Origin of the sequence: Myxococcus sp. CA051A (genome assembly GCF_013336705.1) — a bacterium.
GTDB classification, from domain to species: Bacteria; Myxococcota; Myxococcia; order Myxococcales; family Myxococcaceae; genus Myxococcus; species Myxococcus llanfairpwllgwyngyllgogerychwyrndrobwllllantysiliogogogochensis.
In genome coordinates, this window is sequence record NZ_JABUMS010000007.1 from 403,464 (window position 1) to 461,134 (window position 57,671).

At 68.7% G+C, this 57,671-nt stretch carries 46 protein-coding genes and 1 pseudogene (2 of these 47 cut by a window edge); 16 read left to right on the plus strand and 31 right to left on the minus strand.

Features of this window, described 5'->3' with window-relative positions; all coding sequences use genetic code 11:
- Both HUA74_RS22325 and HUA74_RS22330 read right to left on the minus strand, forming a co-directional pair.
- On the minus strand, window positions 1-1,374 hold the 5' portion of the coding sequence (locus tag HUA74_RS22325) for a Fic family protein (RefSeq protein WP_174456132.1). 159 nt of this gene lie to the left of the window's left edge; the window shows 1,374 of its 1,533 coding nt (coding positions 1-1,374); its start codon is at window positions 1,372-1,374; its stop codon lies off the left edge, out of view.
- A gap of 302 nt (window positions 1,375-1,676) precedes the next feature.
- The gene (locus tag HUA74_RS22330; RefSeq protein WP_141642479.1) at window positions 1,677-2,240 is read right to left on the minus strand and encodes a DJ-1/PfpI family protein; all 564 of its coding nucleotides are present in this window, start codon (window positions 2,238-2,240) and stop codon (window positions 1,677-1,679) included.
- An 88-nt stretch (window positions 2,241-2,328) separates the two neighbouring features.
- Here HUA74_RS22330 and HUA74_RS22335 point away from each other — a divergent pair, with 88 nt between their 5' ends.
- The 6 genes from HUA74_RS22335 (at window position 2,329) to HUA74_RS22360 (ending at window position 8,842) form a co-directional block, all read left to right on the plus strand.
- A complete protein-coding gene (locus HUA74_RS22335; protein ID WP_174456133.1) occupies window positions 2,329-3,048 on the plus strand; it encodes a FadR/GntR family transcriptional regulator in 720 nt (239 codons plus the stop codon).
- A 177-nt stretch (window positions 3,049-3,225) separates the two neighbouring features.
- On the plus strand, window positions 3,226-4,608 hold the full coding sequence (locus HUA74_RS22340; protein ID WP_174456134.1) for an FAD-binding oxidoreductase: 1,383 nt from the start codon (window positions 3,226-3,228) through the stop codon (window positions 4,606-4,608).
- Window positions 4,609-4,806: 198 nt separating this feature from the next.
- Complete coding sequence (locus HUA74_RS22345; protein WP_174456135.1) at window positions 4,807-5,202, plus strand: YciI family protein; 396 nt, start codon at window positions 4,807-4,809, stop codon at window positions 5,200-5,202.
- Window positions 5,202-6,461, plus strand: coding sequence for an RNA polymerase sigma factor (locus HUA74_RS22350; protein ID WP_174456136.1), 1,260 nt, complete (start codon window positions 5,202-5,204; stop codon window positions 6,459-6,461). Before HUA74_RS22345 ends, HUA74_RS22350 begins: the two co-directional genes overlap by 1 nt.
- Window positions 6,462-6,625: 164 nt before the next feature.
- A complete protein-coding gene (locus HUA74_RS22355; protein ID WP_174456137.1) occupies window positions 6,626-7,267 on the plus strand; it encodes a peptidoglycan-binding domain-containing protein in 642 nt (213 codons plus the stop codon).
- Window positions 7,268-7,270: 3 nt separating this feature from the next.
- Window positions 7,271-8,842 (plus strand): hypothetical protein, encoded by a 1,572-nt coding sequence (locus HUA74_RS22360; RefSeq protein ID WP_174456138.1) that lies wholly within the window; start codon window positions 7,271-7,273, stop codon window positions 8,840-8,842.
- Between the two features lie 33 nt (window positions 8,843-8,875).
- On the opposite strand, the gene HUA74_RS22365 is transcribed toward HUA74_RS22360, so the two are convergent.
- Both HUA74_RS22365 and HUA74_RS22370 read right to left on the minus strand, forming a co-directional pair.
- Window positions 8,876-9,706, minus strand: coding sequence for an alpha/beta hydrolase (locus tag HUA74_RS22365; protein ID WP_141642486.1), 831 nt, complete (start codon window positions 9,704-9,706; stop codon window positions 8,876-8,878).
- A gap of 147 nt (window positions 9,707-9,853) precedes the next feature.
- Window positions 9,854-11,431 (minus strand): serine hydrolase, encoded by a 1,578-nt coding sequence (locus HUA74_RS22370; protein WP_174456139.1) that lies wholly within the window; start codon window positions 11,429-11,431, stop codon window positions 9,854-9,856.
- 266 nt (window positions 11,432-11,697) lie between these two features.
- On the opposite strand from HUA74_RS22370, the gene HUA74_RS22375 reads away from it, so the two are divergent.
- Together HUA74_RS22375 and HUA74_RS22380 are read left to right on the plus strand one after the other, a co-directional pair.
- Window positions 11,698-13,917 (plus strand): phosphodiester glycosidase family protein, encoded by a 2,220-nt coding sequence (locus tag HUA74_RS22375; protein ID WP_174456140.1) that lies wholly within the window; start codon window positions 11,698-11,700, stop codon window positions 13,915-13,917.
- A 122-nt stretch (window positions 13,918-14,039) separates the two neighbouring features.
- Window positions 14,040-14,660, plus strand: coding sequence for a hypothetical protein (locus HUA74_RS22380; RefSeq protein ID WP_174456141.1), 621 nt, complete (start codon window positions 14,040-14,042; stop codon window positions 14,658-14,660).
- Between the two features lie 12 nt (window positions 14,661-14,672).
- Here the strand turns inward: HUA74_RS22380 and HUA74_RS22385 are convergent, their stop codons facing one another.
- From HUA74_RS22385 to HUA74_RS22420, 8 genes are all read right to left on the minus strand, one after another.
- Window positions 14,673-16,670: a serine/threonine-protein kinase gene (locus HUA74_RS22385; protein ID WP_174456142.1), complete on the minus strand. Its 1,998-nt coding sequence runs from the start codon at window positions 16,668-16,670 to the stop codon at window positions 14,673-14,675.
- A gap of 135 nt (window positions 16,671-16,805) precedes the next feature.
- Complete coding sequence (locus HUA74_RS22390) at window positions 16,806-17,561, minus strand: DUF5953 family protein (RefSeq protein ID WP_174456143.1); 756 nt, start codon at window positions 17,559-17,561, stop codon at window positions 16,806-16,808.
- Window positions 17,558-18,460, minus strand: coding sequence for a DUF6310 domain-containing protein (locus HUA74_RS22395; RefSeq protein ID WP_174456144.1), 903 nt, complete (start codon window positions 18,458-18,460; stop codon window positions 17,558-17,560). The genes HUA74_RS22390 and HUA74_RS22395 overlap by 4 nt, the downstream gene beginning before the upstream one ends.
- Window positions 18,461-18,853: 393 nt before the next feature.
- Window positions 18,854-19,666: an exopolysaccharide biosynthesis glycosyltransferase EpsA gene (gene epsA / locus HUA74_RS22400; protein ID WP_141642493.1), complete on the minus strand. Its 813-nt coding sequence runs from the start codon at window positions 19,664-19,666 to the stop codon at window positions 18,854-18,856.
- Entirely contained in the window at window positions 19,663-21,954 is a 2,292-nt protein-coding gene (gene epsB, locus HUA74_RS22405; RefSeq protein ID WP_174456145.1) for a GH44 family glycoside hydrolase EpsB, read from the minus strand. The genes epsA and epsB overlap by 4 nt, the downstream gene beginning before the upstream one ends.
- Before the next feature lie 36 nt (window positions 21,955-21,990).
- The gene (gene epsC, locus HUA74_RS22410) at window positions 21,991-22,545 is read right to left on the minus strand and encodes a serine O-acetyltransferase EpsC (protein WP_254624167.1); all 555 of its coding nucleotides are present in this window, start codon (window positions 22,543-22,545) and stop codon (window positions 21,991-21,993) included.
- A gap of 5 nt (window positions 22,546-22,550) precedes the next feature.
- Complete coding sequence (epsD, locus tag HUA74_RS22415) at window positions 22,551-23,579, minus strand: exopolysaccharide biosynthesis glycosyltransferase EpsD (RefSeq protein WP_141642495.1); 1,029 nt, start codon at window positions 23,577-23,579, stop codon at window positions 22,551-22,553.
- Window positions 23,576-24,097, minus strand: coding sequence for a hypothetical protein (locus HUA74_RS22420; protein ID WP_254625177.1), 522 nt, complete (start codon window positions 24,095-24,097; stop codon window positions 23,576-23,578). The genes epsD and HUA74_RS22420 overlap by 4 nt, the downstream gene beginning before the upstream one ends.
- A gap of 70 nt (window positions 24,098-24,167) precedes the next feature.
- On the opposite strand from HUA74_RS22420, the gene epsE reads away from it, so the two are divergent.
- The 4 genes and pseudogenes from epsE (at window position 24,168) to mgtE (ending at window position 30,022) form a co-directional block, all read left to right on the plus strand.
- Complete coding sequence (epsE, locus tag HUA74_RS22425) at window positions 24,168-25,469, plus strand: exopolysaccharide biosynthesis GT4 family glycosyltransferase EpsE (RefSeq protein ID WP_371817287.1); 1,302 nt, start codon at window positions 24,168-24,170, stop codon at window positions 25,467-25,469.
- Between the two features lie 339 nt (window positions 25,470-25,808).
- A complete protein-coding gene (epsF, locus tag HUA74_RS22430; protein WP_174456147.1) occupies window positions 25,809-27,371 on the plus strand; it encodes a response regulator EpsF in 1,563 nt (520 codons plus the stop codon).
- A 102-nt stretch (window positions 27,372-27,473) separates the two neighbouring features.
- Window positions 27,474-28,457: pseudogene (locus HUA74_RS22435) on the plus strand (hypothetical protein); the annotation flags it as partial.
- Window positions 28,458-28,702: 245 nt separating this feature from the next.
- Complete coding sequence (mgtE, locus tag HUA74_RS22440) at window positions 28,703-30,022, plus strand: magnesium transporter (RefSeq protein ID WP_174456148.1); 1,320 nt, start codon at window positions 28,703-28,705, stop codon at window positions 30,020-30,022.
- A gap of 4 nt (window positions 30,023-30,026) precedes the next feature.
- On the opposite strand, the gene wzy is transcribed toward mgtE, so the two are convergent.
- A complete protein-coding gene (gene wzy, locus HUA74_RS22445; protein ID WP_371817288.1) occupies window positions 30,027-31,619 on the minus strand; it encodes an exopolysaccharide repeat unit polymerase in 1,593 nt (530 codons plus the stop codon).
- Window positions 31,620-31,673: 54 nt separating this feature from the next.
- Between wzy and epsH the strand changes: the two genes are divergently transcribed.
- Complete coding sequence (gene epsH / locus HUA74_RS22450) at window positions 31,674-32,981, plus strand: exopolysaccharide biosynthesis glycosyltransferase EpsH (protein ID WP_141648136.1); 1,308 nt, start codon at window positions 31,674-31,676, stop codon at window positions 32,979-32,981.
- Between the two features lie 8 nt (window positions 32,982-32,989).
- Here epsH and HUA74_RS22455 read toward each other — a convergent pair whose 3' ends face one another.
- From HUA74_RS22455 to HUA74_RS22470, 4 genes are all read right to left on the minus strand, one after another.
- Entirely contained in the window at window positions 32,990-33,790 is an 801-nt protein-coding gene (locus tag HUA74_RS22455) for a nucleotidyl transferase AbiEii/AbiGii toxin family protein (RefSeq protein ID WP_254625178.1), read from the minus strand.
- Between the two features lie 70 nt (window positions 33,791-33,860).
- Window positions 33,861-34,445: a type IV toxin-antitoxin system AbiEi family antitoxin domain-containing protein gene (locus HUA74_RS22460; protein ID WP_174456150.1), complete on the minus strand. Its 585-nt coding sequence runs from the start codon at window positions 34,443-34,445 to the stop codon at window positions 33,861-33,863.
- A 105-nt stretch (window positions 34,446-34,550) separates the two neighbouring features.
- Window positions 34,551-34,961 (minus strand): carboxypeptidase-like regulatory domain-containing protein, encoded by a 411-nt coding sequence (locus HUA74_RS22465; RefSeq protein WP_246137745.1) that lies wholly within the window; start codon window positions 34,959-34,961, stop codon window positions 34,551-34,553.
- 154 nt (window positions 34,962-35,115) lie between these two features.
- On the minus strand, window positions 35,116-35,793 hold the full coding sequence (locus HUA74_RS22470; RefSeq protein ID WP_174456151.1) for a hypothetical protein: 678 nt from the start codon (window positions 35,791-35,793) through the stop codon (window positions 35,116-35,118).
- A gap of 227 nt (window positions 35,794-36,020) precedes the next feature.
- On the opposite strand from HUA74_RS22470, the gene HUA74_RS22475 reads away from it, so the two are divergent.
- The gene (locus HUA74_RS22475) at window positions 36,021-37,718 is read left to right on the plus strand and encodes a DUF4091 domain-containing protein (RefSeq protein WP_174456152.1); all 1,698 of its coding nucleotides are present in this window, start codon (window positions 36,021-36,023) and stop codon (window positions 37,716-37,718) included.
- On the opposite strand, the gene HUA74_RS22480 is transcribed toward HUA74_RS22475, so the two are convergent.
- Window positions 37,719-39,908: a von Willebrand factor type A domain-containing protein gene (locus tag HUA74_RS22480; RefSeq protein ID WP_174456153.1), complete on the minus strand. Its 2,190-nt coding sequence runs from the start codon at window positions 39,906-39,908 to the stop codon at window positions 37,719-37,721. It lies immediately after the preceding gene.
- Between the two features lie 212 nt (window positions 39,909-40,120).
- Between HUA74_RS22480 and HUA74_RS22485 the strand changes: the two genes are divergently transcribed.
- Window positions 40,121-41,533 carry a serine hydrolase gene (locus HUA74_RS22485; protein WP_174456154.1) on the plus strand — a complete coding sequence of 471 codons (1,413 nt, stop codon included), beginning with the start codon at window positions 40,121-40,123 and terminating at the stop codon, window positions 41,531-41,533.
- Window positions 41,534-41,548: 15 nt separating this feature from the next.
- Here HUA74_RS22485 and HUA74_RS22490 read toward each other — a convergent pair whose 3' ends face one another.
- From HUA74_RS22490 to glp, 12 genes are all read right to left on the minus strand, one after another.
- Window positions 41,549-42,328, minus strand: coding sequence for a carboxypeptidase-like regulatory domain-containing protein (locus HUA74_RS22490; protein WP_174456155.1), 780 nt, complete (start codon window positions 42,326-42,328; stop codon window positions 41,549-41,551).
- A 102-nt stretch (window positions 42,329-42,430) separates the two neighbouring features.
- On the minus strand, window positions 42,431-44,545 hold the full coding sequence (locus HUA74_RS22495; protein WP_174456156.1) for a von Willebrand factor type A domain-containing protein: 2,115 nt from the start codon (window positions 44,543-44,545) through the stop codon (window positions 42,431-42,433).
- Window positions 44,546-44,685: 140 nt separating this feature from the next.
- Entirely contained in the window at window positions 44,686-45,894 is a 1,209-nt protein-coding gene (gene epsU / locus HUA74_RS22500; protein ID WP_174456157.1) for an exopolysaccharide biosynthesis GT2 family glycosyltransferase EpsU, read from the minus strand.
- Window positions 45,895-45,916: 22 nt separating this feature from the next.
- Window positions 45,917-47,434: a PCP family exopolysaccharide biosynthesis protein EpsV gene (epsV, locus tag HUA74_RS22505; RefSeq protein WP_217443545.1), complete on the minus strand. Its 1,518-nt coding sequence runs from the start codon at window positions 47,432-47,434 to the stop codon at window positions 45,917-45,919.
- A 2-nt stretch (window positions 47,435-47,436) separates the two neighbouring features.
- Window positions 47,437-47,841, minus strand: coding sequence for an exopolysaccharide biosynthesis response regulator EpsW (gene epsW / locus HUA74_RS22510; RefSeq protein WP_141647184.1), 405 nt, complete (start codon window positions 47,839-47,841; stop codon window positions 47,437-47,439).
- Window positions 47,842-47,870: 29 nt separating this feature from the next.
- A complete protein-coding gene (locus HUA74_RS22515; protein WP_174456159.1) occupies window positions 47,871-48,047 on the minus strand; it encodes a hypothetical protein in 177 nt (58 codons plus the stop codon).
- Between the two features lie 11 nt (window positions 48,048-48,058).
- Window positions 48,059-49,309, minus strand: coding sequence for an exopolysaccharide export protein EpsX (gene epsX, locus HUA74_RS22520; RefSeq protein WP_174456160.1), 1,251 nt, complete (start codon window positions 49,307-49,309; stop codon window positions 48,059-48,061).
- Between the two features lie 3 nt (window positions 49,310-49,312).
- On the minus strand, window positions 49,313-49,951 hold the full coding sequence (gene epsY / locus HUA74_RS22525; protein ID WP_174456161.1) for an exopolysaccharide export protein EpsY: 639 nt from the start codon (window positions 49,949-49,951) through the stop codon (window positions 49,313-49,315).
- Between the two features lie 18 nt (window positions 49,952-49,969).
- Window positions 49,970-51,520 (minus strand): exopolysaccharide biosynthesis flippase, encoded by a 1,551-nt coding sequence (gene wzx / locus HUA74_RS22530; protein WP_371817289.1) that lies wholly within the window; start codon window positions 51,518-51,520, stop codon window positions 49,970-49,972.
- Window positions 51,521-51,627: 107 nt separating this feature from the next.
- Complete coding sequence (epsZ, locus tag HUA74_RS22535; RefSeq protein WP_141647187.1) at window positions 51,628-53,118, minus strand: exopolysaccharide biosynthesis polyisoprenyl-phosphate hexose-1-phosphate transferase EpsZ; 1,491 nt, start codon at window positions 53,116-53,118, stop codon at window positions 51,628-51,630.
- A gap of 315 nt (window positions 53,119-53,433) precedes the next feature.
- Complete coding sequence (gene mobB / locus HUA74_RS22540) at window positions 53,434-54,840, minus strand: molybdopterin-guanine dinucleotide biosynthesis protein B (protein WP_174456162.1); 1,407 nt, start codon at window positions 54,838-54,840, stop codon at window positions 53,434-53,436.
- A 67-nt stretch (window positions 54,841-54,907) separates the two neighbouring features.
- Window positions 54,908-56,167, minus strand: coding sequence for a gephyrin-like molybdotransferase Glp (glp, locus tag HUA74_RS22545; protein WP_174456163.1), 1,260 nt, complete (start codon window positions 56,165-56,167; stop codon window positions 54,908-54,910).
- Window positions 56,168-56,518: 351 nt separating this feature from the next.
- On the opposite strand from glp, the gene HUA74_RS22550 reads away from it, so the two are divergent.
- Window positions 56,519-57,145, plus strand: a complete 627-nt coding sequence (locus HUA74_RS22550) for a molybdenum cofactor guanylyltransferase (protein WP_174456164.1) — start codon at window positions 56,519-56,521, stop codon at window positions 57,143-57,145.
- A 59-nt stretch (window positions 57,146-57,204) separates the two neighbouring features.
- On the opposite strand, the gene HUA74_RS22555 is transcribed toward HUA74_RS22550, so the two are convergent.
- Window positions 57,205-57,671: the final stretch of a hypothetical protein gene (locus HUA74_RS22555; RefSeq protein WP_174456165.1), read on the minus strand. It continues 700 nt past the right edge of the window; 467 of the gene's 1,167 nt are visible here — the last part of the coding sequence; its start codon lies beyond the right edge, outside the window; it ends in the stop codon at window positions 57,205-57,207.

The following is a 57,671-nucleotide window of genomic DNA, read 5'->3' on the forward strand; positions in this document are numbered from 1 at the left end:
CGCCGTGTCCGGCAGTTCGACGATGCCATCGAGCTTTTCGCGGGCTTCACGGTAGCGGACGATGAAGTCCAGTTCGTCGCGGAACTCCGTGCGGATGGTTTCTTCAGTCCACCGGTAGAGGTCCTCCGCCATGCGCGTGAAGTCGACGTAGCGGTAGAAGCCGCTTGTCTTTCCTTTCACGGAGAGGCGCCCCATCTCGTCCACGGTGTAGTCGAGGAGCTTCATGAGGGGTTTGGAGAAGGACTCAAGGCAGGCGTCGTACTGCCCTCGCCTCTGCAACATGATCGCGGAGATGGGGAAGATGAGCCCCTTGGGAGTGAACTCCGCCCGGGAGAGGATGTAGTGGATGAGCAGTCTATGGAGTCGTCCGTTGCCATCCTCGAAGGGGTGGATGAAGACGAAGCCAAAGGAGATGGCGGCCGCATGAACGATGGGGTCCACTGCGGAATCCGTCATCCGCTCCAATGAGGAGAGCAGTCCTCGCATCAGTCGGGGGACCATCTTGGGCTGTGGCGGAACGAAGTGGACGTGTTGACGCAGTCCCACGCCGACGGACTCACCCACATAGTTCTGCTCCGCGCGGTAACTCCGCTCCCCGAAGCGGTCCTCCACAATCACGTTCTGCATCTGGACCAGCGCGGCCTTGCTCAGGGAGTCCCAGGAGGGAATCTCACGCAAGAGGGAGGCAAACCGCGCGGCGCGCTTCTGGCTGGGTTCCTCCCGCTCGATGTCGAAAGAGGAGCGGGTCTCCTTGGTGTAGAGGTAGTCGACAGCACGATGGAGCGCGTCCTCGTCGTAGGACTCCACGATGCGCACGGCCTCGCTCGCGAGCTGTTTCGCCTCGAACTCTTGGAGGACGGAGGTTCGCCGCACCAAGGGACAGAAGTTCACGTCGCCGAGCAGGTTGTCGCGCACGCGATGTCGCCGGCTGTTGATGGGCCGGGCGGTGTAGTAGCGCTTGGGGTCGAGCAGTTCGACGTAGTTGCCCTGGCTCACATCCTCCAGGGGAAGACGCCGCTCCGTGAGGAACTCATAGAGGAACCACAGTCGCCGGGTGTTCTGCCCCGTGGGGCGTGCCTGGATGTGGTAGGTCAGCTCGTCCTCGAAAGGCCCCTGCTTCACCGCTCGGAACAACGCGGCGAGAATCTCCAGGGAGATGCCTTCGTGTTTGAGCGCGAACTCCAGTTGGTCGCAAATCGCGGGCCCTGGATTGTACGGGTTCGGGTAGGTGACGAACTCGCGCCCATCGCTGCTCTGCATTTGCTTGCCCGCGACCGCCGCGCAGGATGAAAGCTGATGGGGCGGTAGCACCTCGAGATCATGATCCGCGATGACCTTCGCGTACCCGATGGGGCTGCCTTTTCCCGGCAACATCGCGGACCCCTCCTGTCCCTCTCTCCTCGGTTTGAGGGCCTGTTGCCTGCACTTGATTGCAGGACAGGCGCACTGCGGAGCTCGATAGTTCCGAGGGCTTTAGCCCATGACTGCGTTATTTTCTGTCGAAATCGTTAGAAAAAGCCGGTTCAGACAAGAAATAATTATGACGGATGCTTGGTGAGAGAGCGGCCGTGTCCGGTTCACCCGCCCTCCTCAAACAAAGAAGGCCCCCACTGTGGAGGCCTTCACGCGCTACCCGCCAGGCGGCTTCGCTTCAGTGGCCACGCGTGGACGGCGGATCAGGCCGCGGGCGCCTTGGCGCGCAGAATCTTCATGAACTCGCGCATCCAGGCCGGGTGGTCCGGCCAGGCGCGGGCGGAGACCATGTTCCCGTCGACGACGGCGGCGGAGTCGATGAACTCCGCGCCGGCGTCCCGCACGTCGAGCTTCAGTGCGGGGTACGCGGCGCTCTTGCGGCCCTTGAGGACGCCGGCCGCGGTGAGCAGCAGCGGGCCGTGGCAGATGTGGGCCACGGGTTGGTTCTTGTCGAAGAAGTGCCGGACGATGCGCTGACAATCGGCGTCGTTGCGGATGTACTCGGGGGCTCGGCCGCCGGGGATGACGAGCGCGACATAGTCGGCCGGCTTCACCTCGGAGAAGGCCAGGTCCGCCTGCCACGTGTAGCCGGGCTTCTCCGTGTACGTGTCGAAGCCGTCCACGAAGTCGTGCACCACGAACTGGAGCTTCTTCTTCGACGGGGCCGCGAGGTGGACCTCGTAACCCTCCTCCAGCAGTCGCTGGTACGGGTACATCACCTCCAGGGACTCCGCCGCGTCGCCTGCGAGCATCAGGACCTTGGCCATGGGTGTCACCTCCATTGGGGTCTCAACGAACGACCGCTCCATCGTCTCCGCTGGTCTGACCATCAGTCAATCAGGTAGTCTGTCCGTCATGGTTTCCGGACGGACGTTCCAGGCGGTGGTTCGTAACCCCTTGTATCTCCAGGTGGCGGAGCGGATTCGGGAGGCCATCCTCAGTGGAGGGATGCCGCCTGGGGACGCGCTGCCCCCGGAGCGGGAGCTGGCGGAGCAGTTCGGGGTGAGCCGGGCCTCGGTGCGCGAGGCGCTCCGAGCGCTCCAGGCGCAGGGGTTGGTGGTGGGGCGGGGGAAGGCGCTGGTGGCTCGGGCGGCGAGCGGCCTGCTGAGCGAGGCGCTGACGCACGTGGTGCGGCTGCGGCTGGCGTCACTGGAGGATCTGGTCGACCTGCGGTGTGTATTGGAGGCGGCGGCGCTGGAGCGGGCGGCGCGGCGGGCGGACCGGACGCACCTGGAGGCCGCGAGAGCGGCGCTGGAGGAGATGCGGCGGCCGGGTGTCACCGCGGAGTCCTTCCATGAGGCCGACGTGCGCTTCCACGTGGAGCTGGTGGCGGCGTCGGGCAATCGGGCCATGCACCTGGTGATGCTCGCGCTGCGCGACGCGATGGCGAGGCACCTGCTCGACGCGTTGGGGACGGAGGGACCGGGAGTGCTCCAGCGGCTCGCGGATGAGCACGCGACGATGCTCGACGCGGTGGAGCGAGGTGACGCGGCGGGCGCGGCGGCGCTGCTGCGCGAGCACATCGTGGGGTTCTACCGCGCGTCCGTCTCGGTGCCGGCGGAGGCCGCGCGATGAGCGGCCAGGGCGCGTGTGATTTCACGCCCACGCCGCGCCAGGCGGTTGCCCCATGACGACCGGTGGGAAGGCAACCTTGCTGCGTCAGTCAACTCATCGCCGTGAGGGCAGCCTCATGAGTGCCGGGATTGCCTCGCGAGGACGCGCGCTCACGTCCCCACTCCAGGAGGTTGCCCCATGACGACCGGTGGGAACGGAGCCTTGCTGCGAGAGTTGGCGGCGGTGCTTCCCGCCGAGGCGCTCGTCACGGACGCGGACGTGCTCGACGCGCACCGGAGGGACCAGGCTGAGTGGGCCCCCGCGGGCATGCCCCAGGTCCTCGTGCGCGCGACGTGCACGGAGGATGTGCGCGCGGTGCTGCGCATCGCCTCGGCACGTCGAGTCCCCGTGGTGCCTCGGGGCGCGGGCTCGGGGCTGTCTGGCGGAGCGAACGCGCTCGATGGGTGCATCGTCCTGTCGTTGATGCGGATGAACCGCGTGCTGGAGGTCGACGCGAAGGGGATGCTCGCCGTCGTGCAGCCCGGCGTGCTGAACGCGGAGGTGAAGGCCGCCGCCGCCGCGCACGGGCTCTGGTACTCGCCGGACCCGGCGAGCTGGGAGTTCTCTAGCCTGGGCGGCAACCTCGCCACCAACGCGGGCGGACTGTGCTGCGTGAAGTACGGCGTGACGGGGGACGCGGTGCTCGGACTCGAGGTCGTCCTCGCGGATGGCTCCTTGGTGCGCACAGGCGGGCGCACGGTGAAGAACGTCGCGGGCTATGACCTGACGCGTCTGTTCGTCGGCTCGGAAGGCACGCTGGGCGTCATCACCGAGGCGACGCTCAAGCTGCGCCCCAAGCCGCCCAAGGCGACGACGCTGGTGGCCACCTTCCCCACGCTCGCGAGCGCGGGAGCGGCCGTCACGGACATCATGGCGCGCACGCGTCCGTCGATGCTGGAGCTGATGGACCAGGCCACGTGCCGAGCCGTGGAGGCGTACAAGCCCCTGGGCCTGGACGTGGACGCGGCGGCGTTCCTCCTGGCGCGCTCGGACGCGGGCGGCGAGCAGGGCGTGGCGGAAATCGAGGCCATGGCGAGCTGCTGCGAGGCCACCGGGGCGACCTTCGTCATGCACACCTCGGATGAAGCCGAGGGCGAGCTGCTCCTCACCGCGCGCCGCCTCGCCTACCCGGCGCTGGAGCGGCAGGGCGCCACGCTGCTGGATGACGTGGGCGTGCCGCTGTCGCGAATCCCGGAGCTGTTCGCCGCCGTCGAGCGCATCGCCGCCGACCGGGGTGTCCTCGTCGGCACCTTCGGTCACGCGGGGGATGGGAACATGCACCCCACCGTCGTCTTCGACCGCCAGGACGCGGCGGCGCTGGAGCGGGCGCGCGGGGCGTTCGACGACATCCTCGGCGCGGCGCTCGATTTGGGCGGCACCATCACCGGCGAGCACGGAGTGGGCGCGCTGAAGCAGCCCTTCCTGGGCCGGCAGCTGGGGGAGGAGGGGCTGCGGCTGCACCGCCGCATCAAGGGGGCGATGGATCCACTGGGCATCCTCAACCCCGGCAAGGTGCTCTGAATCCCCACGCCTCGCGTGGCGCGTGGGCCTTCGACGCGCCGCGCATTTCCCGTGGAATCGCGCACGGTTGTTCGCCGACCTGGGAGGTCGGTCGAATATCGTCATCGACGATGTCGAGACCTCGCTCCTGGCTCCGACATTTCGATGAACGTGCCCCAATGGAGGGGCGCGGGTGCCAAGAGAAAGAGGGAGCCACCCATGAAGTACATGCTCATGATGAACACCCCGGCCGGCGGGGCGTACCAGGTCGCAAGCTGGCCGCAGAAGGACCTCCAGGCGCACATCGCGTTCATGAAGGGCTTCGCGAAGAAGCTCGGCGCCTCGGGCGAGCTGCTGGGTGCCGAGGGCCTCGCTGGACCTGACCAGGCGAAGAGCGTGCGAGCCGGGGCGGATGGCAAGCCCATCACCGATGGCGTGTTCCCGGAGTCGAAGGAGTTCCTCGCGGGCTATTGGATTGTCGAGGTGGAGAACCCCGAGCGCGCCTATGCCATCGCCGCCGAGGCCTCCGCCGCGCCCGGCCCTGGTGGCAAGCCGCTCAACCTGTCGATTGAAGTGCGGCAGGTGATGAGCGGTCCCCCTCCCGACATGGAGTGATGGTGGTCGCGGAACACGTCCACATCGAGCACCTGTTGCGCGAGCATGCGCCGCGGGTGCTGGGCGCGGTCATCCGGCGGTTTCGAGACTTCGGAGCCTCGGAGGACGCGGTCCAGGAAGCGCTGCTCGCGGCGGCCCTGCAGTGGCCTCGCGAGGGCGTGCCGGACGACCCGCGCGCGTGGCTGATTCAGGTCGCCTCGCGGCGCATCACAGACCATGTGCGCGCGGAGGCGGCCCGTCGCCACCGCGAGGAGCTGGTCGTCAGCCTGGTGCCGCCGGAGCTGCAGCTCGTGCTCTCGCTGGACAGCGACGAGGCGCTGGGGCGGGACGATGCGCTCGTGTTGCTGTTCATGTGCTGTCACCCGGCGCTGTCGATGACGTCCGCGATTGCGCTGACGTTGCGCGCGGTGGGCGGCTTGACGACGGCCGAAATCGCGAAGGCGTTCCTCGTCCCCGAATCGACGATGGCGCAGCGAATCAGCCGCGCCAAGCAGACCATCAAGAGCTCCGGGGTGCCGTTCCAGAAGCCCACGCCGGAGGAGACCGCGCAGCGGTTGGGCGCGGTGCTGCACGTGCTCTACCTCATCTTCAATGAGGGCTACACGGCGACGTCCGGTCCGGAGCTGCACCGCACGGACCTGTCGGGCGAGGCGATTCGCCTGACGCGCTTGTTGCACACGCTGCTGCCCGAGGACGGCGAGGTGGCGGGGCTCCTCGCGTTGATGCTGCTCACGGACGCGCGCCGGAAGGCGAGGACGGGGGCGGCGGGGGAGCTGATTCCGCTCGACGTGCAGGACCGGACCCTGTGGGACGCGAGGATGATTACCGAGGGAATCGCGCTCATCTCCGCGACGCTGTCGAAGGGCTCGCTGGGGATGTACCAGGTGCAGGCGGCCATCGCGGCCGTGCATGACGAGGCGGCGCGCGCGGAGGACACGGACTGGCCGCAAGTGCTGGCGCTCTACGGCGTGTTGATGCGCCTGTCCGACAACCCGGTGGTGGCGCTCAACCACGCCATCGCGACGGCGATGGTGCTGGGGCCGGAGGCGGGGTTGGTGCTGGTGAAGGGGCTGGATGAGGAGGGGCGGCTGGAGGGGAGCCATCGGCTCGATGCGGTCCGCGCGCACCTGTTGGAGCGAGCGGGGAAGCACGAGGCGGCGGTGGAGCACTACCGGAAGGCCGCGGCGCGCACCACGAGTCTGCCGGAGCGGAACTATCTGCTGACACAGGCGGCGAGGCTGAGCGACGCGAAGAAGTAGCGCGCGACGGACACTCTGGCGCGGCGCGGCGAACCCGTGGCGGCCGAGTGGAAGGAAGGGGAAGCCGCTATGCCCTGAGGTGCATGCCGCGAAATGCGGAGCCTCGACTAGCGTTCCTGGACGGTGAGGGAGTTGGGGCTCTTTCATCGACGAGGGGGAAGACCATGTCCACCACCCATGTCATTCGACGTGGCGAGTGCATGTTGCTGGTCGCACGGCGCTACGGAATCCTGGACTACCGGCAGGTCTACGAGCATCCGGCCAATGCGGAGCTGCGTCGCAAGCGGCCCAATCCGAGTGTGCTCTATCCCGGGGACACGGTGTTCATCCCGGAGCCGCGCCCCTCGTTGATGCCGCTCTGTGAAGGGTTGCCGCGCTCTCTCACTGTCAATGCGAGTGCCCGTTATCTGCGGCTCGAGTTGCGAGACGACGTGGGCGCACCGCTCGCGAGCAGGCCCTATCTGTTGTTGTTCGGTCCCCGGGTGGTGGAGGGGGAGACGGACGGAAACGGCCTCCTGGTGCAGCGTGTTCCGCTCAGCGCGAGTCGTGCCGAGCTGGAGTGTGAGGACCAGTGGTGGGAGCTGGAGCTGGGCACGCTGCGTCCCATGCACGACGTGCCGGATGACGGTGTCGCGGGGGCGGAGGCCCGGCTCATCAACCTGGGGTACGCGCTGGCGCCGACGGGGCGGATGACGCTGGAGCTGCGCAGCGCGCTTCGAGCCTTCCAGCACCGCAATGGCCTGGCCGTCACGGGGCGGTTGGACGCGGAGACGTCGACAAGGCTCGAAGCGTTGCACGGGAGCTGAGGCATGACGGCGAAGGCGGCGAAGAGGCAGGGCGGGGCGGAAGCGGAATCTCCGAAGAAGGTCGCGGTGGCGACGGCGCCGGAGCGAGAGGCGCACCACGCGACGCTGAGAGAAGCGCAGTGTACGGACTGCGCGGTGGGACTGCTGCGGCAGTACGTGAGCGCGAGCCTGCGCAGGCAGAGGAAGGCGGACCCGGGGAACCGACGGTTCCACTTGAAGGGCGACGAGGCGCTGGAGTTCTCGCGGACGACGCCCCTCGCGCTTCAGCTCGTGGGACTGCGTCGGGAGCGCGGCGTGGCCCCGGGGTTCGAGGACCTGCTGCTCGTGCTCTATGACCCGGCGCTGCTCGTGGAGGCGGAGCGGCCCCTGCTCGATGCGGAGGGCTTGCGCGAGGCGAACCTGGAGGACACGCAGGCGTATGTGGACGCGGTGCTGGAGGACCGCGTGCACGCGCCACCGAGGGACTGGCCATTTCCGGGCGTGAATGTGTCCTGTCCGAAGTGCAAGCACTGGCGCGTGGCGATGTTCCCCCTCACCACGGAGACAGGCCACTCTCCGGAAGAGGCCGCACGGGGAACGAAGCCCCTTCACCTGAGCGCGATAGCGCCGGGGCTCTACAACGCGCACTTCCGAATCGCACCGCACGAGGAGGGAGCGGAGTCCTCTCCCGCACCGAGTCGCTCTGACGACGCGCCTCCCGAGAAGAAGAACCAGTCCAACCGAGTCGCGCTGCATGAGGAAGATGCGGCGTCGCCCGTGCTGCGACTCTCCGAGGACGCGATACCCGTGAGAAGGCGTCACCTCATCGCTGAGTTGTTGAAGTCCGCGCAGGCGGCACACGACCGGGAAACAGACGAGGTGATTCGAGTGGGCTTCCTCGAGAAGGACACCGCGACGAGGACGTCTCAGGCGGGGCCCGCGCTGAACGATGCGGACGCGTCGGTGACGGAGCCCCAGTCACGGACCGACGTTGCGCGGGTGGCCGAGCACCGGAGGCGCCAGGCGGCGGCGGTCTTCGAGGCGTTCAAGGCGAGGCTCGAAGCACAGGAGCGGTGTCTCCGTTTGGAAGATGCAAACGGGACGGAGACGCAGGACTTCACGGCACAAGGCAACGCGCTGGCTCATCTGGAAGTCGTGGAGGACGAGACGGCTCCGATGAAGTCGGGCCTGCGGTGTGTCTTCAAGACACCCCCGTCGTCTCCGCCAAGGACACTGCGGCTGACGGCGGAGTCCGTGCTCGTCACGCTCGGCACGACGAGTGGCGCGGGCTTCCATCCACCCGGAGTCGGAGGGTCGGGCGTCGAGGCCCGTCAGGTGTTCCGCTCACCCGAGGACTTCAAGACCTTCCTCCGGATGGCGGTGCTGTCGAAGCGAGCGCTCTGTCCCGCGCGCCAGTCGACCTGCACCGGGTCTCGAGAATGCCCGACTCGAATCCAGGACCTGGAGCCCTGTGACTTCGGAGCCTGTGGCTTCAGGTTCGACTACGTGCTGGCCGAGACGACTCGCGCGAACATGGAGGCGCTCGTGTCCCGACTGGGTGGCCCGGACTGGGACGCGCTCTTCGCGTCGTCCTGAGCCTCCCCAGTTGCGCGATATCGAAACAACGACTCAGCTCCGGACGGTGGCGTGCTCGGTGGCCCAGTTGAGGGCGAGGTCCGCGACGGCCTCCCAGCCCGGCTGCGCCACGGTGTAGTGCGAGCGGCCCTTGAGCTCCACGTACTCCGTCACCGCCTTCGACTTCGCGTAGCGCTTCACGTTCTCCCGCTGGATTTTCGCCGGGAGGATGATGTCCGAGTCACCCGAGAGGAACAGCAGCGGCGCGCGCTCGTCGTTCTTCAGATTCACGGTGACTTCGGAGTGCGGCGTCAGGTTGGCGAGGGCGCCCTGGAACAGCGCGCGGCCCGAGCCCGGCACGTACTGCGTGCGGTACACCTCGTCCGACTCCTCCTGCGTCAGCGTGTTGGTGAAGGCGTAGTGGAACTGCTCGGGCGTCATCGGCGCGGGGCGGTTCACGTTGGCCGGGTTGAGCAGCGTGGACGCGGTCGACTTGATGGTGGTGAACGGCAGCGTGTAGACGCCCTTCACCGGCGCGGAGTGGATGGCGACGCCCGCGGCGCCCACGCCCCTGTCCAACAGCATCTGTACGAAGGCGCCGCCGTAGGAGTGGCCCATGAGGATGGGCGGGGTGGGCAGCGCGCGGATGATGCGCTCGTAGTGGTCGACAATCTGCTTTACGCGCAGATTCTCCAGCGGCGTCGGGTCCTTCTGGAGCGCCTCCACGCCGACCTCCAGGCCGGGCCACGACGGGGCGATGACGCGGTAGCCGGCCTTCGTGAAGCGGTCAATCCACCCCTGCCAGCTCCTGGGTGTCATCCACATGCCGTGGACGAGGACGATGGTGTCGGGCTGGGTCTGGGTCTTCTGGACGGTGGCGCTCATGGCGTACTCCCTCTTGGGTTCACCGCGTCTGCCGCGGTGTGCGTTGCTGACAAGAGGAACAGTAGAGACCTGGGCGTCCGCGAAAAATGGGGTGCCGGGCAGAGGACTGTTTCCACGCGGGAAACAATCCTCCCCAGGGGAGACCCGCTACTTCGAGGCCGCGCCGAGCTTCTCCAGCATCATCACGGCGTTGTTGTTCTTGGGGTCCAACTCCAGCGACTTCTTGTAGCGGAAGATGGCCTCGTCCTTCCGCCCGGCCTCGGCGTAGCCCTCACCCAGGCTGTCGTGGGCGTTGGAGTCCTGCGGGTAGAGCTCGACGTTGGCCTCGAACATCTTCACGGCGTCGGGGACCTTGCCCGAGCGCAGGAGCGAGTAGGCGATGTCGTTGAGGACGGCGGGGGACAGTTGCTTGTCCTCGGGTGTGGCGGCGCTCTTGCGGGCCTTGAACCAGGTGATGGCGGCATCGGCGCCCTTCAATCGCGTCAGCAGGTCCACCGTGGTGAAGGCATTGTCGGGAGCGAGCGTGTAGCCCTTCCAGCCGTACTCGGCCATGACGCTCGCGATGATGGGCTCGAAGAGGCGCGAGCCCGCATCCGAGTTGGTCATGATGGCCACGCCGCTGCCCGACTCGAAGGCCATGAGGAAGCAGCGGAAACCCTCGTTCGAGCCACCATGGCCGAACCAGTCCTGGTCCGCGGGACGCTCGAAGCCGATGCCGAACCTCTCTGATTGGCGGGTGAGCATCTGCTTCGCCATCGCCTGGGACACCACGCGGCGGGACTGCCCCTTCGTCGCCTTGGACATCTCCAGCGCGACGCGGGCGAGGTCCGACGGCGTCGTCCACAGTCCGGCGGGGGCCATCTCCGGGTAGACATGCCAGCGGCCCTCGACGCTCTTGCCCCCGGAGTACGTGCCGCTGGCCGCCATGGGCGCCAGGTGCTTGGGCAGCGGCTGCTCGTAGGTGCTGTGCTTCATGCCGAGCGGCGCGAGCACGGTCTCCTTCATGATTTGGGGGAAGGGCTTCTTGAGCTGATCCACCAGCATCTGCTGGACGATGGTGGTGCCTCCGCCGCTGTAGCGCGTCAGCGTGCCGGGCACGGTGTCCACGCGCACGGCGGACGTGTTCGCGGGCTTCTCACCATCGAGCACCTGCTGGGTCGTGGGCACGGGCCCGGTGACCGAGTAGCCGGGGAAGCCGCTCACCGTCGTCCCCGCGCTGTGCGAGAGCAGCCGGCGCAGCGTCACCTTCTGCTCCTTGGTGAACTCGTTGTCGGGCAGCTTCCAGGAGACGAGCGTGTCGTTGATGTCCGCGTCGAGCGACCACTTGCGCTTCTCCGCGTGGTGCATCGCGGCGAGCGCCGCCACGGGCTTGCTGATGGACGCGGCCTGGAAGAGCGTGTCGACGGTGACGGCGTCGGTGCCGCCAACCTGCTTCACGCCATAGCCCTTGGCCCAGATGAGCGAGCCCTGGTCGAACACGGCGATGCTCACGCCGGGGATGCCATACAGCTCCATCCACTGAGGCAGCGAGAGCTGACGTGGCTCCTCGCCGGGGAGGGTTACCGCAGGCAGGCCCTGCTCCACGCGAGCGATGCGGGCGGCCTCGGTGGGCCGGGCCAGCCACTGCGTTGCGGGCTTGCGGGTGTCCGCGGCGGTGAGGAGGCCCAGGGCCGTGAGGCCCGAGAGGGCCACGGTGAGGAGGCGGGACGAAGGTCTTGGGTTCATGGAAGGGTTTCCTGGAGGACTCGCGTGAAATGCCGCGTCACACGAACCCTACGCGGTTCCCCCGGGTCGCTTGCGCTCGTCTGCTCATGAGGCGTGTCACGACCCGGTGGAAAACCCCGAGCGGACACCCGCCAATGTCCTGCGCCAACCCCTGGAGGTGTCGAGCAGGAAACAGACGCGCTGGGTTCAGCACGTGCGGGGAAATCCGGAAATCACCGAATCGAGAATGAAAAGACGGGCTTCGACTTTCCGGAAGGAAGTGACGCATGGGGGGCACGGCAGCGATTCGAGGTGGCTCACCGACGACGTCGTCGACGGGAACCGCTGAGGCGGATGCGGCCCGGCGTGCGGAAGAGGCTCGGCGTCGCGCGGAGGCGGCGAGGAAGGCGGCGGAGGCCGCGCGTCGTGCCGCCGAGGAGTCGCGTCGTGCCGCGGAGGCCGCGCGTCGCGCGCAGGAGAAGGCGCGAGCGGAGGCGGCGAAGGCGAAGTCCCAGGCCGAGGCGCCTGGGCAGACTCCGACAGAGGCCAAGGCTTCCAGGAAGGAGGCCGTGGAGGCGCAGCGGGCGGAGAAGCTCGCCGCGCAGCGGACGACTCGGGCCGAGGAGGCGCAGCGGGCCGCGGAGGAGCATGCCGCGCGCTCCGCCCAGCGTGCGCAGGGCGCGATGCGTGAGGCGAACACGCAGGCCAGTGTCCAGGGCCTGCCGCCTCCGTATGACGCGCAGCGCCTCTCGGGCGCCACGTCCAATCCAGTGCGGAGCAGTGTGTCGAGCTTCGAGGACGCCTCTCGCAACGTGCTGCGCGACAAACTGCTGGGCCATGTGCCTGCGCCCCCGGGGAGCTCGGAGGCGTCGTCGCTGCTCACGGAGGACGCGAAGGACGGCAAGGTCAACTGCCTGGATACGGCGGCGGACTGGGTGGACAAGGCGTCGCCGGAGCTGCTCGCGCGCTCGGAGATGGTCTTCCTGAAGGACCAGCGGCCGGGGACGGAGGGCCAGACGGGGCACGTGGTGGTGCGCCAGGGCGAGCAGGTGTTGGACCCGACGACGAACAAGTCGTACGAGTCGTTGGACGCGTACAAGAAGGCGCAGCCGCAATACACGGAGGCGGGGACGGTGTCGGCGACGGATGCGAAGCGCATCTTCGACACGCCGCCCGGTTCACCCGAGCGCGCCGCGGAGCTGGACAGGGCGAAGCTGTCTCCCGAGCTCCAGTCGATGATGGTCGCGGACGTGAGCACGCCGGAGAAGGAGGCGTGGGACCGCTACGACGCGCACGTGAAGAAGGGCCTGGACTTGAGGGACGTTCCAGGGGGCCTGCGCCAGGAGCTTCGCGCCGAACACACCGCGACGACGCAGCGGTTGAAGGACGAGGCGAACAAGTCGTCTGTTGACCGACTGCGGCAGGAGTTGAGCGCCACGCCGGAGGGCCAGAAGGCGCTCGCGGACCTGGATGCGCGCGGTGTCCAGGTGAACGTGGTGGACGACGCGTCCTATCCGGAGCTACCCGGCGAGAAGACGGACGGCTACTCGTTGCCGGGCAACGGGGACATCACGTTGCGCCGCTCGGCGGCCACGTCGGACGTGTTGCTGCGCGAGGCCCAGAACTCGGCGCGGACGCAGGAGCTGAAGCTTCCGACGACGGAGGCGGACGGGAAGCGACTGTCCGCGGCGGTGACGGAGCGCATCAACGCGAATCCAAGACAGCCGGTGGAGTTCGAGGCCGATGGCCTCCACGTGGTGGCGATGAAGAACGCCACGCCATCCGTTGTCGAGCATGGGGGCAGCATCGTCGACAACGTGTTGGGGAGCTGGGCGAGGCCGGAGGCGGCGAAGCCCTTCTCCAAGCTGGCGCAGGAGGAGGGGCGCCAGCCAGGCAGCGACACCATCATCAACACCAGCTTCTATGACGTCCCTTTCTCCGGGAGCAGTCCGGTGGGGAAGGTGATTGAGAACGGGAAGGTGCTAGGGGGTGAGTCGTCACCGGACCGGTTCTATGCGGCGTGGACGTCGAGTGGCCTGAAGTTCGGGCAGGGAGATCCGCCGGCGGATTCGAAGGTGGCGTTTGGTGGGGCGGTGCCGCTCATCATCAACAACACGCCGTATGGCGACGGGAATCAGTACAAGGCCGGGACGTCCTCGTCGGCGCCGCGCACGGGAGACCCGGGGGCGTATGCGTCCGACCTGACGCAGCGGAACAACGAGGGCTTCAAGGACCAGAACGAGCGGGGTGCGAACAGTGGAAAGGTCGTCGTCGGTTACGACCGGGACACGGGCACCACGTATGTCGTCGCGCAGGACGACGGGTCGAAGCCGGGCAAGACGCTCGCGGAGATTCGCGACTCGCTGGTGAAGCTGGGGGTGGATGACGCGGTGTCGTTCGACGGCTCGGACTCGGCCACGCTGGTTCGGGATGACCAGGTGAAGGTGGACCCTGGCGGCGTGAAGGACCGGACCATCCCCTACGGGCTCAAGCTGAGCCTGCCGTGACGTGGGGGACGGGGCCCGGATGTGTGTCGGGCCCCGGAAAAGTAATTCCCGATGTAACCGTGTGGGCGCTTCTGGCGAAGAAGGGGTGTCTGTCCCTCATCGCACTTGGAAGGAAGTGACCCGTGAATTCGCTGACCAAGGTGGATGGCCGTTCGACGATGCGCCAGCAGGGCCCGAAGGCGGATGACGCGCAGCGCGCGGATGATGCGCGCAAGAAGGCGGAGGCGGAGGTTCGGGCGGCGAAGGCGGCGAAGGAGGCGGAGAAGAACGCGCGCAAGCAGGCCGAGGCCGCGGAGAAGGCGCTCGACGAGGCTTCGAAGAGGCGGGTGGAAGCGGAGATGAAGGCGAATGCGCCGGGGCAGACGCCGAAGCAGCAGGAGTCCTCGGCGAAGGCGCTCGCGGAGGCGCAGGCGGACGAGCAGACCGCCCTGGTGAAGCTGGCCAACGCGCAGAAGAAGCTCGAGTCCGCTTCCGCGAAGGCGTCCGAGTCCACGCGTCGCGCGGACGAGGCGAAGAAGAAGGCGAACGACGCGGCGGAGCGGGCGGGGCAGCCTCGGCCATTTGGCAAGGAGCAGCCCAAGGCCAACGAGAAGTCTCAGTCGACCTTCGAGGACGGACAGCGCCAGCCGGACATGGAGAAGATGATGGGCCGGACGCAGTCCGCGAACAGCATGGAGCCGGCGTTCTCCTCGGACATGCCGATGATGAAGCCCTCGGAGATGATGCAGTCGATGAGCGTCTGAGCGCGGCTCCGCTCACTTCGGCGTGGCGTGGTCCAGGACTTCCTTCCAGGCATCGAGCGCGCGGTGGATGTCCATGCGCTCGGTGGCGGTCGTCTCCTTCATCGCGAGGTCATGGATGCGGACGAGCGACTCCTCGATGACCCGGGGGTACTCATGCTTGGACGCGCGCTCCAGGTACATCGCCTTGAACTGGACGAAGCGCCGCGCCAGCCGGTCATCGCTGGGCGTCAGGGCTGGAGTCGAAAGCATCGCCAGTACGTGAGGGCCCGGCGCGCGCAGGGGCACCACGGGAGGAGGCGGTGGCGTGGGCTCGGGATGCGTGTCCGCTGACGAGGGCGGCGCGGTGGCGACCTTGGGGGCCTGGAGTGCGCGCAGGTGCTGCGTCAGCGTGGAGATTGACGCGCTGACCTGTGTGCTCTCGGCCCGGGTCGTCGCCTTGAGTGCGCGTGTGTGGAGGTGCTTGAGCTCCTTCTCGAACTCCTCCGAAGGGGCGCGGCCCGAGGTCTGCTTCAAGTAGCGCTCCTCGAGGTTGTAGACGCGCTGGACCAGCTTGGGGTCCGGGGGCGCCTTCTCGCCGCGTGGCAGGAAGGCCGCTGGGTGCCTCGGCGTGGGCCGCGATGGCTGCTGCTTGGGGTCGGTCGCGGCCTTGTGGACGGCCGGGGTGGCCGTGGAGGCGTCCGCGTCGGAGACAGCGGGCGTGGATGCAGCCTCGAGCGCCGCCGAGTTGGAGGGCTGTGTGCTTCCCTCGGAGCCGGGCTCGGGGAGGTTTGGAGTCGCGCCTTTCGTTGGGAGCGCCGGGGCGTTGATCGCGAGAGGCTGCGCGGAGGCTTCTTGCGTGGGCGGCGGCGGAGCAGGAGCGGGCGCGCGCTCCGGAGGATTCTGACGGGGCGCCTCCGCCGCGGTGACGGTGGTCGGGACGGGTGTTGTCCCCGTGCGTCCGGGCCCCCAGGGTGAGAGCAGGAAGGTTGCCGTCGCGACGCTGGAGAGGAGCGCGGCGCCGGCGGCCAGCCAGACACGTCCGCGTCGTGTCGTGGGGTGGGGGAGCTTCACCTGGGACCAGGTGGATTTCGTCCCACCTTCACGGCCGATGGGTTGAACGGTCGCGGTCGTTCCGGGGCCGAACGGAGGGACGACGGTGGGCGGAATCCGCTTCAGCGCCTGTTGCACTGCCTCGGCGGACTCGGGGCGCAGGGCCGGGTCCTTGGCGAGCAGATGAAGGACGAGGGTGTCGAACTCGGGCGCGATGCCGGGGACGAGTGAGGAGGGGAGTGGGGGTGGTTGCTCGACGTGAGCGAAGAGGACCTGGAGCTGTTCGCCCTTGAAGGGGCGTTCGCCGGTCAGCATCTGGAAGGCCATGATGCCGACGGCATAGAGGTCGGTCGCGGAAGTGACGGTGGTTCCGCGAATCTGCTCGGGGGCCATGTACTCGGGCGTTCCGAGGATGGTGCCGTCCACGGTGGTGGGGCCGTCGTGGCTGCGCACCAGCTTGGCGATGCCGAAGTCGACGAGCCTGACGGCGCGCGAGCCGTCGAGCATCTCCGCGAGGAACACGTTGCCGGGCTTCATGTCCCGGTGCACCACGCCCGCCTTGTGAGCGGCTCCGAGCGCCGAGAGAATCTGGTCGAGAATCCAGGCGGTGGTGTTGGGGTCCAGGCGTCCGAGTTGCTTGAGGGATTCGGAGAGGGACTGGCCGCGCAGCAGCTCCATGATGATGTAGGGCCGCGAGTCGGGCAGGCGTCCGAACCCGAAGATGTCGATGATGCCCGGGTGGCGGATGGAATTGACGGCGCGTGCCTCGATGAGCAGACGTTCCACCTGTTGCTGGGTGACGTGCTCGGCGCGGAGGACCTTGATGGCGACCTGTTTGCCAATCAGGGGGTGGACGGCGCGATAGACGACGCCCATGCCTCCCTCGCCGATGCGCTCCTCGATGATGAAGTCATTGACCTGGGTCGAAATCAGCGAGTCTTTGACCCGTGGACTTCGTTCCCCCCTCGTTGTCTCTCTCACGGTCATCGGTCTTGCCACGGAGCCTAGTGCCGGCGTGTGAGGCCACTCAAAACGTGGTGCGAGGTGTTGGCCCTGACAATGTCAGATGTTGGCCATCTGAGGGGAGAGGTGTCTGCTGAGGCCCGCGCTGAGGCGTCAAGGCGTTGAGCGACCGCCGATCTTCGGGAAGCGCTCGTAGGCCCGTAAGAGCGCGTCCAGGTGGGCGGGGTTGTCGAGCTCGAGCGGCGCTTCGGTGAGCGGCACAATCCATCCACCCGTTGCCGTGCGCCGCGCCCGTGAGAGCAGGTCCGTGTCGCGGGCAGGGTCGGGGAACCCGATGGCTTCCGCGGCAGCATCCGACCAGTAGTTCAGCCAGCCGAGGTAATAGGGAATCTCAGGCGAGCGGATGTGCTCGAAGAGCTTCAGGGCGGGCAGCCCCCTGCGTGGGGACGGCGGCCCTTCCAGCGTGGGTGCTGTCTGATACGCAATGTCCAGCGCGGCGCTGTCCGGCGTCGCATGCCCCCAGAACGCGCGTGCGCCTTCCGCCATGCCCTCCAGCAGCTCCGCCGCTGCCGTGATGATGGCCGCATCCAGTGGCAACTTCGCATGGACTTGGAGCTGTTGCTGGCCGCCAGGGCTTGCGCTCGCGGAGCGTCGCATCCCAGAAATGGTTACTGGGTAGCTCTCGTCGCCGTTGCATAGCAGTGGGAACTTTCCGCGTGTTGCCGCCTCAGCGAGCCAGGCCTCGCGTTGTGGTAGCTCGATGGGGCGCCCTCCTTTGCTCACTTCCCACTCCAGGCGCAAACCGGGCAGCGCCCGTTCCATGCCACGGACGACAGCGAGTGTGCGGCCGTCGTGCTCCGCGAGTGTAGGCGCGTAGACGGTCATATCGAGGCGCTTTCGCGTGGTCATCGTTTGCATCCCGTGACGGCGATTCTGAGGCTGGAGTCCTGTCGCAGCAGCGCATCTTTGTGCGCGGCACTACTCACCCCAATGACGAAGCTATATCCACAGGCCGCCGCGATGTCGCGGTCCTCCTGGAACTCTTCCACCTGATCTTCGACGACCCGATCCCGGAGGAAGTCACTGTACGTGTCAAACTGATGGGTCTTGATCTCCCACAGCACACGCGCGCCGACTTGAAGCGCATCAAAGCGCTTGCCGCCAACGAGCACGTCATTGCCGGGATAGCGGTTAGGCGGAAACGTGTCGGCGCACTCGTTATGCGGAGCATCCTCGCCCGCGTGCGGCACCGGGACGGGCCTGCACTCCGGATGGCGTTCTCGGTCCAGTGGATCGGTCGGCGCCGGCGGGAACCAGTCCTGCCCTGCTGGCTCGGGCTTTCGGTGCGTCAAACGCTCCTGCTCATCGGGGGGGCGCGTTTGGGTCTCGGGCTGCGCACCCTCACGAGATGCCCTCCGATATGCATCCAACTCTTCTTTGATGGCGACGGCCACCACGACTGCTCCAGCGACAATCACGGCTCCAACGACTATCTCGGGTGCTATCAGAATGCAGACTCCTAAACCCAAGGTCGCGGCCCCCGCGGAGGCGACAGAGCATCTTCCCGTGACATCGCGAAACTGGACCCGCTGATGGTCGAGCGCCTGATAGCACCTCTCCACAAGCACGGCCCATTCGTTGGATGCCTCCCGCACCACGCAGCGCCCGCCATCCGCCCACGGCAGCGTCGCTGCTCTCTGGAGGTTGGCGACCCTTGGGTTCAAGGGCACTTGCTCCCTTGGGCTCGGTGCCGACGTAGCGCACGCCGAGAGGAAGAGCAGAAGCGTGGCGCAGGCGCGGAGTCGCATGGGCGCGTCCTTTCAGTCGAGCCAGCGAGCCGCGGGTCAGAGTCGGCCTGCTCCGGAGTATGCCACGACGATGTGCGGTGAAGACGCCTGGGCCGTGCCAGCGCGGCTGCTCCGGCGCGACGGGGCTCGGTGGGGAACGCCGTAAAGAATGGCGTCAGGCAGACTGAAGGTCGGGTCGGGCCCAACCCTGAGCTATCCCCTCGTTTGAAGGTTCTCCTCGGAGAACCCATGGGCAGCCGAGCGAGCTTTGAGGGGAAGTCGATTCGCGCGCACCACTTGCTCCGCCTGGAGGCTCTTGGTGGTGAGTCAGTGCTGCAGCGGCTTCACGGCCTCGTTGACCTTCGGGGGATGTGCGAGGCCGCGCTCGTCGCCACCTGGGCAGGCGTGGGGTGGCTACTCCGACTTCCCACCCGTCCGCTGCCAGAACTCACGCACCAGAATCGTCGCGAAGCGCGAGTCATTCAGGATGTACCGGCGCCACAGGCGCTTGGGTTCATTGACCAGACGGTAGAGCCACTCGAAGCCCGCCTTGGAAATCCACTGCGGCGCGCGCTTCGCCGTACCCGCGATGAAGTCGAACCCCGCCCCGATGCCAATCGCAACGGTGGGCCCCAGCTTCCCGGCCACCTGCGAAATCCACACCTCCTGCTTCGGACTCCCCAACGCCACGAAGAGCAGGTGCGGATCCGCCTCCCGAATCTTCGCCACAATCGGGTCGTTCTGCGCATCCCCCCCATCCGTCTTCACCATCGGCGAGTCCCACCCCACCACCTCCACGCCGTACGTATCCTTCACCTGCTTCGCCACCTTCGCCGCCACGCCAGGGCCCGCGCCGAGCAGGAACACCCGCCACTTGCGCTCCGCCCCCAGCTTCATCAGCGGGAGAATCAAATCCGAGCCGGCGATGCGCTCGGGCAACGTCACGTCCATCGCCTTCGATGCCCAGACAATCGGCATCCCATCCACCACCGAAATCGTGGCGCGCGAGTACGCCTCGCGGAACTGCACGTTGTCCTCCGCCAGCACCACGTGGTCCACGTTGGCCGTGAAGACGTAGCCGCCCTGGTGCAAATCAACCAGGCGCCCAATCTGCTGCACGGCGTCCTCGAACGTCAGCTGGTCGATGGCCAACTGGCCAATGTGCAGGCGCGGGCGGCCCGTGGTGAACGGCGTCGGCTTCGGAGTCTCGGGGGTCGCGGCACTCATGGCTTCTTCACCGTCAAATCAAGCACTGTCATCGAGTAGGGCGGCAGCCGCTGCGTCAGCGTCCCCGCCGTCTTGCTTCCAGCCGTCTGCTCCAGGAACCCACCCGGCGCGCCCGAATACCCGAGCACGCGCGCACCCTCGAGCGTCCCACAACCCTTCAACTCGACCCGAGCCTGCGCGGCCTGGTCCGGGTCGAAATTCAACACCACCGCCACCAGCTTCGTCCCCGACTCGTCTCGCGAGGCGAACACGCTGGTGCCCTCCTCCGCCTTCGCCGGCACCCAGTAGTCCTGGAAGTGCCCACCGCGCCCGTCGAAGTCCCTGAACGCTCGAAACGCCCAGAACACCGGGCTGCCATTCGTGGGGTACTGCCAGAAGTACGCGGAGTAGATGTTCTCCTGCGCGAAGCGACCCAGCGCCTCGGCCTGCGCCAGTCCGCCGCTCATGTGGCCGAACGCGCCGAAGTTGTACTCGCCGATGGAGATGCTCCGGCCCGGGTAGTTCTGCGCGATCCACTCCTTGAGGCGCGGCAACAGGCGCACGGGCTCTGCAATCCAGGACTCGTCCTTGTACGTCGGGTCCCACAGGCCTCGCGTCGAGCGGATGCGGCGCGCGTTCGTCTCCGGGTCCGTGTTCCCCTCGAGCCCCACGCCGACGTTCGTCTGCGGGTAGAAGTGAACGTCCACCACGTCGAGGATGCGCACGCCCGTCTTCTTCTCGTGCTCGCGAAGCTGCCGCAGGTACCACGGCAACAGCGGCACATCCCCGTGCGCGCGGCGGTCCGAGTGCGGCGCCTTGCCCGGCGCGAAGTCCGCCGCCGACCAGAGGTAGTTCGTCCAACCCCACTCGGCCGGGCCCGCGATGAGCGCCTCCGGGTCCGCCTTCCGCACCGCGGTGCCGTACGCAATCGTCCGGGACAACAGCCCGTCGTACGTGAGCGGCTCCGGGAAGACATCCCGATGCGTCGAGTTCCAGAGCATGGGCTCGTTGTCCAGGATGTACATCCGGACGTTGCGCTCCCCTCCGCGCGCGATGTCCCGCTCGCGGATGGTGCGGACCCACTCGGCGACGAACTCGGGCGAGGCCTCGGTGCTCGTCTGGGACGGAGCGCCCGGCTTCAGCGGTGTCCCATCGCGCGTGACGCCGTTGCCGGAGCCGTTGTCCTCGCCGCGCTGCGGACCGAACTTCGACACCGGGAAGCCCACCGACGTCGTGTCCTTCGCCACCCAGCCAATCAGCGGCACCGTGACGGCGGACATCATGCCGTGCTTCCGGTTGGAGGCGATGAAGTCCTCGTAGCTCAGGCCGATGTCCACGTTCTGGAAGAACCAGTCGTTGGCCGTGTTCCACGCGCCGCCCAGCTTCCAGTTGTAGCGGGACGTGGGGTTGCCGCCCCAGCGGCGCGTCGTCGCGCCCATGCGGTACTGGTGCTGGTCCTTCTTCTCGCGCAGGCCATCCATGGCGATGCCGTAGATGAGCGGGCTGATGCGATGGCCGGGCGCGGTGCAGTCGATGGTCAGCTTCGTCTCGCGCCCGCTGCCCTTGCCGGTGCGTCCCCCGCCCGCGGCGAGCGCGGCGGCGACCTCGGGAGGCAGCGGCACCAGCGACACCTTGTCGAAGAGCACCCAGTCGCGCCCCACGTCCTTGGACGCGCGCAGCACCACGCGGTCGAACGCCTCGCCGCGCGGGTTGAGCAGCTCCATGGGGATGAGGATTTCAGACCACTCGCCGTCCTTACGGACCTGGAGCTCGGAGGTAATCGGGATGCGCGGGAAGGAGGTGGAGCCCTGCGCGTCCAGCCGTACTTCGAGGAACTCGCCGTAGGACTCGGGCGCGCTCAGGCGCAGGGACAGCGCGCCGAATGAACCCTCCAGCTTCGGGCGGTACAGAATCCAGCCGCCGTAGTTGAACAGGCGCATGCGCGCCGGAGCACCCCGAGGCAGCTCACGCGGCGCCCAGCCAATGTCCTTCCATCCGGTGCCCAGGCCCCCGTCGTAGAGCGCCTCCAGCGTGGCGGAGGACGCGGTCGCACCGGAAGCCGCCGTGGTGCCGGACGCGTTCTTCACCTCTCCGGAGGTCTCCGTGGTGCCGGACGCGTTCCTCGCCTCGCCGGACGCCTTCTTCGCCTTGCCCGCTGCCTTGGGTGACGCGCTGGCCATGGGCTCGGCGCCGGTGCCGTCCTGGGCCTGGAGTCCCTGGGCCACCGCCATCGTGCCGCCGACGACGAGCGCGCACGTCAACACGGCCGCGCCGGCCTTCCTCCGCGAACCCTTCACGCCGTCCTCCATGAACTCATCTCCCCCGGGCTCGCCGTGAGGCGGGCCTCACAGCACCACGTCGTCGGTGTCCTTGCGTGGGAAGACGCGGGCGGGAATGCCCACGGCCACGCTGTCCGGCGGAACGTCCTGGAGCACCACGGCATTCGCGCCAATCCGCGAGCGCGCGCCAATGCGCACCGGCCCGAGGATGCGCGCCCCGGCCCCAATCCACACATCGTCCTCGATGGTCGGGTAGCCGTTGTCCTTGGCGGTGCCCACGGTGTTGTTGCCGTAGAAGCGCACCCGGTCGCCGATGCGCGCGTCGCCGCCAATCACGATGCCCAGGCTGTGCACGAAGTACACGCCCTTGCCCAGCGTGACGTCCTTGCCAATCTCAATCCCCATCACCGCCGTCTGCGCCACGCGCAGCACGTGGTTGACCAGGGGGATGTGGTAGTCGAGCGCGGCCTCGCGGGCGCGGTTCAGCGCGGTGATGCGGTACGAGTCACTGGTGAGCACCATCTTCGCGATGGACTTCGCGCCGGTGTCGCCGTTGGCGGCCTTCGCCAGCTCCAGTGCATCGGAGACCAGCGCGCCGAGCATCGAGCGCTTCGACTTCATGATGTTCATCGTCTCCCCCCGCCCTGGAGGTAACGCGCGACCTCGCGGGCGATGCCAGTCCATCCACCCGCCTCGTTGCGAGCGCCCCGCAGGTACTCCATGCCGTACACCACGGAGGTGCCCGCGAACGCCGCCTTCTCCAGCCCCAGCTTGTCCGCCGCCTTCGCCGCGCGCATCACCGCGCCCGTCAACAGGCGCGTGGCCTCCGGGGCCACCACGGTCGCCGCGAGCAGCGGGCGCGCCAGCGGGTTCGTCTCGAACAGGAGCCGCCACGGATTCACGCCGCGCACGTCCGGGTGCTTGCGCGCCACCTGCGTGTCGAACATGCCGTAGCGGTGCGCGCGCTTGAGCCAGCGCTCGAAGGACACGTGGTCACTGCCGTGCAACACATACGCGTCGCTGGCGAAGACGAAGGAGCAGCCGGCCTTCTCCAGCCGCACGCCCAGCTCCACGTCCTCGGACTGGCCCAGCGACTTGTCGAAGCCGCCCACGCCCACGTAGTCCTCGCGATGGAAGGACACGTTGCCGGTGTACAGGTGGTTGCCGTGCGCGCGGGCGCCGGGGACGGAGAGCTCCTCCGCCATGCGGTGGTTGAGGTACGCGTACCAGCGCTCGAACAGCGGCATGTCGCCAATGGACGGGTCCGGCCGGATGCGGCCGAGCACCACGTGCCGCGAGCCCGCGGGGTGGTGGTCCAGGTGCCGCTCCAGGAAGTCGTTCGCCACCTGCATGTCGTCGTCGGTGACGAGCACGACTTCACCCCGCGCGGCCAGCACGCCCCGGTGCCGCGCGGCCGCGGCGCCCGCGTTGGCTTGCACCTCCACGCGCAGGGCATAGGGCAGCTTCGCGGTGAGGGCGAGCAGCGGCTCCTTCACCGGCTCCTTGGAGCCGTCATCCACGACGACGACCTCGAACCGCTCGGGCGCGAGCGTCTGGGTGGCGAACTGCTCCAGCAGTCGGGAGATGAGGGGGAGCCGGTTGTAGGTGGCGACGACGACGCTGAGGCGGAGCGACGGGGCGTCAGGAGACGTCATGGCTTCTTCTTCCTGGACGACGAGGCCCGGCCCTTCTTCTTCGGCCGGGGGAAGGTGACGCTGCCCACGAAGCGCTCCGCGCCGATGAAGTCCATCGTCTTGCGAGCCGAGCCGAAGTCGGTCTCCCCCAGGGTGACGCACAGGAGGACGCCGTCGGCGGCGAGCGCCAGGGGGAGGCTTGCGGGACGGGTGAGGACGGAGTCGATGACGGCCACGACGCGCTCACCCCGGGCGACGCGCTCGCGCAGCTCCAGCACGCGGCGGGGCGCCTCCGCGGGGGAGATGCTGGTGGCGTCTTCCAGGTGGATCTTCTGCGTGGCCGCGTATGGGGCGCCGGCCTCCAGGATGGCGGTGGCGGCCTCCAGCGCGGGGGCGCCCGGGTGGGCGGGGACCACGGTGAGGTAGGCCCAGCCGGTGCGCTCCAGGGCGAACCACAGCCGTTGAAGCGCCGGGGACGGCACGGTGCCGTCGGAAACCTCGGCGTCCGAGGGAGTGGAGGGTGCGCTGGAATCGGCCATGGAGCGCCGCCCGGTATAGCGCAACGCATGGCGTCGGCCCAACGACCTGCCCGGGCGGGCGGGGGAGCGGGTGTCTATCGACCTGCCCCCGGTGATTCCGGGGCCCGCCGCCCGGGCGTGGGGGCGGGCGTGTTATGGAAAGTTCGTGCAGAAGATTGGCTATCTCATCCCTGAGTTTCCCGGACAGACCCACATCTTTTTCTGGCGTGAGCTTCAGGCGCTGCCGGGCAAGGGCGTGACGCCGGAGCTGGTATCCACCCGTCCTCCGCCTGCGCGCATCATTTCGCACAGTTGGGCGCAGGAGGCGATGGCTCGCACCGAGTACCTCTCACCTCCGGGGGCCCTGGGCGTGGCCAAGGCGGCGGCGGAGGTAGCTCGCGCCATGCCCACGGGATGGGCCCGTTGTCTGGCGTCCATTGCTCGCGCGGAGGGCTTGGACGCGAAGGGGCGCGCGCAGCTCCTGGCCTTCGCCGTCATGGGTGGGCGCCTGGCGGCGCTGGCGCGTGAGCGCGGGTGGACGCACGTGCATGTGCATTCATGCGCCAACGCGGCGCACGTGGCGCTGTTCGCGAACCTCCTGTCGGGGCTGACGTACAGCATGACGCTGCATGGTCCGCTGGACGACTACGGGCCGAACCAGAAGGAGAAGTGGCGCCACGCGAAGTTCGCCTTCGTCATCACGAAGAAGCTGCTGGGGGAAGTGAACCAGGAGCTGGCGGGGCACCTGCCTCCGCGCATCGAGCTGGCGCCCATGGGCGTGGAGCTGGGCAAGTTCAACCGCACGGTGCCGTACTCGGCGTGGACGGGCGAGGGTCCGCTGCGCATCTTCTCGTGCGGCCGTCTCAACCCGTGCAAGGGGCACGCGGACCTCATCGACGCGGTGGGCATGCTGCGCGCGAAGGGCATCGACGCGCGGCTCGCGATTGCAGGCGAGGACGAGGCGGGTGGCACCACCTACCGCAAGGTGCTGGAGGCGAAGCTCGCGGAGACGAAGCTGGGCGACGCCGTGACGCTGCTGGGCGCGGTGAGCGAGGACAAGGTGCGCGGCGAAATCGAGCGCTCGCACATCTTCGCGCTGGCGAGCCTCCAGGAGCCGCTGGGCGTGGCCATCATGGAGGCGATGGCCATGCGCGCGCCGGTGGTGGTGACGGGCGCGGGCGGCGTGAAGGAGCTGGTGGACGACGGCGTGGACGGGCTGCTCGTGCCGCCGCAGGAGCCTCGGATTCTCGCGGAGAAGCTGGAGCAGGTGGCGCGAGACCCGAAGGAAGCCGCGCGCCTGGGCGAGGCCGGCCGTCGCAAGGTGGAGACGCAGTTCAGCAGCGAGAGAAGCGCGGACATGCTCGCGCTGATGCTTCAGCGCGCGGTGGTGTAGTCCGCACGGCGAGGGGTGGCTCGGAGGGAAGGGCGGCATGCGGGCGCCCTCCACGAGCCGCGCCGTGGATCCACGGGGCCTTCGGCGCATCGCCGCCCAGTCGCTCGGACCCTGGCCACGCGCCCGTCGACATGACGGGGGAGCGTGCCACCGCGTCCCTGGCTCCATACCTTTGAGACTGAACCGGTGGAATCCTCGTGCTTCGCCGTGAGGAGGGCGACCGGGCGTCCGGGCCCTGTGTCGTCAGGGGCTGGGCGGGCCGAGGTGTCGTGGGGGGCTGATCATCGGGGCCGCGCTGATTAAGCGAAGGGGACCTCGGGAGAGAAGGGAGGACCGGCCTTGGAAGGCACCGAGCAGCTCACCCCTCGCGCTCCCGTCCAGGTGGAGCCACAAAGCACCAGCATCCTCATCGTGGACGACCACGCATCGAACCTGCTCGCGCTGGAGGCCATCCTCGAGCCGATGGGACAACGGCTGGTGAAGGCGTCGTCGGGGAGGGAGGCACTGAGATGTCTCTTGCGCGAGGACTTCGCGCTCATCCTCCTGGATGTGCAGATGCCCGGCATGGATGGGTTCGAGACGGCCCGCATCATCCGGCAGCGAGAGCGCACCCGCTACACGCCCATCATCTTCCTCACCGCGCACGGGCGCGACGAGTCGAACCTGGTGCACGGCTATGCGGCGGGGGCGGCGGACTACGTCGTCAAGCCGTTCCATCCGGACGTGCTGCGCTGGAAGGCGGAGGCCTTCGTCGCGCTCCACCTGCGTCAGCGCGCCTTGCAGTTGCAGGAGGCGGCGCTGTGGGAGCGTGAGCGGCGGGTGCTGGAGCGACAGGGCGAGCAGCGGTTCCGCCGGGTGTTGGACTGCATGCCCCAGTTCGTCTGGGCGCTGCTGGCGGACGGCACCATCAGCTACGCCAACCGGGGATGGCTGGATTACGCGGGGCTGTCACCCGAGCAGGGTCGCCAGCGCGAGGAGAACCTGCGCTGCTTCCATCCGGAGGACGTGGGGCGCGTGCAGCTCACCTGGAATGCCTTGCAGCGCTCGGGGCGGCCGAAGGAGCAGGAGTACCGGCTGCGCCGCGCGACGGACGGAGAGTTCCGGTGGTTCCTCTGTCGCACGCTGCCGGAGCGGGACGAGGTGGGGCGGCTCGTCGGGTGGATATCGACGGCGACGGACATCGACGACGCGCGCCGCGCGGTGGAGTCCCTGCGGGCGACGAGCGAGGCGAAGGACATGTTCCTCACCATGGCGGCGCACGAGCTGCGCACGCCGCTCCAGGCCGCGCGCAGCTACGCGGACCTGGCGAAGGTGAAGGCGGCGGCGGAGCTGACGCCGAACGTGGACCGGGCGCTGGCGGGCATCCATCGCAGCGTGAGCCGCATGGCGCGGCTGGTGGAGAACCTGCTGGACGTGGGGCGCCTGCAGCGTGGAGAGCTGTGCCTGGAGGAGAGCGACGTGGACGTGGGCGTGCTGCTCCACGACGTGGCGAAGCACTTCGAGCCCCTGCCGGAAGGGTGGCGCATCGAGGTGTCTGCGCCGGAGGACCTGTCGCTGCGGGCGGACGGAGAGCGGTTGGACCAGGTGTTCAGCAACCTGGTGTCGAATGCGCTGCGCTATTCGCCGGACGGAGGGGCCATCCAACTGGTCGCGAGAGCGGAGCCCGGGTGGGTGCACGTCGAGGTGATGGACCATGGGCTGGGGATTCCCTCGGACCGGCTGGAGAGCATCTTCGAGCGCTTCGGTCGCGCGCACGGCGTGGCCTACGGCGGGTTGGGCCTGGGGCTGGCCATCGCCCGAGGCATCGTCGAGCGCCACGGAGGACGCATCTGGGCGGAGTCGGCGGGCCGCGCGGGCGAGGGCAGCTCCCTCCACATCCTGCTGCCGAGGTCCTTGAGTTGATGCCCTCGCGCTGAGCGAGTCCTGCCCCCGCGAAATGTCGGAGCGCATTGGTATGGGTGAAGACCACTCAGGTGGTTTGGCGCCCCATGCCGGAGGGCTGCGATGGGTCGTGGTAGGGCATTGGTATGGTGGTTGTTGTTGCTCGGGGTGACGGGTTGCTCGTCGACCCGGGTGGTCCGTCTGGACACGGGCACGGGCTCGCCTCGGGTCCACACTCCGCGAGAGGACGAAGACGCGGCTCCGGTGGAGCTGGATGAGGACGCCTTCGAGGAGGCGGTGGCGAAGCTCGCGCGGGACGTGAGGCCCTTCGAGCATCCCTTGAGGGACGCGCGACAGCGCTTCGGCGTACCGGAGCGTGGCGGGGTGTATCTGTATGAAGGGCGCAGGCTCGTCCCGGTGGGGGACGGGGGTGATGCGTCAGCGCCCCAGTTGCTGGAGTCGTACGCGGACGAGGTGCTGACGCGTGACTACGGCCGCTGGTGTGAGCGCGAGCATCAGGGCGGCGACTGTCTCCGGCTGCTGGAGGAGGGGCCGCTGTTGGGGAGCGATGGCAGGTACGCGCTGGCGCTGGCCATCGCGATGGAGGGGGTCTGGGAGGAGACGGACGAGGCGCTGGAGGGCCTGGCGAATCCACACGCGGTCCGGGCGACGCTGACGGCGTCGGTGGCGATGTACCTGCTCTTGTGGTCGCTGCCGGAGCCGTTGTCGAAGGGGTTGGCGTCGTTGCTGACGGCGACGGCGATTGCGTACCTGGGTGTGGACACGGTGTGGCGGGCGTTGGAGGCGTGGGTGGTGATGGTGCGGAGGGTGGATGCGGCGCGTACGTTCGAGGAGCTGAGCGCGGCGGGTGAGGCGTACGGGGACGCGCTGGGAGAGAACGCGGCGCGAGTCTTCGTGATGCTGGCGACCGCGGCGGTGGGGAGCACGGCGGGGCTGGCGGTGACGGGCGTGGGGCTGCCGGGCTCGGCGCAGGCCGCGTTGGCCGTCGAGGGGCAGGCGGGCTTCGCCTTCTCCGCGCTGCGGAGCGTGGAGTCGGTGGCGCTGACGGCGGAGGGCTTCACCGTCGAGCTGGCGCCCACCGCGCTGATGACGGGGCGCGACGCGCGGAAGCGGTAGGCGGGCCGCGGGTCGAGGTCGTTCAACCTGGAGGGGATACGGGTTCCTGTCCGAACCCGTGAAGGACTCGTCACGGCTCGTGCGCGCGGGTTCACACTCGTGCTCGCGGGTGTCCTCCAGCGGGCGTTTGAGGTTTCCACGCCTCGGGCGCCGTGCTTGAACGCGTCCCCAGTGCGAGGCCGGCATCCGGCCCCGTGCGCGCAGGGAGGCGAGCCGTGGCCCCCGAGTCGGACCCCATCCACGAGGACGAGCTGCGCGACGCGTGGCCCGTGCTCGCACCTCGAGACCGGGTCGAGGGCTTCCGGCTTTTGCCGCCGTCGAGCGCGGACGACTTCTTCCTTTCCCTCTCCTCGAATGACCAGGCGGGGCTCCTCCAGGCCCTCACCCCGAGCGAGCGGCGCATCTGGATGCGAGTGCTCCCCCCGGACGACGCCGCGGACGTCATCCAGAGCCTCCCCGTCGAGGAACACGCCGCCTGTCTCGCCCTGCTGGATGACACCTCTCGCCGCGAGGTGCAGGTGCTCCTGGCCTACGCCGAGGACGCCGCGGGCGGCCTGATGAACCCGCGCTTCGTGCGCGTGCGGCCGGAGATGAGCATCGACGAGGCGCTCGGCTACCTGCGCCGGCAGGCCCGCGAGCAGGTGGAGACCGTCTACTCCGCCTACGTCCTGGACTCCGAGCAGCACCTGCTGGGCGTGGTCTCCCTTCGCCAGCTCTTCCAGGCCGCGCCCGGGAAGACGGTGCGCGACATCATGCGGACCGAGCCCGTCACCGTGCGGGAGGACGCCCACCAGGAAGGCGTCAGCCGCCTGTTCGCGGAGCACGGCTTGTCGGCCATCCCCGTGGTGGACGCACAAGGCCGCATGCGGGGCATCGTCACCGTGGACGACATCGTCAGCGTCGTCCAGGAGGAGGCCACCGAGGACATCCAGAAGGTCGGCGGAATGGAGGCGCTCGACGCGCCCTACTTCGACGTGGGCTTCTTCGCCATGGTGCGAAAGCGCGCCGGCTGGCTGCTGGTGCTCTTCGTGTCGGAGATGCTCACCGCCACCGCCATGTCCCGCTACCAGGACGAAATCGCGCGCGCCGTGGTGCTCAGCCTCTTCGTGCCGCTCATCATCTCCTCGGGTGGCAATTCGGGCAGTCAGGCCACCACACTCATCATCCGCGCGCTCGCGCTGACGGACGTGCGCCTGCGCGACTGGTGGCGCGTGCTGCGGCGGGAGCTGCTGTCGGGCCTGGTGCTGGGCGCGGTGCTCGGCACGGTGGGCCTGGCGCGCATCCTGCTCTGGCAGCACCTGTTCCACAGCTACGGCGAGCACGCGTCGCGGGTGGCGCTGACGGTGGGCCTGTCCGTGCTGGGCGTGGTGACGTGGGGGACGCTGTCCGGGGCCATGCTGCCGTTCGTGCTGCGCAGGCTCGGCTTCGACCCGGCGAGCGCGTCCGCGCCCTTCGTCGCCACCCTGGTGGACGTCAGCGGACTGGTCATCTACTTCACCACCGCGGAGCTGCTCCTGCGCGGCACGCTGCTGTAGTCCGTCAGCTCCGCTTCGCCAGCGCGGGCGACGCCGGGTCGTCCGTGTTGACGTAGACGATGGCGCCTGGAGGCGGCTCGGGGAGCAGGGGCGCGGTGGGCACCAGCGCGCTGTTCGGCATGGGCCACGCGCCGGTGGCCACGGCGAGCTTCCCGGACGTCACCACGCACAGCGAGGTGATGAACGTGCAGATATACGAGATGATGCCCATGTCTCCGAACACCTGATTGATGTAGCAGACGATGGCGCCGACGATGACCATGGCTGCGGCGCGGTGCTCGGAGACGTGCGAGCGATGGTAGGAGCGCACCGCGAGATAGAGGGTGACGACCAGGTACATCCACACGCCCGTGTAGCCAACCATTCCACCGAACGCGAACAACCCCAGCAGGGAGTTGTGCGGGTGGTAGCGGTACTGGGGGAACACGAAGGCGATGTTGGGCAGCGGAATCGGCTCCAGGAACTCGTGGCCGTAGCCGGTGCCGAGCAGCGGGAACTGGGTCCACGTCGCGATGACGTCCAGGTTCTCGATGTCGCGATAGTCCAGGTTGCCTTCGCCGCCCTCGCCGTCGATGAGTGAGCGGACCTTGTGCACGGGCGCGAAGGCGCCGCCGCGCGCGTTCCACCCCACCGCGAAGTAGACGACCAGCAGCGGGGCCAGCAGCACCATGCCCCGGCTGAAGGTGCGCTTGATTGCGGGCCACGGGGTGATGAGGTAGCCGGCCAGGAGGCAGCCCACGAAGCTGACGTAGGCGAGCCGGCGGTCGTTGTACATCATGCCCATGAAGATGCAGAACATGAGGAGCAGCCCGCGCAGCGCGTGAGCGCCCTTGGGCTTCTCCAGGAAGCGCATTGTCGCCACCAGCAGCGCGAAGTTGAACGTCATCGAGTCCGAGTGACACGTGGTGTACTCGACGAAGACGCCCATGGAGGGCACGACGATGGCGCCGAAGTAGACGCTGATGGCGGCCTTGGTCAGCCCCGCGGCGATGACGGTGCGCGCGAAGATGGGCCAGTCCTCCGGCCCGCGCATCGCATAGTGATACATCGCGACGATGAACGGCATCATCGCGGCCTGGTGCCACTGCCACAGCGAGTTCTTGATGTCCCCGCCGCGCATGACGCCGCGCACCTCCATGAAGAGGATGGCGATGAGGGACAGCGTCACCACGGCGATGAGGGGCCGGGGCATGGGCAGCGCGGGTGGGTCGATTTTCGACCGAGTCACCCGCCGGTACATGGCCAGCCCCAGCAGGCCGAGGATGAGCACGTCGACCAGGGGGAAGCGCAGCGCTCCAATCTTGGTGATGTAGCTGAGCTGGGCGAAGAGCAGCTCACCCAGGGGGTGGAGCGGCGAGGGCCAGAAGCCGGACTGGGGGCGCTCGGGGACGTAGTCCACGGCGAGGACCAGGTAGGTGACGGCCATGACGGGGTAGCGGACGGGGACCTTCACCACCAGCCACAGGACGGCGGCCACCAGGACTGGGGCCAAAGCGACCACAGGGTGCAGCAGGGCCCCGCCCACGGTGGCGAGCACCAGGGTGCCGAGCAGCGCCACGAAGCGCAGGTAGGAAGGCCGGTCCGGGGCGTACGTCACGACGCGGGGGAGGCTACATCTGGAGGGCCGGTTGGGATAGATGAAGGCACACGTATGCCTGCTCCCAGACCACGCGTCCTTCTGATTGCCGAGCTGTGCAACCCTGACTGGGTGAGTGTCCCGCTGGAAGGCTGGTCGCTCTACCGTGCGCTGGCCGAGGTGGCGGACGTGCACCTCGTCACGCATGTGCGCAACCGGGAGAACATCCTGAAGCAGGGGGTGCTGGAGGGCGCTGGATTCACGGCGCTGGACTCCACGCCGGTGGAGAAGCCGCTCGACAAGGTGGGGCAGCTCCTGCGGGGCACGGCGGGCGTGGGCTGGACGACGGCGACGGCGTTGAGCGTGCTGCCGTACTACTACTTCGAGGAGGTGCTGTGGCAGCGCTTTGGCGCGCGCATCAAGGCGAAGGAGTTCGACCTGGTGCATCGCTACACGCCCATCAGCCCGACGACGCCGAGCACGCTGGCGCGGCGGTGCAAGGCGGCGGGGGTGCCGTTCGTGATGGGGCCGCTCAACGGCGGGTTGCCGTGGCCCAAGGGTTTTGGTGGGGCGCGTCGGCGGGAGAAGGAGTGGCTGAGCTACGTGCGGGATGCGTACAAGCTGATGCCCTTCTACAAGTCCACGCGGGAGAGCGCGGCGGCCATCATCACCGGCTCGCGGGCGACGCGGGGGCAGGTGGCGGACACGTGGCAGGGCAAGACGGTGTACGTGCCGGAGAACGCCATCGACACGAAGCGCTTCGGCACGTCGAAGTCGGAGGGGCCAGTGGAGCTGCCCTTGCGAGTGGCCTTCGTGGGGCGCTTCGTGCCGTACAAGGGCATGGCCATGCTGATGGAGGCGGCGGCGCCGCTCATCCGTGAGGGCAAGGTGGTGCTGGAGTACATCGGCGATGGGCAGGAGATGCCGAACCTCAAGGCGCAGGCGGCGCGAGAGGGCATCGAGTCCGGGGTGACGTTCGCCGGGTGGGTGAAGCACCAGGAGTTGCAGGGGCGGCTGTCGAAGAACCACGTGTTCGGTTTCCCGAGCGTGCGCGAGTTCGGCGGCGCGGTGGTGTGCGAGGCGATGGCGTTGGGGTTGGTGCCCATCGTGATGGACTACGGCGGTCCGGGAGAAATCGTCAGTCCGGCGACGGGGTTCGCGGTGCCCATTGGGACGCCGGAGGAAATCGTGGCACGGGTGCGCGAGGTGCTGACGAAGCTGGTGGCGGACCCGTCCGTCATCCGTCCCATGGGGGAGCGGGCGCGGGAGCGCATCTTCAAATACTTCACCTGGAAGGCGAAGGCGGAGCAGGTGCTGGAGGTGTACCGCTGGGTGATGGGTGAGCGCGAGAAGCCGGACTGGGGCATGCCCCTGGCGGACTGACGCGCGCCTCACTTCCTGGGCCTCCAGGCCCAGGCTCGAGGACTCCACGTGGCGTCCTGTTCTTCCAGAAGGACGGGGTCGAGGAATCCGCGCACCGCATCGAGGAGCGCGTCGAGGGTCTTCCAGGGCAGGGCATCCTGGTTGGCCATGGCGCGGTAGGGCCCGCTCCACTCGGTGGGAGGCGGTGGAAGGAAGAAGGGCAGGGGGTGTGTCTTTCGGAAGGTGAAGGTCCGACAGAAGGCCGCGCGCAGAAGGTTCGCGTCGATGGCCCGCACCGTCCCGAGCAGCGCCAGGTCCGGCAGGTCCTTGACCCGTGTGTTGGGTCGAGCGCGCGGCAGGGTGTAGGCGTGGAGCTTCTCCGCGAGATGCGTCTCGAGGGGATAGAGGCGGAGCCGGGGTGGAGGGATGCCCGCGAAGCCCAGCGAGTCTTCCGCATCGAGGACATCGGGCTCACCGAGCAGCGGGTCCCCGAACGCCACGTCGACGCCGAAGGGGTGGCCGAACAGTTCTCGCTCGATGCGGCACTCGGCGCGGAAACGCCGTCCGTCATATCTCAGGCCCTCGGTCTGGATTTCAGGATGGTGGGTGTCGAGCCGAAGCTCGAAGCGCATGAAGTCGCCGAGGTCTAGCTGCCCTGCGTGCTGAAGGCGCGCGAGCAAATCCTTGGGGCTTCCCGTGAGGCGCAGGTCCACGTCGCGCGTCGTCCGTGCCCGCTCGAGCCGCAGCTCGAGGACCAGTCCGCCCTTCAGGGGGACAGCGTCTCCAAAGGCCTGGGTGGTGCGCGCGAGGAAGCGATGGAAGACGAGCAACTGGCGCCGACGGCTGAAGTCGTCCCCGTGTTTCGAGGTCTTCTGCCGCCCGTCAGGTAGCGGCGAGTGCTCATCTCTTCCGGCGTCCTGTTGGTGGCGTAGCGGCCTGGATTCGCGCCACGTCGGACTTGCGGATGAGCCCCCGGGCAAGGGCCTGGGAGATGGCTTGATGCAGCAGCTCCGGTGAGAGCTGCGCGCTCGCGCAGTCCTGCAACGTGCGGAGCGGCGATGTGACGGGAATCGCGGCGGGCCGGGTGCGCTCGGCCTTGGAGATATCGGCGTGGTGGAGCACGACGCCTGGAGGGACGCGGAACCGGCGATGCTTCCAGTCCGCGGGCAAGGTCAGGTGGATGCGATTGGGCAGCACGTCGGAGAGCTGATGCAGGGACAGTGCCGTCTCGTGGGAGAAGACGCCCTGCTGCTCCGACCAGAGCCAGACGGTGACGAGCGCTTCATCCTGGGCGAGCGGGTAGTGCACCAGGCGGTACACCCCTCTCCGGACTCGGACGACCTTGCCGATGCGCACGTAGTGGACGAGGAGCTGGGGCGAATACCCCGCCTCCGCCGCCTGCTTCGTCGTGAACAGGCCCGCCTGCCCCAGCGCGAAGTCGAAGAGCCGATTCCAGTCCGGCGCCAGGGCGCGCTTGCGAGCCATGCACGAAACTAAAATGCCATTTGAGTTTCGTGCAAGGTCGGCCAGGAACCCGCACGAAACTAAAATGCCCTTTGAGTTTCGTGCGGAATGACCCGGGCCTCCGTGTCACTTCCGGGTCTGCTTCACGCTGACCGGGGCCGGCGGAGGCGGAGGCGGGAGCTCGAGCAGCTCCACCTTGACGCGCACGGTGCGGTTGGCGCGCAGCAGGATGTCCGAGCGGGAGTAGGTGTTGAAGTCGGGGTGCTCGAACCGCAGCGTGTACGTGCCCGCGGGCAGCATCGGCAGGCGGTAGCGGCCCTGCTCATCCGTCACCGCACCGCGCTCTCCCCTGAAGCTCGGCGAGGTCGCGATGACCGCCACGTCCGCGACGGGCTTGCGACTCTTCACGCCGATGATGGTGCCAATGAACACCCCGGGCGGAGGCGCGTGCTCGGGAGTCTCCGCCCGCGACAGCACTGGCACGGCGACCAGCAACACCAGCATGCACAGCGCATAGGGGGCGATGAGCTTCATCATGGAAACCTCGTTCAGACTCGCGAGTGAGGTGTCCATGTTCTCGACCTGGCCCGCGACAAGCCTCACGCCCGGCTCGTCGCTGCATCACGGTTTCAGCATGGCCGCCGGTGCCCACGCGGGTCCCACGCGCGCCCCGTGCCCGACGCGCTTCGCTTCAGCGCTTCGAGACGCTCGACACAGACGTCCGCGAGGACTGCTCCTCCAGGCTTTCGCGCAGGAGCTGCTCGGGAGTCCCCGGTGCCAGCTCCGCCAGGGACTGGAAGCCCCGCAGCGGACCTTGGAGTCCCATGCTCACGCGACGCTCGCCCTCGTCGGCCTCCGCGACGGGCGCGCCCTGGGCCTCCCGCGTTGCCCATGACCCGCGCAGGCTGATGAGGGGCGCGTTGCGCAGGCTCATTACCTCGGTGAACTCCGGGACGTCGGAGATCCGCTCCATCTCGTCCCCCATGCGGATGCGCACCTCCGAGCCCGTGACGGCGATGCGCCGGAGGAACTCCTGGTCCACCTGAACCCCCGTTGTCATGGAACCCACGTCGACGGTCGGCGCGACACTCCCCGGCTCCAACGTCTCGATGGGCCCGGTGGCTCGCGCCGCATCCAGGGCGACCACGGGACGGTTCGGGCGCCGCCTCACCGTGGACGTGCGGCTCGCTTCACCTGCCTCCAAGCGGGGCGCCTTCTCCTCCTCGCCCACGCACCCCGTCAGCGACTCGTCCGTGCCAGGTCCCGTGTTCCGAGTGACGGTGACGCGGACGTCCTCGGCTTGAGCCCAGGCGGCCGGGGCCACCCACCACATGAGTCCACACAACACCCCACGAAGGACGGACTTCATGCGGTCAACCTCGAAGCGTTGAGAGAACGCCATCATCCGGAAGCTCCTCGGGATGATCTCCCCGAGAGGCTCCTGACCTGGTCATGGTTTCGTCACGGAGGAGGACTCGGTGGGGTGGATCCACCCGGGGGCAGCCCGGCCCGACACCCGGGCGCAGCGTGTGAAAGCCGACCTTCCGTCCGGAGTGGATCCGCCGACGTGCCCTGGACTCACTAGCCTTCCGTCCCATGCGCTTGCTCATCCAGGGGTTCATCCTGTCGCTGGTGCTGTCCGGGGTCTCCGCCGCCCATCCCCGCCCCGGCCCCGTCTGGGCCGAGAGCGCCATGGTGAAGATACGGCCCCAGACGCAGCCTCGGGTCGAACGGGAGGTGGAGCTGGTCGGCGCCCGGAACGAATACCTCTCCTTTCAGGTGGGCCTGCACGGAGGCACCTCGGGCCTGCGGGACGTCCGGGCGCGGCTTCCCGCCCTCTGGAACGGCCTGCGGCGCATCGATGGAGCGGACATCCTCCTCTACCGCGAGGCCCTCCTGGACATCACCCGGCCCACCCCGCCGGACACGGAGCCAGGGCGCTGGCCGGACGGGCTGATTCCGGACGTGGACGAGGTCGTCGGTGAGCAGCGCTCGGCCTTCCCGTTCGACGTCCCCGCCCGGGAGGCTCGGGGTCTCTGGGTGGATGTGCGCGTGCCCGAGGATGCGCGCCCCGGGCGCTACCACGGCCTCGTCGAGGTGACGGGCCGGGGCTTGCGCGAGTACGTGAAGGTCCGAGTCACCGTGGTGGAGGCCACGCTGTCCAGCACGCCCTCCCTGCGCACGGCCTTCCTGCTGTGGCCGCCCCACGTCTGCCGCGCCTTCACCGGCGACCCGAGCTGTCCCGTGGACACGCAGGTGCGCCTGCTGAAGCAGTTCCACCAACTGGCGCTGTCCCACCGCTTCACCCTGGCGAGCGCGTTCCCCCGCCTCCCCGAGCAGCCCACCTGGGACCTGCCCGACTACGACACCTTCGACGCGCGCTGGGGCCCGTTCCTCGACGGCTCGGCGCCGAACCCGCTGCCTGGTGCGCGCATGACGAGCCTCCAGTACCTGGGGCCCGGCACCGCGCCGGACCTCGCGGAGTTCGAGCACGAGGCCCGCACCCGAGGCTGGCTGAGCCGCTCGTTCGACTACGTGGGCGACGAGCCGCCCTATGGCACGTCCTGGGAGGCCGTCACGGAGCGGGCTCGGCTCACGCGCGCCGCCGCGCCGGACCTGCGCACGTTCCTCACCACCACGGTGACGGAGACCCAGGCGCATGGACTCATCGAGGACATCGACATCCTCAGCGTCCTGGTGAACTTCATCGACGGGACGCAGCCCCCGTACGAGGGCAACCAGCGGCCGAAGTACGACGCCTTCCTCGCCAGGCCGAATCGAGAACTATGGCTGTATCAGAGTTGCATGAGCCACGGATGTGTGGAGGGCGAGCCGCCGCCACCGGAGAACCAGCCGGGGCAGGGCTGGCCCTCGTACATGGTGGACCGCTCGGCGGCGAAGGCGAGGGGCATGCAGTGGCTGACCTTCCGCATGGGCGCCACCGGTGAGCTGTACTACCAGACGGTGGGGCTGCTCTCCACGGCGTGGACCACGCAGTTCCGCTTCAACGGCAACGGGGACGGCACGCTCTTCTATCCGGGGCTGACATCGGTCATCGGAGGCACCACGGAGGTGCCGCTGCCCTCCATCCGGTTGAAGCTCATCCGCCAGGGCCTCCAGGATTACGAGTGGCTCCAGCGGGTGAGTGACGCGGGCGACCCTGGGTTCGCGATGCAGGTCGCCGAGCAGCTCATCCCCCACGCGTGGGCGGTGCCCGACGACGGGGCGCTGTTCGAACGCGCCCGCCTCAGGCTCATCCGACGCTACCTGGAGCTGCGCGCGCGAGAGCGCTAGTTAGAGCACCGAGGGCGCCTGGTCGTAGTCCATGCTCTTCAAGGGGGCGAGCGACTCGAAGCGGTCCTGCCGCTGGTCGAGCGCCGCCGCCTTGCGGATGAGGTCCCCCAGCTCGCTCACGTCCTGACGGTCCTTCAGGCCCACGCCCCGCCACAGCTCCAGCAGCGAGTCGTACGTCAGGGGCCGCGTCCAGTAGGAGCCCCGGAGCTTCTCCGCGAAGGCCGCCGCCACGTAGGCCAGACGCGTCGTCGACTCGGCGGTGGCGAAGGAGGGCCGCAGCGCGGTGACGGGCAGCTTCATCTCCAGCTCCTTCGAGTCCCCACCCTCCGGCGCCTTGTAGCGGATGCGCAGCGTGCCCAGGTTCGAGGCGCCCTCACGCAGCTTCACCTCGTAGAGCGCGGTGACTGAGTGGCCCGCGCCCACCTCGCCCGCGTCCACGCGGTCATCGCGAAACTGCTGCTTCGTCAGCATCCGGTTCTCGTAGCCGAGCAACCGGTACAGGGAGACGTCCTTCGGGTCGAACTCCACCTGGAGCTTCACGTCCTTGGCCACCACCTGCAGCGTCCCGGTGAGGTTCTGCACGAAGATGCGGTGCGCTTCCTTCAGGCCATCCACGTAGGCGTAGTTGCCCTCGCCCACGTGGGACAGCCGCTCCATCAGCGCGTCGTTGTAGTTGCCCATGCCGAAGCCCACGGTGGACAGGGTGATGCCCCGCGCGGCGAAGCCCTTCACCTTGGCCCAGATGCCATCCGCGTCGGAGACGCCGACGTTGGCCACGCCGTCCGAGCAAAGGATGACGCGGTTGATGCCTCCCGGGATGAGGTGCTCGGAGGCGATTTGATAGCCCAGCTCCAGCCCCTCCTGCGCGTTGGTGGAGCCCTCGCTGTAGAGCCCGTCGATGGCTTCGAGCAGGCGGGCCTGCTGGGTCGCGCTCGTGGGCGCCAGCACCCGGCGAGCCTGGGAGCCGTAGACGACGATGGACACGAAGTCCCGCTCATCCAGCTCCTCCACCAGCATCCGCAGCGCGTGCTTCACCAGCCCGAGCCGGTTCTCCATGTTCATCGAACCGGAGACGTCGATGACGAAGATGAGGTGGCTCGGCTTGCGCTGCGCGTCGCTCACCTCGCGCGCCTTCACACCGATGCGCACCACCTGGTAGCCCTTGCGCACGGGCGAGGGAAAGCCCTCCACGTGGACGCCGAACGGCGCGTCCTCCGCGTCCGCGTAGCCGTAGTCGAAGGTGTTGACGAACTCCTCCACGCGCACGGCCTGCTCGTCGGGCAGGGCCTGTCGCTCCAGGTACGCGCGAGTCAGCGTGTACGAGGCCGTGTCCGTGTCCACGGAGAAGGTGGAGAAGCGCTCCTCCTCCGTGTTCACCGTGGGGTTCACCCCGTGGCCCTTGAAGTACATGTCGAGGAACCGGGCGCCGTTCGGCGGGACGAGGGGCGCTCGCGGCGGGCTCGCTGGAGCGGGGAGGGCAACGGGCGTGGCCGCCGGAGGCGTGGGAGCGGAGGCGTGGCTGACGGACGTGCCCGGTGGCGGGCCGTTGACGCCGTAGGAGCGGCGGGACTCGACGAGGCCGGCGGGACCGATGCCGTAGCTGGTGTTGGGGATGTTGGGGGAGATGGGGCCGGGGTTCGCGACGGGGACTCCGTACTCCTCGTTGCTGCTTGTGCCCGCGAGGGACTCATGGGAGCGAGAGGGTCCACCCCGGGCTCCGGGCCGAGCGACGGCGACGCGCTTGATGAACTCCTGGTCCACGTTGACGCCCGCCGCCGTGCTTGCCACGTCGATGATTTGCCGTGTGCCGGGAGGTGCCGTCCTGACGACCTCGATGCCTTCGCCGCGAGAGTTATCGGGAAGCAGGCTGGCGTCGGCGCGCTGGATTCGCCCTGCCTGGACGCGGACCTGGTGCCGGATGCTGGGATAGAACTGCTTGCCCGCGAAGCGCAGGGTGTAGACGCCCGGTGGAAGCGTGGTCATCCGGTAGCTGCCCCAGGTGTCGGTCTTCGCCGACCAGGAGCCAGACTGCTGGAGCGAGGTCGCGGTCACCTCCACGTCGACGAGAGACTTGTGACTGCGTGAGTCGATGACCGTGCCGATGAGGGTGCCCGTGGCCTTCCGTGCCAGCGCGGGCAGGGCGAACAGCAGCAACAGACCACACAGCACACCGCGAATGACTGGCGTCATGACGTCCACCTCGGAGCTTGGAGAGGTGTCCATCGTCCGTGAGTCGCACCGCGTGAACCGCACGTGCGCCTCTTTGCTGAGTCATCGTTTCATCATGGGGCACTCCACATGCTTCTCACGCGGCAAGGACCTGTCCCGGTGTCGTCCTTCGTCTTCACGAGAGGAGGCCGGGGATGCTCTGGTGCGGCGTCCTCTTGGGGTCAGGAGCTTTCATGCGACGTGGTTCGCGGTCTTTCTCGGCGTTCGTCGTCGTCCTTGTCGGGCTGCTCGCGGCGGGGCCCGCGGCGGCACAGGGCTCGCTTCGTGAGCGCATCGACGCGTTCGTTCGCGCGGAGCAGAAGCGTCAGGGCGTGGTGGGGCTCGCGGTGGGCGTCGTGCAGCATGGGCGCGTCGTCCTGGCGAAGGGCTATGGCTCCGCCAACCTGGAGCACCGCGTCCCCGTGGGGACGGACACGCTGTTCCAGTCAGGCTCCGTGGGGAAGATGTTCACCACAATGGCGGTGATGGCCCAGGTGGAGGCCGGCCGGATTTCGCTGTCGGACTCCATCACGAAGTACTTCCCCGACGCTCCGGCCTCGTGGGCACCCATCACCGTGCGCCACCTGTTGAATCACACCTCCGGCATCCAGGACCTGGAGGGCCAGCTCGACGAGCGCAAGGACTACACGGACGAGGAGTTCGCCCGGTTCATCTACGCGCTGCCCCTGGATTTCCCCGCGGGCGTGCGGTGGAGCTACAGCAACTCCGGCTATGTCCTTTTGGGGCTCCTGGTGAATCGCGTCGCGGGGACGCCCTACGGCGAAGTCCTCGCCACGAAGGTCTTCAAGCCCGCGGGGATGAAGACGGCGCGCGGCATCAGCGAGGCAGACGTCATTCCCAACCGCTCCTCCGGCTATCGACTGGTGGGCAGCGAGGTGAAGCACCAGACCTGGGTCTCCCAGTCCCTCAACACCACGGGAGACGGGTCGCTCTACTTCTCGTTGAAGGACATGCTGGCGTGGGATGCCGCCGTGCAGCAGCGCTCCCTGCTGAGCGAGGAGAGCTGGCGCGAAATCCTGTCCCCCGCGCGGCTCAACAGCGGGGCCACCCAGCCGTATGGGTTTGGCTGGCAGCTCCTGGAGCGCAACGGCAATCCCCTGCATCAGCATGGCGGTGCATGGCAGGGTTTCCGCACCGTCTACTCCCGCTTCCTCGGGGACTCGCTGTCCATCATCGTGCTGGCCAACACGAATCGAGCCAGCCCCGCGAGATTCGTCGAGGGCATCGCCGCCATCGTCAACCCCGCGCTCGCCGTGCCGAAGCTTGGGCCCATCGAGGACGGTGAGCCCCAGGTCACCGCCCAGCTCACGGAGTTGCTCGAGGATGTCCGGATGGGGACCGTGGACCGCGCCCGCTTCGCGTATGCCCCGAAGTGGCTCGTCGACGAGGCGCTGCCGCACTTCCGCGAGCTGCTCGAGCGCCTGGGCGCCGCGGGGCCCCTGGTGCTGGCCCAGAGGGAGGTGGTGGGCGATGACCGCGTCTACACGTACCTGGTGCGCTTCGGCGCGGATACCCATGTCTACAGGGTGGCGCTCATCCCGGACGGCCGCGTGACGGTCCTCAGCGTGAGCGAGCGGCCGAACTGACGGGGTCCCAAGTGTTCACCGGAGCGAACGACTCGATGCGGTCCTGGCGCAGGTGGCCCGAGGCCGCTTCGTGGAGGAGGTCGCGCGGCTCGCTGACGTCCTCGGAGGTGCATGACGAAGGAGGCGCGTGCGGCTCGGTGGCGCGCCGCGCCGGGGGCTTCTGGGGACCTCGACGCTGGGGACGGGATGGAGCCGCAGCGTCATCGACATGCCGGGCATGGCGGGGGAGAAGTTGTACCGAGGGGGCGCGTGGCTGACGGGGGGCTCCTGCTTTAAGGGCTCGGGCCTGGCCTCGGCCTCGGGCCAGCACTTGGACGCGCGGGAGTTGTTGCCCTGGCCCCGCGCGACCGGCCGGGCGACGTCGGTGCACTTGACGAACTCCTCGCTCATGTTGACGCACGTGTTCCGTGCGCCCGCGTCGATGAGGGGTGGCTCGCCGATGACCTCCAACGGCTCATCGATGGGGATGAGCGGCAGCGCGATGTTGACGCGGCGGGTGCGGTTCGGTCGCAGTTGGACGTTGTCGCGCATGAAGGGTTGGTACGGCTCCTTCTGGAACACCAGGGTGTGCATGCCGGGCGAAAGCTCGAGGATTCGATAGGTGCCCTGGGCGTCGGTGAGCACGGCGATTTCGCCCAGGAACGTGGGCGACGTCACGGTGACGACCACGCCGGCCAGGGGCTCGAGGCTCCGTGCGTCGACGACCGTGCCGACCAAGGCGCTGCTCTGGGCCAGCGCCTGCGAGGCGAGGAGCCCCAGCAGGCCACACAGCATCCGAGGAATGACAGCGTTCACGAGAGCCCACCCCTGCGTTTCGAAAGGTGGCCATCATCCAGAACGCCCGTGCCTCGCACCGCACGCGAGGCTCCAGGCTCCATCATGGTTTCGGCACGTCCTTCATTCGAGCCCGACGTCCTGGGGCCCCGAGGGTTCGTGGTCGAAGTCCATCGACTTCACCGGAGCGAACGACTCGAAGAGGTCCTGACGCTGGTCCAGTGAGGCCGCCCTTTGGATGAGGCCGCCCAGTTCGCTCACGTCCTCTCGTGCCTTCAGGGGGGCGCCCAGGCCCTCCCACAGCTCCACCAGGGCGCCGTACGTGAGCGCGCGCGTCCAGTAGGAACCCCGCAGCTTCTCCGCCAGGGCCGCCGCCACATAAGCCAGTCGTGCGGTGGGTGCCGCCGCCCCATAGCTGGCCTGGAGCGCACCGCGAGCCAGCTTCGTCTCCAGTTCCTTCGAGTCCCCACCCTCCGGCGCCTTGTAGCGGATGCGCAGCGTGCCCAGGCTCGGCGCGGGTTTGTTCAGCTTCACCTCGTAGAGCGCGGTGACGGAGTGGCCCGCGCCCACCTCACCCGCGTCCACGCGGTCATCGCGGAACTGCTCCTTGGACAGCATCCGGTTCTCGTAGCCGAGCAGCCGGTAACGCGAGACGGCCTTCGGGTCGAACTCCACCTGGAGCTTCACGTCCTTGGCCACCACCTGGAGCGTCCCCGTGAGGTTCTTCACGAAGATGCGATGCGCTTCCTTCAGGCGGTCCACGTACGCGTAGTTGCCCTCGCCCACCTGGGCCAGCCGCTCCATAAGCACGTCGTTGTAAGTGCCCATGCCGAAGCCCACGGTGGACAGGGTGATGCCTTGCGCGGCGAAGTTCTTCACTCGCGCCCAGATACCGTCCGCGTCGGTGATGCCGTTGTTGGCCACTCCGTCCGAGCAGAGGATGACGCGGTTGATGCCCCCTTCGAGGAGGTGCTCGGAGGCGATTCGATAGCCGAGTTCCATGCCCGCCTGTGCGTTGGTGGAGCCCTCACTGTGCAGCCCGTCGATGGCGGTCAGCAGGCGCTCCTTGTCTTCCGCGCTCGTGGGAGGCAGCACCTGCCGGGCCTCGGAGCCGTAGACGACGATGGAGACCCGGTCTCGCGCGTCCAGCTCGTTCACCAGCAACAGCAGGGCCCGCTTCACCAGCCCGAGCCGCTGGTCTCCCTGCATCGAACCGGAGACATCGATGACGAAGACGAGGTGGCTCGGCTTGCGCTGCGCGTCGCTCACCTCGCGCGCCTTCACGCCGATACGCAACACCTGGTAGCCCTTGCGCGCGGGGGAGGGAAAGCCCTCCACGTGGACGTTGAAGGGGGCCTCGACGGGGGCCGGATAGGCATGGTCGAACGTGTTGACGAACTCCTCTACGCGCACGGCTCCCTCACTGGGGAGCACCGAGCGCTCCAGATATGCGCGCGCCAGGGTGTACGAGGCGGTGTCGGTGTCCACGGAGAAGGTGGAGAAGCGCTCGTCCTCCGTCTCCACCGTGGGGTTCACCCCGTACCCCTTGAAGTACATGTCGAAGTAGTGCGCGCGAGTCATCGGCTCGCCGCGCCGGAGTCTCCTGAGGGGCTGCCCCGACGGAAGGGGATGGAGCCGCAGCGTCATCGACATGCCGGGCATCGCGGGGGAGAGGTTGTACACAGGGGCCGCGCTCACGACGGTGAGCGCCTCCTCGATGGGCACGCCGTACTGGTCGCTCTCGGCACTCGGGGCCAGCTCGGCCAGGGATTCGAAGGACTGTGATGGGCCGCCCGAACCGGGAGCGGCGATGCGCCTGATGAACTGCTGGTCCACGTTGACGCCCGTGGGATAGCAGCCCTCGCAGATGGTCGGAGCGCCGCAAGTCTCCACCACCTCGCCGAGGGACTCGGGGAGCAGCTCGACGTTGACGCGGATGGTGCGGTTCAGCCGCAGTTGCACGTCGCTCCGCGCATAGAGCTTGTACTGCGCCTTCTCGTAGCGAAGGGTGTACACGCCGGGAGGGAGCTGGGGGATGCGGTATTCGCCCTGGGCGTCGGTGAGGACCGTCTGCTCGCCCTGGAGATTGGGCGACGCCGCGGTGATGACCACGTCGGGCATGGGCTGACGGCTCTGCGCATCGATGACCGTGCCGGTGATGGTGCTGCTCTGGGCCAGCACCTGCGAGGCAAACAGCGCCAGCAGTCCACACAGCATCCGAGGAATGACAGCGTTCACGAGGCCCACCCCTGCGTTTCGAGAGGTGGCCATCATCCAGAGGGCCCACGCCGCGCATCGCACGCGAGGCTCCAGGCTCCATCATGGTTTCCGCACGAAGCGGACGTCACGGGCCCCGGAGGGCCCGGCACATCAACGCATCAAGGGCGCTCGGCCTCGCGCGAGGTGCGCACCCACTCGCCGCGCTTCTCCGCGCCGGGGCCGCGCAACATCAGCCCCACCTTCCACACCACGTACACGGGCGCCCAGGCCAGGTCCAACAGGCCGCGAGGCCCCACGCCGGACACCCACCAACCGCGCAGCACGTACGCACCCAGGCTCATCAGCCCGAAGCCCGCCAGCGCCGACGCCCACACCGCCGTGCCACCCGACAGCCACACCAGCACCGACGCCGCCACCGCGCTGCCCACCGCCGCGAGCACCAACTGGCTCAAGGGCGGCACCAGCACGTCCATGGACAAGTCGAGCAGCAATCCACTGCGCTGTTTCAGCGCGTCCTTCAGGAGCGGCCAGCCGTGCAGCTTGCGCATCTGGCTGCGCCCACCCTCCCAGCGCTGACGCTGCGAGCGGCTCTGCTTCTCCGCGGAGACCATCTCCCCCTGCACCTCCGCCTCCCAGGCGTAGTGCACGCGGTGGCCCTTGCGGCCCAGGCGGATGCCGTACTCCAAATCCTCCACCACGCTGAAGGCGTCGTGCGGCACCTCGCGCAGCACCGCGTGCGTGAAGCACATGCCGTTGCCGCGCAGGCCGCAGGAGACACCCATCGCCTCGCGCCCCGACGAGCGCACCTTGTGGAACATGCCCAACGCAATCGTCATCAGCCGCGTGCGCCACGACGCCGTCGGGTTCATCACCCCGTAGTGCGCCTGCGCCGCGTGCGCGCCGTCCTCCAACCGCCGCGCGTACGCGTGCAGCAGGTTGGGGGACACCACCGTGTCCGCATCCACCACGACGACGGCGTCAGCGAAGCCGTCCTTCTGGCTGAACTCGAAGGCGTACGCGAGCGCATAGCCCTTGCCGCGCTTCTCCGTGTCGTGCCGCTCCAGCACCGTGGCGCCCGCCTCGCGCGCCTTCTCGGCCGTGGCGTCCGAGCAGTTGTCCGCCACGACGAGGATGCGCCGCAGCGACGCGGGGTAGTCCACCGCGGACAGGTTCGCCACCGTGCGGGCGATGCCCAGCTCCTCGTTGTGCGAGGGAATCACCACGTCGAACTTGCGCGTGGGCGCGGGAGGCACCGGCGCCGCGCGCCGCCACGACAGCAGCGTCAGAAGCAGCAGGTAGCCGCACGCCACCACCACCGGCAACAGCGCCACGCACAGCGCCAGGTCCACCCAGGTCCACACCGTCACGAGACTCTCCCCCGAGCGCGCGTCAGCGCCGCTCCAGCTCCGCCAGCACCGGGAGCTTCAGGATTCGCTCCACCTGCCACTTCTCCAGGATGCGCCGGCGGATGATGTCCAGCGCCACCGCCGCGAAGATGCCCATGGCGATGCCACCCACCACGCCCGCGGCGAGGATGAGCTGCACCTTCGGCTTGGACGGCTTCTCCGGAAACTGCGGCGGCGCCAGCACGCTGAAGCGGTGCTTCATCGACGCGCGCGAAATCTCCAACTCCGTCTTCGCCTGGTCCAGTCGCCGCATCTTCTCCTGATGCCGCATCACCAGCATGCGCACCCGGTCCGCCGCCACCGACACCTCCGGGTTGTCCGCCGTCGTCGGCCCGCCGAACGCCGCCGCGCCCAACAGCGGCCCCGTCGTCCCCTGCTCCAGCTCGCCCGGGTCTCCACCGTTGCGCATGTACTCGTTGATGAGCTCGTTGAGCTCCGAGCGCAGCGCCACCAACTGCGGCGAGTCCTCCGTCAGCGCGATGATGCGCTGCTCCAGGTCCGTGATGAGCGGGTGCTGCGGCGAGTAGATGACGCGCTGCTCGGCCAGTTGGTTGCGCAGCTCCGTCAGCCGCCGCGCGCGGAACTCCTCCACGTCGGAGATGGCCCGGCGCTTGGTCTGCACCATGAACCGCATCTGCGCGAGCAGGTGGTTGGTGTTGATGCCCAGCCCCGCCTGCGCCTGGGCCTGCGCGTTGCGGCCTCCGCGCGTCGCGGCCTTGGCCTCGTCGCGCTTGCGCTTCGCCTCCACGCGCTTCACGGTGGCGTCCAGCGCGGCGATGGCCTGTTTGATTCCCTCGCCCTCGTCAATCACCTGCTTGTCGAGGATGGTGATGGCCTCCGACACCGCGCCCATCTCCGCCGCCTGCCGCATCTCCAGGAAGTTCTTCTGCGCCGCTTCCACGATGTTGAGCGCGAGCTGCGGGTCGCTCCAGTCCACGCCGATGGTGACGGTGCCCGTGCCACCCTCCACCATGACGAGCATGGCCTGCTCCAGCATGGCGGTGAGCGCGTCGCGCTTGTCGTCGTCCGACATGGGCGGCGGCGGCTTGCGCAGCAGCACCTCCTTCAGCCGGCTCATGGGCGAGCGCTGCAACTCCCAGTACTCCACCAGCTTCGCGTCCCGGACGATGGCCTTGATGTTGTCCGTCTTCATCACCATCTCCCACGCCGCGCGCGTGGGCTGGTCCGCGTCCACCGGAATGGAGCGGCCCGGGTTCGCCAGCGAGGCGATGATGAAGTTGCGTTGCGTCAGCATCCGCGTTTCGACGTGGTACTTGCGCGGCATGATTTTGCTGACGCCCGCCGCCAGCCCCGACACCGCGACCATCACCAGCAGCGCCAGGAACCAGTGCCGCAGCACCGCGTTCTTCACGTAGAAGACCGCGTCAATCGCGAAGCCCCAGTCGATGAGGTCCGACGGCGCGTTCGTCTCCGCCCGCTCCGGTGTGTACAGCGGAGCGGGGGCGGGAGCCCGCGGACCCCGTGGGCCGGGGGCCGGCATCGTCACGACGTCCTCCTCGCCGCGGCGCTCTTCAGGAGCTGGCCCACCCGACGGGAGAACTCATCCTGCGTGAAGGGCTTGCCCAGGTAGCCGTTGGCTCCCGCCTCCTCGGCGTGGGCCTTGTCCTCCGGCAAGTCGCGCGCGCTCACCACCAGCACCGGCACGTCCGCCATGCCCACGGTGCGGCGGATGTGCTCGCACAAGTCGTAGCCGGAGATATCCGGCAGCGTCAGGTCCAGACACACGAGGTCCGGACGCGCCGCTCCCGCCAGGTGCTTGAGCGCGGCCTGGCCATTGGGCAGCTCCACCACGTCCTTGAATCCCATGGCACGCAGGTAGTCGCCCAGCATCTTCCGAAAGAAGGGCGCGTCCTCCACCAGGAGAACCGTGTGCATTTGGGGCTCCATCCGTCGTCAGCCTTTCTTCTCAGTCGCGCTCAGTGGAAGCCGAGCCGTGGCACCCAGACGATGACGCCGTAGGTGTATGCCGCGTTGAAGAGGATCACCCACAGGATGGCCTTCTTCAGTCCCCTCATCGGATTCTCATCCCTCGCCGCCATGGCGGGGAGGGTGATGGTGAGGATGAGGACGGACATCAGGATGAGCTTCGCCATGGGCCTTGAACTCAGAGGATACCAGTTTGACGAAGCGACAGGCCCAACGCCGCCGCCCACTGGAAGCGGGCCGCCGGCAACTCGGGCGAGCGGCTCCACGTCCCTCGAGTGTCGGCATCCACCGACATCCAACTGTTGAGAATCCAGGATGCCGTCACCCCGCCGGACACCAGCCGGTCGCCTGTCGCGCCGCCCACCGCGAAGGCGGTGCCGCCCGTGGTGGCCACGCGCACGCGAGGCCCCAGCGCCCACGTCCCTGTCACGGTGAGGTCCGCTCGAGGGTAGACGCGCGCCGTCAGCCGGTCCGTGAAGGGAGACACTCGCAGCCCCAACCTTCCATCGAAGTCCGCGGTGCGGGAGGGAATCCGGTGGCCCACCGCGAGGGTGAGGTTGGGCAACAGCTCCGTGCGGGGCCCTGCGTCCGCGCCTTCCTCGCCGGGGTCCGGGTCGACTCCCGGCGCGGTGAGGGAGCGGACGATGCTGGCCCCGGCGCCGGCCTCGACGGAAGTCCTTCGCGTCATCCGCCGCGTCCAGCTCTCCGTCAGCGTCACGACGGTGTTGTTGGCGCCGGTGGAGAATCTCGCGTGCGTGACGGCGGCGGACGTCGTCAGCGCGCTGAGCGAGGACAGCGCGTGGCTCAGCGACGTGTCCAGGCGCGGGCCGTACTGGAGGGGGACGGCTTCCCGGGCCGGGCCGTCCAGGCCGCCGCTGACGGAGAAGCCGGTGGTGGCGGACAACTGCCAGCGCCGTCCCAGCCAGCTCGTCTCGCCGGTGAGCGAGGTGGCGGACGACACGAAGTGGACGGTGTCCGTCTCCGGAAGCGGCTGGAGCGGACCGCCGCCCACGGGCGGGCGCAGCGGGCCGTCCGGGTCTATCGGGTCCGGGTCGAAGTCCGGCAGCGCGTCCGTGATGAGCAGGTTGACGCTGCCCACCACCAGCTCCTCGCTCAGCCGGAAGGACAGGCCGCGCTCGGGACGCCAGAGGGCGGCGAAGCGGCCCACGTGCTGCACTTCGGTGCGCGCCTGGGCGGTGACTTCGCGCAGGCTGATGCGCGGGGCGTAGTCCAGTTGGAGGGTGGTGTTCCCCTCGCGCCGCTCCAGGCCCAATATCGGCGTGAAGTCGGTGTCACCGGCGACGGAGGGCGCGTCCTCGGCGGGGTCCTCGTTGGAGCGCACGCGCGAGTCCACCCGCACCGACGCGGTGTAGGTGATGGCGGTGGAGGAGACCTCCAGCCACATCGCGGTGAGCGCCGCCCCCAGCACCGCTCACTCCACCACCACCACGTCACCAGGGCGCAGGCGGAACGTCGGCGCGCGCCCCTCGGCGTGGATGAGGTCCTGGTAGCGGAAGCGGATGCGCAGCGGGCCCTGCCCGTCCTCGTGACGCATGACGAAGATGCGGTCCTGGTGCGCGTACTCGGTGAAGCCGCCCGCGCCGGCCAGGGCCTGCAGGAGGCTTGCGCCCACGTCGATTTCCAGCGGGCCAATGCGGTTGACCTCGCCCACCATGGTCACCTTGATGGGGCGCGCCATCTCCAGCGCCACGGTGACGACGGGGTGGTTGATGTAGTCCTTCAGCCGCGTCTGGATTTGCTGCGACAGCATGGCGGGGCTGTGGCCCGCGGCCTCCACGTCGTCCAGGAACAGCAGGCTGATGCGCCCGTCGTCGCGCACGCGCGCCTGCGTGGTGAGCGACTCCTGGTTCCACACGCGGATGTTGAGCAAGTCGCCCGCGGCGATGCGGTAGCTGGCGTCGGGCGGGGGCGGCTTCTCCTGGTACTCGTCCACCCAGGTGTACTTGCCCAGCCCGCTGCACGCGGAGGCCACGACGAGCAGCACGGCGCACGCGAGGACGCGCGGCGGGAGGTGGAGCGCGGGGCGATGGGTGCGGGGCGAGGACGACATGGGCTCTGACGGTTTCCTCTAGGGAGTGGGGGCGACGGCGATGACGGCCGGCTCCGGTTCAGGGGTGCCACGGCGGCGCGCGAGCTTCACCACGGCCAGGACTTCACCCGGCTTCACCGCGCCGAGCGCCAGGACTCCGAAGACATACAGCGTGGCCTCCACGCCCAGCCGGGGCCAGTCCTCCAGGGAGAGGAGCACCGTCCTGTCCAGCGCGACGATGGCCACGCAGACCACCGCCGTCTTGGCCACCCTGACGAGCAGCCGGCGGTCCACCGCGGAGCGGCCCATGCGGCCCAGCATGATGATGGTGATGACCACCTCCATCAGCAGGAGGGAAATCGCGGTGCCCGCCGCGCCGCCGCCGTCGCCGTAGGCCGCGTGCATGCGCGGCACCAGCATCAGGTTGAGCAGCGGGTTGAGCAGCAGGCTTCCGAAGATGCTGGTGCCCGTCACCCACCACTCGCGGTTCGTCATGGTGAGCCAGGCGCCGCACGTCATCGTCACGAAGGCGAGGACGAACAGGGGCGACTGGAGCCGCAACAGATTGACGGCCAGCGAGTAGTCCTTGCCGAGCAGCCCAATCCACAGGGGCGCGCCCATGACGATGAGCATCATCATGGGGACGGTGACGGCGAGCGTGCCCTCCAGCGCGCGGCGGGCGATGGCGCTGACCTCTTCTTCCGAGCGCGCGGCGGCGCGGGACATCAGCGGCAGGAGCACCCAGCCCATGACGGGGTTGAGGGCGAAGGTGACGTTGGAGATGCTCCACGCGGCGCTGTACCAGCCGACCTCCTCGTGGTTGCCGAGCATCCCCAGAATCATGATGTCCAGCCGACCATTCGTCGCGAGCGCCGCGGCGGTGAGGAAGTAGGGCAGGCCCGCCTTGAACACCCGCCACGTGGCGGGGAAGTCCACGCGGAACACCAGCCCCATGTGCTGGCGCGCCAGGTGCCAGCCCACCGCCAGCTTGATGGCCTCCGACGCGACGACGGGCACCGCGAGCCACGGCAGGGGCAGGCCCATGACGCCGACCGCGAACAGGCCGCCGCCCCACACCAGCTTGGTGACGACGTTGGAGATGGAGAGTCCGGCGACCTTGCCCTTGGCATGCAGCAGCGCCGCCATGGACGCGTTGCACATGACGAGTAGCTGCGCGGCGCCGAAGACGTAGACGAGCGCGCGCATCTCCGGCGGGTCGTCCCGGTAGTTCATGACGAGCGCGAGCGCGCCCATCAACACGCCCGTGAGCACCAGCCGCACCAGCATGGAGGCGCCGAAGAAGTCGCTGGCGTGTTCGGGCCGGCGCGACACCTCCTTGCGGATGTACATCTCCAGGCCGAGATTGGTCGCGATGAAGAAGATGGCGGAGAAGCTGTCCGCCCAGTTGAAGCGCCCGAAGGCCTCCGGGGACAGGTAGTGCGTCAGCAGGGGACGGATGCCGAAGGCGATGGCATACGTCACCAGCAGCGAGCCGCCGAGCTGCAGGCCGTTGCGCACCGCGCCCATCGCCTCATGGGAGCGTTCACGCTCCTGGGCGTCATGCTGAGAGGATTCGCTGTGGGTCGTCACGGTGGGAGCGGGCGCTCCGGCAATTGGCCGGCCAGCCCGTGTGCATAGAAGACGAGCGGGAGCGGCGCGTCAATGCCGCCCCCGAGGAAGTCAGGCCGCCTGGAAGCCTAGCTGGCCCCGCGCCCCGTAATCACGACGGGCACCGTCTGGAGCAGCAGGCGCAGGTCGCTCGTGAGGGTCCAGTGGTCGATGTACTGCATGTCCAGGTACATCCACTCCTCGAACGAAATCTGGTTGCGGCCGGAGACCTGCCAGATGCAGGTGAGGCCCGGGCGCACCGACAACCGGCGGCGCTGCCACGTCTCGTATTTGGCCACCTCGTTGGGCACGGGCGGACGCGGGCCGACGATGCTCATCTCGCCGCGCAGCACGTTGATGAACTGGGGCAGCTCGTCGATGGAGAACTTGCGGATGAAGCGACCGATGCCGGTGATGCGCGGGTCGTTCTTCATCTTGAAGACAGGGCCGGTCTGCTCGTTCTGCGCGGCCAGCTTCTCCTTCAGCTCCTCCGCGTTCACCACCATGGAGCGGAACTTGAGCATGTAGAACGGCTTGCCGTTCTGCCCGACGCGGTACTGCTTGAAGAAGATGGGGCCCTTCGACGTGAGCTTCACCACGAGCGCCACGAAGCCGAGCAGCGGCAGCAGCATCCACAGCGCGACGGCGGACACGCAGATGTCGAACAGGCGCTTCATCGCCATCTGGTGCGGCTTGGGGCTCACCGCCGCGAAATGCAGGAAGCCATCCGCCACCGCGCGGCTGTCCACCGGACGCGCGCGGTCCAGGCGGAAGCTGTGCGCGGGCAGCGCGAAGGGGACGCCGAAGCGCTCGGCCAGCTTGATGGACGCCTGCATCGCCTCGCCCTGCTTGAGCGTGTTGCCGGCGATGTAGACCTCGTCCACGGCGGTGTTGCGCAGGATGTGCTCCAGGTCATCCACCGTGCCCAGCACCTTGGCGGGCAATTCACCGATGGAGCCCGTGTCGTCGTGGAAGCGCACGTAGCCAATGAGCTGCCGACGGCCGCGGCGAGCCAGGTCCTCGCCGGAGTAGCGGCCCATGGCGCCCGTGCCGACAATGACCACCGTGTCCGTGGGGCGCTCCTGGGAGGCCACCGAACGGAAGACGAACAGCCGCAAGAGCAACGCCACGGGCCAGAAGAGGATGAGCAGCGGGGCAAGGCCGGGGACCTTCATCGTCTCCGGCAGCGCCAGGTGCACCACGGCCAGCACCGTGACGACGGCCAGCGTCGTCACCGACACGAGGGCCACGTGGTCCAGCTTGCTGCGCTCCGCGAAGCGCGAGTCGTACAGACACAGCGCGGTGCCGGTGATGATCCACACGATGAGGGACGCGATGACCAGCGCGGGCAACAGCCAGCCGGGCTGGGCCCACAGCAGACCGTCCAGCCACGCCGAGGCCGTCAGCACCGCCGACATCAAGACCAGGTCTACGGTGAGGTTCAGCTTCGCCGCGAAGCCGGGCGCCAGCTTGGGCCCGGGAACCAGCTCTTCCGCCGCGCCCCCCACATTGCCCTGAGCGGATGCCGACCCAGGAGCACCGACCGCCGCACCAGTACTTGCGCTGCTCATCGTGTCCACCCCCCTCTACCCGCCCACTGAGTGTTCAGTTCCGGTAGAGGATGCCGTTGAGGCTGAAAATCTTCAAGTCGGAAAGAACTGCTTTTTGCCATGCTTGTGCGGCGCGTTGCAACCCCCCGCACTGTGAGTAAGACGTGACATGGTGTGAAATCTTTGGATCATCCGACTCTCGTCGCATCTCAGGGGGTCCCAGCGAACACCGGGAGTCGCCCCTTCGCTTCCCCGCGCGAAGGTGACGTCCCCCAACACATTGCATCTACGGTGCCGGTCTGACGCGAACGGTACGGAGCGCGTGGGTGGGATGGATGCATGGGGTCAGGGTCCAGGAGTTTCGCGAGGTTGCGCGGATTCCAGCCGTTCCGGGTGGGTGTGGACGTTGAAGCGCCCGTTCCGGACGAACGTCGCCAGCGTCACGTGGGAACGCAGCGCCAGGTCGATGGCCAACGTGCTGGCCGCGGAAACACCCGCAATGACTGGGATTCTGGCCATGACTGCTTTTTGGACGATTTCAAAGCTGACGCGTCCGCTGACGGCGAGCAGCACGGGCTGACGCGTCAGGGCGACGGGCGGCGTGGAGACTGCGCGCGGTGCCCTGGCCAGGACGAGGGCGCCCACGACCTTGTCGACGGCGTTGTGGCGGCCCACATCCTCGAAGGACGCCAGCAATTGGCCGTCGGCATCGAGCGCGGCGGCGGCGTGGACTCCCCCGGTCCGGGCGAAGTTGCGCTGCACGTCGCGCAGGCGCTCAGTGGCGCGGGCCACGACTTCTGGGGAAAGCCGGGGGCCGGGCGGGAGCGGGGTGCAGCGGGACAGCAGGTCCTCCACGCTGCGCCGGCCACAGACGCCACATGCGGAGGTGGTGAGGGTGCCCCGGCGGGTGGCCTTCAGTGGATCAGGGTCAATGACAACACCTGGGGCGGGAGTGACCTCGAGCACATTGCCCCAGCCATCCTCGCCCGGCCGGCCGCAGTGGGAGAGGGTGCCCAGGTCGTCCGCGCTTCGGATGAGGCCCTCGGCCAGCAGGAAGCCCACGGCCAGCTCCCGGTCATGTCCGGGTGTCCGCATGGTGGTGGCCAGGGCCTCGCCGTTGACGCGCAGCTCGAGCGGCTCCTCGACGGCGATGGTGTCGTCCTCGGCGGGGAGGAGGGTGGCGCCGTTCCAGCGTCGCACCGGACGGGAGGCCACGCCCCGCGCATCCTGGGGCGGCAGTGGCGCGCGTCGGGGCGGGCGCAGGTGTTCGAGGATGGCGTCCGCGATGGCGCGCGTGTCGAGCGGTGACAGCAGCCGCGCGGTGGAGGGGCTCGACACGAGCGCGTCCGTGACGAGGGCGAAGACCTCCGGACGGGAGGAGGCGAGGAGCGGGCCCAATCCCTCGCGCCACACCTCCAGCTTGGGGAGCGGACCGTTCTTCCAGCCTTCCACCAGCGCGAGGTCCAGGGTGCCCGCGAGGCGGATGAGCAGCTCCGGAAGGGCCTCCGTGGGGGCGGTGCCGGTGGTGAGCTGCACGCCCTGGGGTGTGGCGAAGCCGGTGAGGCAGGCGCCGGCCTCCCGGAAGCGGGCGGTGTCGCTGCCCCCCCGGTGGAGCGGGTGGGTGTCCGAGGAGTGCTTCACGGCGGCGACGCGCAGTCCTCGCGAGACGAGCTCCGGGAGCAGCCGCGTGAGGAGCGTCGTCTTCCCGGCGCCGGACCAGCCGACGATGCTGAGGGCGGGCACGCGGCTCATGGCTTCAGGTCCGCGGCGTGGTGGGGGCGGTCGAATGGCTCGACGGCGTTGAGAGCGGGCACATGGCTCACGGCGCGGTGTCCGGGGCTGAGTCCGCCGGGTGGTGGTGGGGGCGGTCGAACAGCTCCACCTCGACGAGGTCGTTCTCGTTGAAGTCGGCGCGGCCCGGAGGCAGGACGGCCCAGCCGTCTGCTTGAACGTTCTGGAGAATCTGCCCGGCGCCCTGGGGGCGCAGCCAGGCGCGAAGACCCTCGTCGCCGTGCTCCAGCGTGGCGGTGATGAGGTAGGTGAGGCCGGCCTGCTTGTGACGGGGCTCGGACAGGCGCGCGCGGACGCGGCGGCGCGTTTCGAGCACGCCCTGATGCTTGAGCAGCAGCGGCCTCGCGAGCTGGTCGAAGGCGACGGTGGCCGCGCCCGGGTTGCCCGGCAGGACGACGATGGCGGTGTCCCCCAGGCGCGCGACGGCCACGGGCTTGCCTGGCTTCAGGGCCACGCCGTCGACGAAGAAATGCGCGCCCAGCGCTGTGAGCACGCGCTTCACGTGGTCCTTGTCTCCCACCGACGCGCCGCCCGTGGTGATGAGCACGTCGACTCGCGGCGCGAGCTCGGTCAGGGCCTCGCGCAGGGCGTCCTCGTCATCGCAGGCCCGGGACATGTGGAGCACGTGGGCGCCCGCTTCGCGCGCGAGCGCCGCGACCAGGACCAGGTTGCTCTCGTAGACCTGATGCGCGAGCGCGGGCTCACCGGGGCGCACGAGCTCGTCACCCGTGGCGAGCACGGCCACCCGTGGCGCCGGACGCACGCGGACGGTGGTCTCGCCCTGGGACGCGAGCACGCCGAGCACGGAGGCATTCACACACTGGCCCGCGCGGAACAGCGGCGCGCCCGCGCGGACCTCCTCGCCCGTGCGGCGGATGTCATGGCCGGGGGGCACGGTGATGAAGAGGTCCACGGTGAGGCCATCGTCCGAGGCGCGCGCGGCTTCCTGTCGCACGACGGCATCGGCCCCGGAGGGGATGGGCGCGCCGGTGAAGATGCGCGCGGCCTCGCCGGGCTGGAGTGCGCGAGCGGGCAGGGCGCCCGCGTAGACGGTGTCGATGACGCGCAGCCTCGTGGGGCTGTCACGGTTGGCGCCGCGAGTCTCCTCCGCGCGCACGGCCCAGCCATCCATGGCGGAGTTGTCGCAGCCGGGCAGCGAGCGCGAGGCTCGGACGTCCGTGGCCAGGAAGCGGCCGTGGGCATCGAGCAGGGGCACGGGCTCGGGAGCCGCGGGAGCAATGGCTTCGAGCGCGGCCTGCCGGGCGGCGGAGAGGGACGTGAGCGGCATCGGGGACGCGCAGACTACGCCGCGGGCCCTGTCCGTTGTCCACGGGGCCGCGGGCCGTCTGTTCGCCTGCTGTCCTTCGCGGTGGGCCCGGGCATGGCGCCGCGCGGGATGCACCGCTTCGACATGGAGCTTCGATGCACGGCCGTGGTGCTCGGAGGCAGCGCGTGGACTCGCCGCGTCACTCCGCGGGTGACCTCGAATCGAGGGGGCGTGCTCACCTCTCCGAGCGAGGTGTGGCATTCTGAGGGGAGGGCTCTCGTGCGTGCTTCGCTGCACTCGGGATGGAACGTGTGACGTCGCGCGTGGCCGGGGGCAAGTGCCGACGTTCCAGGGGAGAGCGAGACACGAGCCATGGACCCCAACAGCGGCAGTCTCGGCAACACGTATCCGGACGTGACGCTGGCCATCATCGCGGGAGGCCAGGGACGACGACTGTCCGGTGTGCCCAAGGGCCTGCTGGAGGTGGAGGGCCGCACGGTGCTGGCGCGACTGCTCGCGCTGGCGCCCCGCTTCGGTGAGGTGCTCCTCGTCGCCAATTCACCGGAGCCCTACGCCCGTTATGCGCTGCGCACCGTCGCGGATGTGGTGCCGGACAAGGGCGCGCCCGGCGGCGTCCACGCGGCACTCTCCGCGGCTCGGACGCCCTGGGTGGTGGCGGTCGCATGTGACATGCCCTTCATCTCGCCCGATGTCCTGCGCGTGTTGCTCGACGCGCGCGGTGACGACGTGGACGCGGTGTGCTTCGACGCGGGCGGACGCGTGGAGCCCCTGCTGGCCGTGTACCGCGCGGCGCTCGCGCGGGTCTGGCGCGCGACGTTGTCCGAAGACCCGTCGCTGCGTCAGCTCCTCTCCCGCTTCCGCGCGCGACTGCTGCCCGAGTCCGCGCTGCGCGCCGTGGACCCGTCGCTGCGCGCGCTGGTGAACGTGAACACCCCTCAGGACCTCACGCGGTACGCGGTGACGCTGCCTGGCGAGTAGTCCTCACTTCGAGACACGCGCCATGAATGCGTGCCATCGCCTCGCACCGCCCGGCGCCGTCAGGAGCGAGGCGTTGGGACGGGCTGGAGGAGGGTGGGCAGCTCCGCCAGGTCGAGTACGAGGCTGGGGCGAATCTGGCCGACGGCATCGGACATGTCCTCGCCCTGGCCCTGTACGCCCAGGCCCACGGTGAAGCGGTCGCCCACCATGACGCGGGTGGTGGCCACGACGCTGGCGCGTTTCGTGTCCGTGTTTCCCAGTTTCAACAGTGACTGGGTGGCTTCGAGCTTGAGCTGGAAGCGCTGCGAGGCGACGCCGAAGGACAGGCCGACGTCGACCCATTTGTCCATGGAGAGCTCCGGGCGCGGACGTTCCTGGAGTACTCGCATTTGAATCGCGACCTCGAGGTTGGAGTCCGCGCTGCTCAACAGCTCCAGCGTGGCCGCGCCGAAGCCGCGCTGGATGGCGACGCCGTCTCCGTCATGCGACTTGAGGCCGGGTGTCACCCAGCGTCCGCCGACGGAGA

What these genes read in the sequence shown, in the direction of transcription:
- HUA74_RS22330 (WP_141642479.1), bottom strand. Translation starts at nt 2,240, where the DNA reads ATGGCCAAGGTCCTGATGCTCGCAGGCGACGCGGCGGAGTCCCTGGAG.
- HUA74_RS22335 (WP_174456133.1), top strand. Translation starts at nt 2,329, where the DNA reads ATGGTTTCCGGACGGACGTTCCAGGCGGTGGTTCGTAACCCCTTGTAT.
- HUA74_RS22340 (WP_174456134.1), top strand. Translation starts at nt 3,226, where the DNA reads ATGACGACCGGTGGGAACGGAGCCTTGCTGCGAGAGTTGGCGGCGGTG.
- HUA74_RS22345 (WP_174456135.1), top strand. Translation starts at nt 4,807, where the DNA reads ATGAAGTACATGCTCATGATGAACACCCCGGCCGGCGGGGCGTACCAG.
- HUA74_RS22350 (WP_174456136.1), top strand. Translation starts at nt 5,202, where the DNA reads ATGGTGGTCGCGGAACACGTCCACATCGAGCACCTGTTGCGCGAGCAT.
- HUA74_RS22355 (WP_174456137.1), top strand. Translation starts at nt 6,626, where the DNA reads ATGTCCACCACCCATGTCATTCGACGTGGCGAGTGCATGTTGCTGGTC.
- HUA74_RS22360 (WP_174456138.1), top strand. Translation starts at nt 7,271, where the DNA reads ATGACGGCGAAGGCGGCGAAGAGGCAGGGCGGGGCGGAAGCGGAATCT.
- HUA74_RS22365 (WP_141642486.1), bottom strand. Translation starts at nt 9,706, where the DNA reads ATGAGCGCCACCGTCCAGAAGACCCAGACCCAGCCCGACACCATCGTC.
- HUA74_RS22370 (WP_174456139.1), bottom strand. Translation starts at nt 11,431, where the DNA reads ATGAACCCAAGACCTTCGTCCCGCCTCCTCACCGTGGCCCTCTCGGGC.
- HUA74_RS22375 (WP_174456140.1), top strand. Translation starts at nt 11,698, where the DNA reads ATGGGGGGCACGGCAGCGATTCGAGGTGGCTCACCGACGACGTCGTCG.
- HUA74_RS22390 (WP_174456143.1), bottom strand. Translation starts at nt 17,561, where the DNA reads ATGACCACGCGAAAGCGCCTCGATATGACCGTCTACGCGCCTACACTC.
- HUA74_RS22395 (WP_174456144.1), bottom strand. Translation starts at nt 18,460, where the DNA reads ATGCGACTCCGCGCCTGCGCCACGCTTCTGCTCTTCCTCTCGGCGTGC.
- epsA (WP_141642493.1), bottom strand. Translation starts at nt 19,666, where the DNA reads ATGAGTGCCGCGACCCCCGAGACTCCGAAGCCGACGCCGTTCACCACG.
- epsB (WP_174456145.1), bottom strand. Translation starts at nt 21,954, where the DNA reads ATGGAGGACGGCGTGAAGGGTTCGCGGAGGAAGGCCGGCGCGGCCGTG.
- epsC (WP_254624167.1), bottom strand. Translation starts at nt 22,545, where the DNA reads ATGAAGTCGAAGCGCTCGATGCTCGGCGCGCTGGTCTCCGATGCACTG.
- epsD (WP_141642495.1), bottom strand. Translation starts at nt 23,579, where the DNA reads ATGACGTCTCCTGACGCCCCGTCGCTCCGCCTCAGCGTCGTCGTCGCC.
- HUA74_RS22420 (WP_254625177.1), bottom strand. Translation starts at nt 24,097, where the DNA reads ATGGCCGATTCCAGCGCACCCTCCACTCCCTCGGACGCCGAGGTTTCC.
- epsH (WP_141648136.1), top strand. Translation starts at nt 31,674, where the DNA reads ATGCCTGCTCCCAGACCACGCGTCCTTCTGATTGCCGAGCTGTGCAAC.
- HUA74_RS22460 (WP_174456150.1), bottom strand. Translation starts at nt 34,445, where the DNA reads ATGGCTCGCAAGCGCGCCCTGGCGCCGGACTGGAATCGGCTCTTCGAC.
- HUA74_RS22465 (WP_246137745.1), bottom strand. Translation starts at nt 34,961, where the DNA reads ATGATGAAGCTCATCGCCCCCTATGCGCTGTGCATGCTGGTGTTGCTG.
- HUA74_RS22470 (WP_174456151.1), bottom strand. Translation starts at nt 35,793, where the DNA reads ATGAAGTCCGTCCTTCGTGGGGTGTTGTGTGGACTCATGTGGTGGGTG.
- HUA74_RS22475 (WP_174456152.1), top strand. Translation starts at nt 36,021, where the DNA reads ATGCGCTTGCTCATCCAGGGGTTCATCCTGTCGCTGGTGCTGTCCGGG.
- HUA74_RS22480 (WP_174456153.1), bottom strand. Translation starts at nt 39,908, where the DNA reads ATGACGCCAGTCATTCGCGGTGTGCTGTGTGGTCTGTTGCTGCTGTTC.
- HUA74_RS22485 (WP_174456154.1), top strand. Translation starts at nt 40,121, where the DNA reads ATGCGACGTGGTTCGCGGTCTTTCTCGGCGTTCGTCGTCGTCCTTGTC.
- epsV (WP_217443545.1), bottom strand. Translation starts at nt 47,434, where the DNA reads ATGCCGGCCCCCGGCCCACGGGGTCCGCGGGCTCCCGCCCCCGCTCCG.
- epsW (WP_141647184.1), bottom strand. Translation starts at nt 47,841, where the DNA reads ATGGAGCCCCAAATGCACACGGTTCTCCTGGTGGAGGACGCGCCCTTC.
- HUA74_RS22515 (WP_174456159.1), bottom strand. Translation starts at nt 48,047, where the DNA reads ATGGCGAAGCTCATCCTGATGTCCGTCCTCATCCTCACCATCACCCTC.
- epsY (WP_174456161.1), bottom strand. Translation starts at nt 49,951, where the DNA reads ATGTCGTCCTCGCCCCGCACCCATCGCCCCGCGCTCCACCTCCCGCCG.
- mobB (WP_174456162.1), bottom strand. Translation starts at nt 54,840, where the DNA reads ATGAGCCGCGTGCCCGCCCTCAGCATCGTCGGCTGGTCCGGCGCCGGG.
- glp (WP_174456163.1), bottom strand. Translation starts at nt 56,167, where the DNA reads ATGCCGCTCACGTCCCTCTCCGCCGCCCGGCAGGCCGCGCTCGAAGCC.
- HUA74_RS22550 (WP_174456164.1), top strand. Translation starts at nt 56,519, where the DNA reads ATGGACCCCAACAGCGGCAGTCTCGGCAACACGTATCCGGACGTGACG.